We start from the raw sequence: 57,671 nt of genomic DNA on the forward strand, positions 1-57,671 counted from the left end.
GACAGTGGAAAATATGGCTCAATCCGCCGCATCTGCGCCGGCGACAACCAAAACAAATCACTCATAGCAACGCCTCCTGACGTCGCCATTGAATCAACTCACCACTCGTCATGCAACCAATTTAATAGGTCCTGAGCCTAAGCTTGTCGTCGTCAGCAAGGCGGCACTGGTAAAAAGCAGTTTATGACGATTGTGCATATATCTGCTCTTGCGCGTTTTCTGCAATAGGGGGGCCTCCGACATGTTACTTCCTCCAAAGTACACAGTTTTTCGCATCCATGAGTGTGGCATGAGAAGTTATCTAAAGTCAGTCGCAATAAATTTGGGGAATAATTGTTGCGAATTTGTATCAATATTTGGAACAAAGCTGTTAAGAAGGTTGAAATCCCAAGGTTTTTTAAATTCCACAGTGCAAAATCATATAATATTCCACGCCAAAATTTCTGACTAAAGAGGGTTTTTCATCTCTTACTATCGCGAAAGCTAATTTATTCAAAGGAATATATTATTTTTTTTAAAATTCAATATGTGAGACAGATGGGTTTTATCTTATATGGTTTGTTTAAAATAGAGACATCGGAGCCGTTCTGAATATTTATTATATTGCATAATGCTGACGAGAATAATCCAGCATAAAGGCCGGATGTTCTTTCACCCGGCCTTTATATTTATTTTATATAGAATGTTTTATAACTTATTTGCCGTGAAATTCACGAATTGCAGCTATAATACTGTCCTGATCTTCTTGCGAAAGATAAGCATGCATTGGCAGGCTTAAAATGCGTGAGGGCAGGGCTTCTGAAACCGGCAAACCGCCCGGAGCAACCCTGTAATGTTTATAGGCAGTCTGCAGATGCAGCGGCTTTACATAATAGATGACTGAAGGAATACCCTTTGACTGCAAATGTGCCTTCAGCTCATCCCGGCCTTCGGTTTCAATAGAATATTGCGCCCATGCAGAGCGCACGCCGCTGGCAGGGCGGGTTACTTTGACAATATCGCCAAGACCATCTGCATAGCGCTGTGCAACCTTCTGGCGGATTTCCATCTCATCTTCAAGAATAGCCAGTTTTTCCAGCAAAACCGCAGCCTGAATTGTATCAAGGCGTGAGTTCAGGCCGATACGAACATTGTCATATTGGCTCTCACCCTTACCATGGAAATGGATGGAACGCAGAATGTCGTTCAGTTCATCGTCATTGGTAAAGACTGCGCCGCCATCTCCATAGCAGCCAAGGGGTTTGGCAGGGTAGAAGCTGGTAGCGCCCACATGGCCGAAAGAGCCGCACATGGCATTGTCACGTTTGCCGCCGATTGACTGGGCAGCATCAGAGATTACTTTCAAGCCTTCTTTGTCGGCAATAGCCATAATTGCGCGGTAATCAGCCGGCAGGCCAAACAGATCAACGGCAATAATTGCCTTTGGCTTCAGGCGGCCTTCCTTGCGCACGGCATCAATGGCAGCCTGAAGCTGCGCAGCATTCATATTGTAGGTGTCTTTTTCGACATCCACAAATACAACATCAGCGCCAACCAATGCCACGACCTCTGCCGTTGCAGCAAAAGTAAAGCTTGGGCAAAATACAGCATCGCCAGGGCCAATGCCCATAGCCATTAATGGCATTTGCAGCGCATCTGTGCCATTGGCGCAGGCCAGAACATGTTTTACACCCACATAATCTGCCAGCTGCTTTTCAAATTCGGCCACTTCAGGCCCGAGAATATATTTGCCTTCCGCAACAACTTTAAGAATTGCAGCATTAAGACGGTCTTCAATGCGAGCGCGCTGGCTCACAAGATCAATGAATTGCATATCGGCTCCAATATCAATTGATCCGCAAACTGCACGCGCGCACCCGCGAATCGAGTATTATTTAGTCCCGTAAAAGAGACTTCGCCATGCTGGATCATTCACTGTTTAGCAAATAATGTAACACAGCTTGAGGCAGGTGCGGAATATCGCGTCTCCCGTTATTTCGCAGAATAGTCACAATAAGCGGCCTGCTGGTTTATTGCTCCGATAAGCCGCATTATCTTTTTGTTTTATCATCCTTATCCGGATTTTTTTACAATCAGGCGGTTTTTTAAAAGAAAAAACAGCCAATTGTGGTCAGTTATCTTAATTTATTAATATTACCGCTCTGGCACAGAGCCGGATATCTCAAATATCTGTGATTAAGACGAATGTGCCCGATGGTGCACGGTCCCCTTGGTCAGAATACGCAGAACACTCACAGCCTCTTCACCATTGGTGCGCGGCGTCTCACGTGTTTCTATACAATGGATAAAATGTTCAAGCTCTCGTGTCAGCGGCATGCCTTCCTGTAGCGGCACATAATCCGGATCGGCTTTGGTAAAGGCAATCTGCCCGTTTTCCTGCCAGATTTTATGGCGGTAAAGGGCAAGCTTGCGCTCCCAGGGTTCTGCATCATCAAAAACGGCCATTGCCTTATCGCCGATGACTGCCAGACGGCGATCCATAATCGGGTTCAGGCGTGAGGCAAATAAATGGCTGCGGATGCCATTGGGAAAATGCATGTGCAAATGAGCAAAATCGCTCAGATGATCGATCATTGCCGCACCTTCACCGCGGATTTCATCCGGCTCACAGCCTGTCAGCGCCAGGATCATCGACAAATCATGCGGCGCAAGATCCCAGAGTGCATCATTCTGGCCATGAAACTTGCCAAGACCAATGCGATGCGCCTGAATATAACCGATCTTGCCAAGCTCACCCGCCTGCGCCAATTGCAGTAGTTTTTCAAAAGCCGGATGAAAGCGCAGAATATGCCCGACCATAAAAATACGGCCATATTTTCGGGCGGCGGCAATTTCAGCCTCACCATCAGCAACCGTCAGGGCAATTGGCTTTTCAACCAGTACATCCTTACCGTTCTCCACAGCGCGGATTGCATATTGCGCATGAAACTGCGCCGGCAGCGCCATAACAATCGCATCAATATGCTTTGCTGAAAAAAGATCATCCACACTGATTTGCTCAACACCATAATCGGCAGCAAATTTTGCCGAGCGTGACGGATCAATATCACAGACAGCTGCCAGAGCGCCGAGGCTCTTAAGAGTGCGGATATGGTTGTTGCCCCAATAGCCACAACCGAGAACTGCTATACGCGGTGCCATATTTTCCTGCCTTTGCTTGTTGAAAACTCAATAACTTTGCAAAAGATGGATTACAAGGACGATTTATGCATAACAGTGCTTGACAGCTATGCATATAGCACCTTATACGGGCGCCGTTCCCCAATGAGAACAGGTGCTTCGCAAAGAGCTGATATGGCATTGCAGGCAATCTGGGGCGGAGTAGCTCAGTAGGTTAGAGCAGAGGAATCATAATCCTTGTGTCGGCGGTTCGAATCCGTCCTCCGCTACCATTTTATTTTTCATGAAAATCCGCTGGCAGATGGAGCCAAAAGGTTCCGGAGACCGTGATATATCGGCGTCCATATATGCGATGATGGCGCGGCTTGTTCTTCATAACCGGCAAAGCGCAACGAATATTGTTACATATTGCGCCGCGCTATAGTTGCCTGATCCCGAACTGAGCTGGCTCAGACGTTGATTTTTTTAATCCGTCCTGCCAGGCTTTTAGGTTTTGATTTTTTCTTGCGGCTTTTATTGCCAGTATCAGGTATTTGCGGCGCTTCTTTCAATAATGCGTGAATAGGAGAGTTTTCTCCCTCCTTTGCTGCAGTTCTGGCAACCATTTCTGCTGCCAGTTCACTGATTTGCTCACGCAGTTTCTGATCACCGGCACTCAGCGCCTGCGCAATCTGTTCAGGTTGTTTTTGCGCGCGCAAAAGATCTTTACTGTGGCGCTCCAGCTTTTCTTTCGTATCTGAAAGTTCGGTGATCAGCCGGTGTAATTTTTCTTCAAGCGCCTGATTGCGGCGCTTTTCACTTTCAAGCGATGTTTCCAATGCGATCACCTGTGAGGCCAGTTCTGATTTGGCGCTGATGAGTTGTTTTTTTTCTTGCCGCAGATCATGCGCTTCCCGACGCAGACGATCGGCTTCCTTTTCACGTGCGGCAACGTCCTGCCGCAAAGTATCACTAAGTTTGCTCAAGGCCTCGCTCTGACGTTGCAGGCGAGCATTTTCTTGCGATGCGCTTTGTTGTTGGCTCTGTAAAACAGAGAGTTCATCCTGCAAGGCGCCAATATGGCTATGATCATTTTTCTGTTGTTGCTGTAACTGGTCAAGCTCATGTTTAAGTTGGGGAATTTTTTCGAGTTCGCTGCGGTCAGCACTGATCTGCAACAGGGCTTGTATATGCTTTTCCCGCAGGGCGGCAGCCTGCATTTCTGCTTTGCGCAGGGCAACAGCATGGGTGGCGCGCAGCAGATCGCGGTCTGCTTCAATAGATGTGAGAGAAACCGGTAATTGCGCGGCCATCTGTTTTTGCCACAGATAATGCGCCCGCTTCCAGAATAATGGCGCGACCAGTAAAATCAGAAATGCTGCGCATAAAAAGCCCAGCAGAAAAACCAGTGCTGATTGTATCACGTTCTGATCATCTCCGGTGCCTGCAGATTATAGGGCGGGCTGTATTGCCGTATCATGCCGGCGTTTGTTTTTTACTGATTCTGATCTTTATTGAGCGGCTCTTTCATCCTATGCAATACAGATGCGGGACAGATCCGTTAAAGACGAATAAGAGAGAATTGCATCATCCTCTCTTAAATTATCTTATTGCCCCGATAAAAGTCAGAACGGGTTCCATGTGGCGCGCGGTGTTAGTTTCAGATAGCCAATATTGACACCAAGCCTTGCACCAACACCGGTGCGTATTGGCACCAGTAAAATATTGGAGCGTTTAAGCACATTGAAACCGGCACCCGCAATGACATAGGCAGAACCGGAGACACCGGCATAGCGCCCGTATACCTGGTTTACATCATCCAGATTATAAACAAGCATCATAACGCGGGAGCCTTGCGCGCCAAAATCCCAGCCAAGAGAAGGCCCTTGCCAGTATGTTTTGTGATCGCCGGCATTTTTGGTGTAAAGCATGCCTTCGCCATAGGTCAGGCCGCCGACAAATGCACCTGAGCCTTCTTCCCCCAGAATATAGCCATTTGGCAGGCCGTAATTCTGGAATACTTTTTCAATTGCAGAAGCTATGCCGCCTGATGTTGAGCCAAAAAAACGGTGGCCGGAAGCAATGATCTCCTCCATGCTGAAGCCTTCATTGGCTCTGGCCTGTTGCGAAAACATGATGAACAGAGCCAAAAATCCTAACAGAACCGCGGCACATCGCATACGGAAAGAGGACAGGTTTAGGGTCGCCATAAATATATCCTTCTGGCTGCTTGGCTCACTCTGGCTGACGCGGACAGGCCTTGTTTCCGATGAAAATCGGCCCCGTCCTGTGGTCTTGAAACAGCGGGCAGAAACTTTCCGCCTCTGTTTTATCCCTGTTCGGATGTGCAATTCTTATGATTGCTTTATCCGGTGTGCACAGGCTGTTTTTGGTGCTGTGCAATTGCTATGACGGCAAAAACAGGCAATAGCCCTTATTTCCCGCACAGATTCAAATGCTATTTTAAACGCAAAAACCTTGTTGAAATGTTTATATGGAAAATTGTCCTTTCAATGGCTTAATGAAACCGCTTTGAAATTGTTTTTACGCATATATTTGGTAATCATTAAGCCTGTTGGCGCATAATTGCGGCCTGCAGCCGGCGTATGATCCTGTTATCACTTCATATAAGAGTGATTCGTTATCTGCCGTTGTTGCCGGACAGGCCGGATATTGTTACCAGATAGACCGGATATATATGTAAAAAGCGGAGCGTGTGCGGCAGATATGAAATGTGCTGCGCACCGGAAATGAAATTTGCCTGCGGGCAATTACGAGATTTGGAGATAAGATCTATGTCCTTGCCTGTTGTTCTTTCTGCTGCTGATCTGGGGGCATTGCTGTGCAGCCGCATTTGCCATGATATTATTTCCCCTGTCGGTGCGATTAATAACGGTCTGGAACTGCTGGAAGAGGGCGGGGCGGATGAAGATGCAATGGCGCTGATTGCTGCCAGTGCGCGCAATGCTTCTGCCCGTCTGCAATTTGCCCGGATTGCATTTGGTGCAGCCGGTTCTGCAGGGGTGCAGATTGATACCGGTGATGCTCAGAATGTTGCTTCAGCCTATATGGCCAATGAAAAACCGGAATTTACCTGGACAGGAAATCGCGCTTTTCTGCCCAAAAATCAGGTTAAATTACTGCTTAACCTGATTTTGACCGGTATTTCATCTATTCCGCGTGGCGGAAATCTGGATGTGGTGCTGGAAGATGTTGAAACGGATCCGAAATTCTGTGTCAAAACCCGTGGCCGCATGTTGCGTGTTCCGCAAAAATTCAAGGCGCTGCATGAAGGTATTGTGCCGGAAGAGGCAATTGATGCCCATTCTGTGCAGCCTTACTACACATTATTGCTGGCTGAAGAGGCCGGAATGGATATTATTATTGACGAGAGCGAGGAGGAAATTGCCTTTCGCGCCGTTAAAAAACAGGTTGAGCCGGCTTTTGCAGGTGATGTGCCTGAAAATGATGATGCTGCAGTTGCTGCAGATGCGGGAACCCTGGCAGATAATGAATAGGCCGTTTGCGTGCTGATGCGTAACTATGCTGAATAATGCACAGCTGTAAAATTTTGAAACCGCATGGTTATCCGGCTATGCGGTTTTTTATATCTTTTGCTGCAAGATATTAAAAAAACGCCTGAGCCTGCTGATCGTCCAATTATGGGGCAGTTCATTTGGCGGGGCTTATATATTGAAAGGCCGGAGTATCTGTTATGATGCTCCGGCCTTTTTTAAAAGAAGTGAAAGCCTGCCTAATCAGGCAATTTCACGATGTTCGATACTTTCCTGATCGCGCAATACGTAGCCGCGCCCCCATACGGTTTCAATATAGTTCTGATTACCGGAAACGGCATCAAGCTTCTTGCGTAATTTGCAGATGAAGACATCAATAATTTTAAGTTCCGGCTCATCCATGCCGCCATAAAGATGGTTGAGGAACATTTCCTTGGTAAGGGTGGTGCCTTTACGCAGGGAGAGCAGCTCCAGCATCTGATATTCCTTGCCGGTGAGGTGAACGCGCTGGCCGCCAACCTCAACAGTTTTGGCATCCAGATTTACAACCAGATCGCCGGTGGTGATAACAGATTGTGCATGGCCTTTGGAGCGGCGAACGATTGCATGAATACGGGCAATCAGCTCATCTTTATGGAAAGGCTTGGTCATATAATCATCAGCGCCAAAGCCTAAGCCCCGAACCTTATCTTCAATGCCTGCCATGCCGGAGAGGATGAGAATAGGGGTTTTAACCTTCGAGAGGCGCAATGTGCGCAGCACTTCATAGCCCGACATATCCGGCAGGTTCAGATCCAGCAGGATAATATCATAATCATAAAGTTTACCCAGATCGATGCCTTCTTCGCCCAGATCTGTTGTGTAAACATTGAAGCTCTCAGACTTGAGCATCAACTCGATGCTTTGTGCAATTGCACTATCGTCTTCAATCAAAAGAACGCGCATCTCAGAATCCTTTTTTTCGCCGCTTAACCTGATCCGGCAGTTATCTGCCTACAGCACTCGCTTTGAACCAAGTCTGCCACCGAATGGTTAACAAAATATGATTCTTCTTGGCAATAGTAAATATTCAAAAGGTAGAATTTTCAGCTAAAGCGTTGAAAACAAATGAAAAAGAGCCAGTTTATTTCTTAATAAAAAGGTTTAAGAAATCCTTGCAACTGATTCATCGGATTCAAAGTTTTAATGTTGCTGAAAAAACACAGCTAATTTACCTAGCCTTAAGTCCTAACCGCTATGATTAACGCTGTACGTAAAGGAATGGTTACCAAAAACCTTAAATCTTAATTTTTTGTTTCAAAATTCAGGGGTTTCTTTTGCGTAGAGGGTAGCTCACAGGCGGCGGGGTGCAAATCAGCGTTTGTGGGGATGGTGTTCAAGGAGTAATGCGTATGAAGCCACGTGAGAGTCTTGTCCGGCTGAAATTGTTTCAGGTAAAAGAAAAGCGCCGGCAAATCGGCCAGCTTGATTTGATGATGGGTGAGTTTGAGCGTATGGCCGGGGAATTGGACGCGCAGATTCAGTCAGAAGAGCGCAAGGCCGGTATCACTGACACGTCACATTTTGCTTATCCGACTTTTGCCAAGGCTGCACGTCAGCGCCGCGATAATCTGTTTGATTCGATCCGTGATCTGATGGCGCAGAAAGAAGCCGCGGAAGCTGAACTTCTTGAGGCTGAAGCAGACCTTTCCCGTGCAGAAGCATTGGAAACCCGGGATGGCAAAATGCGTGAAGCTGAAGAGGCGCCGGTTTATGATCGTCGTGTTATGATCGGCTGAGATTTTGGTTCCGGCGGATTATAAATGGCAGTTTTCTCCGTTTTCGGTGCTCGCATACGACTAAGTATGTTTTTATAAGTATGCTCAGCTCCGCTGCCTGATAATTCCTATTACCGGCGCGTCATAACCAAATCTTTCCGCTTCAGCCTTGTGGATTTGCGCTGAAGTTCAGAGCGCGTAACATCGTTTTAAATGCATAATTCCTTAAACCCCGCGGTCTAAGGAATTATGCATTTTTGTTTGCAGATACAGGAAGTGGCGGGCAGACTGGCGAGCTGCATGAAATGTAAGGGCTTGCGTGTGCAATATGCGGGCGCGGATGCGGGGTGTTTCATTGGCGAAACTGCTTTTAAAAAAAGAAGAAAGCCGGAGATGAACTCTCCGGCTTAATCTCCAGAATGCACCGCGAGAGGCGGCAAATCCTTATTTTGTGTCATTACAGACCTCACTGGAGGTTATAATGATTAGTGTCTGTATTGTTGAATGCGGGTTGTCCGCAAACCGGCGAGGCCATGCTCGTCGATGGACAACTGCCAAGACAGAAACTCTTCCACTGTCAGCGTATAACGCTGGCAGGCTTCCTCAAGGCTGAGGAGGCCGCCGCGCACGGCGGCAACAACTTCAGCCTTGCGGCGGATGACCCAGCGCCGTGTATTTGACGGCGGCAGATCTGCCACGGTGAGCGGACTGCCGTCCGGGCCGATGACATATTTTACTCGTGGTCTTACCAGATCGGTCATTGTACTCTCTACACAACACTCAAGGACCCAATCGCAGATCACGATAACGGCACAGCTTTAAAAAAGAGCTAAACACTTGGTAAGGCTCTGGTAATAAATAATAATTTTTATTAAAGAATGCGCCTGAAATGCTGAAAAATGCCGTATTTGAGCGGTTTTTATGCATTTTTCCGTCTTTTGAGGCCGGAATAAAATATTTAAAAAACACGTTTTCCCTGCGGCATCTTGGCAAGTCGTGTATGAATAGCCTATATAAGGGGAGAATTTACAGCAAGATTTAGGGCTTTATGCCCAGATGCGGATCTATCATGAAACTGAACAGCCTCGATTTACCCGGTAAGCCGGAGGATACGCGCATTGTTGTTGCAATGTCCGGGGGCGTTGATTCTTCTGTTGTGGCCGGCATTCTCAAGCGGGAAGGCTATGATGTTGTCGGTGTTACACTTCAGCTCTATGATCATGGCGCTGCCGTGCATCGTGCCGGCTCCTGCTGTGCGGGGCAGGATATTGAAGATGCACGCCGTGTTTCCGAAAGTCTCGGTATTCCTCATTATGTGCTGGATTATGAAGCGCGTTTTCGTGAGGCGGTGATTAATCCTTTTGCCAACAGCTATGTCAGTGGTGAAACGCCTATTCCATGTGTTGCCTGTAACCAAACGGTAAAATTTGCCGATCTTCTGGCTACAGCGCGGGATCTGGGCGCGGCGGCACTGGCAACCGGCCATTATATCCGCAGCGGCGCCAATGGTGCGCATCGCGCTTTATACCGGCCGGTGGATTCAGACCGTGACCAGAGCTATTTTCTTTTTGCCACTACGCAGGAGCAGATTGATTATCTGCGCTTTCCGCTTGGCAATCTGCCTAAAGCGCAGGTGCGCGCAATGGCTGAGGAGATGGGGCTTACCGTTGCCAAAAAGCAGGACAGCCAGGATATTTGCTTTGTCCCGCAGGGCAAATATTCCGATATTATTTCACGGTTGAAACCGGAAGCAGCAACACGCGGGCATATTGTGCATATAGATGGCCGTGTATTGGGTGATCATGAAGGGATTGTGCATTATACTGTTGGCCAGCGCCGCGGTATCGGCATTGCCACCGGTGAGCCGCTTTATGTTGTGCATCTGGATGCAGCCAATGCGCGGGTTATTGTGGGGCCGCGTGAGGCGCTGGAAACCCATAAAGTCTTTCTGCGTGATGTGAACTGGTTGGGGGATTGCCCGCTTGGTGACCTGCCTGCGGAAGGAATGGAAATTTTTGCCAAAGTACGTTCAACACGTCCGCCTAAACCTGCAGTGCTGCATCATGCTGATGGGCAGACATGGGTGGAACTGATTGACGGGGAAAGCGGTATAGCGCCGGGGCAGGCTTGCGCCCTTTATTCTGACGACAGCAATAGTGCCCGTGTTTATGGCGGTGGTTTTATTGCCCGTTCGGAACGGGCGCCGGAAGCGGAGAAAATGCTCCGCCGTCTGACTGACGATGTTCCGAATGCGACATCATCCCCTGTTTCTGCTGCCTGATCTTTTAATAAAAATCACACGCATAAAATGCCTGCCTTGTGCAGGCATTTTTTTGATTCGTTTTTTGATGCAGGGGAGGGCGGAGTATAATGTTTGTGGCATTTATATACTCCCCTCTCAACAGGGGGCAGAATGAGTGCGGAATATGATTTTTTACATAAAACAGATTTATAACAATGACAGGAGGGGACATAATCAGGTTTTGAATAATCTGTACTGTGATGCATATTTTATATGATTTACCTTGATCTGAGAGGTATGGGCTGGCTTGTAAAAATGCCGGTTTTAAAAGATGAATTATAATTGGCGATTGTTATATTGGTAACAGTTTTTAAAGGCGGCTGACTGCCTTAATAATACTATAAGCTGAAGGCTGTATCTCGGATTTTGATAGATTGTATCAATTTCTTTTGAAGCATACTTTGTATAAGTAAAATACTATTATATTTCATATATTTAGTATATTTAGCGGATCAATAATTTAGGTAATATTAATGCAACTAATAGGTGCATATTTATCTTTTTGAATTGTGATTATTAAATTATTATACAGTTTTAAAAACGGAATTAGCCGAATTAGCTGAATTTGGTACGGCTGAGACAGGACAGCGCAATGCCGGAGGCTGTGGCAATATTCAAGCTGTCGAATTGTTTTGACATAGGGATGCGCGCTGTTTGCAGCGATGTAAGAAGATGTTGAGGTAAGCCTTCGCCTTCCGTACCAAGCAGCAGGGCTGCGGGGCCTGAAACCGGTAATTCATACAGGGATTGGCTGCTGCCGGGTGAAAGAGCAATCAGCTGAATACCGGCTTTTGAAACCGTCTGGACTATACTGTCAATATTACCAGCCTGCACATAGGGCACTTGCAGGCTGGCGCCCACAGAGACGCGGATAGCCTTGCGATAAAGCGGATCACAGCAGGTTTCATCCAGAAGTACACAAGCAGCTTCGAACGCGGCTGCATTGCGAAAAACAGAGCCGATATTATCGTGATTGGATATGCCGCAGAGAATGACAAGCAGGGAATTAGATGATAGGTTATTAATTAAATCATTGATATTATTTTCATTTTTTCTTTTGCCGACAGCAAGAATACCGCGATGGACATGGAAGCCGGCGATCTTATCCATATGATCCGGGCTGACAACATAGATCGGAACTTGTGCAGGGCAATGTTTAAGTATCGGCTGCATTCCTGCAAGCTTATTTTTTGAAATAAGTATGGATTCTGTCTCAAAATACGACGAATTCAGAAGGACATTTAAAACAACCTTGCCTTCTGCAATGAATCTCGATTGCCGGCCAACGAGATCTTTTTCTTTTATGTCGAGATAAGCGCCTAGGCGCTTATCTTCTTGATTATCAATGAATATTACGTTCGTAATATTATTATTCTGATGGATCATCAGGGTTTAAGCGAATGCTTCCCGTTTTTCTTCAGTACGGGACAGGTAAAGACTGCCCAAGGTTGACAGCACCAGCTCAATATGCGGTGAAGATACAATATAATAAATGGTTTGCGCATCCCGCCTTGTTGATACCAGATTGAGCGCGCGCAATTTTGCAAGGTGCTGTGACAGCGCTGATTGGCTGAGATCAATGGCTTTTGCAAGGTTTCCAACGGACATTTCGTTGTGAAGCAGCTTGCACAGGATCAGCAAACGCTTGTTATTGGCCAGAGCCGAAAGAAAATCGGCCGCCTGATCAGCATTATCGACAAGATTGGAATAAATATTATCATGTTTCATGTGCAGTCCTACCCCCGTATGACAGCAATTTTGTTGGCGCGTTTATAAGAAAATTACAAACGCACTATTACAACTACCAATAGAATTGATATTTGCAAGAATTATTTTAAATAGGTTGAAAAATTTGATTTTGCTTCAAGACTATAATCGATTTGATTGTGGATGAATTTTTATGTGTCCTGATTTCACAAAATTCGGCTTATGTCATTAAAAGTACAAATAAATATAGAATTTTATAATGATTTATTTTCATGAAGTGATGAAAATAAATCATCCTGCAAATTTCGCGGATAAAAATAATTGCGACTTATGCACATTTTCGTGAACCGTAATTTACGATTTGAAAATTAAGTCAGGTGCTTGTTATGAGCCGATGTGTGTTGTGTCGTTTTCAGAACATTTATTTTATTACATTTGCTGTTACTTTTGTGAGCAGAATATCTTCTGCGTTTAATTGGTAGGCTTTGCCAAAGCCACCGTTTAGCGATGCACTTTCAATATTGAGACGAAAAATAACAAAGTCGCCAAGGTCGATATAGAGTTTTACTTTTGGCCGCTTCTCCAGAAACAGATTGCGCAGGCGAGGATAATCTTCATCTTCACGGGTGAATTTTTGTGCGCGGCACGCAAGTGTAATCCGCGGATGGACAAGCGGATCGCCTTTTACGGCAGGTTCGCCAAGAAGGAGAGAGCAGGCCGGATTTGCATCAAGCGCCGGTGTGTGGGAGGCAAGGCCTGAGGCAAGAAGCAGGGGGGTATTATCGTAATCGGTTGCAACTGCCACGCGCGTTACACCGGGATGGCCTGTTTGCGGATCAAGTACCGCAAGTGCGCCATAGGTGGCTGCGGTGATAAGTTTTTGTGCTTGTTCCCGCACGTCATCTGTTGTTTGTTGTATGACATCTTTGTTCGCACTCATAGTCCTGTCCTGTTTATTCTGATCAATCAAAGAGTTGGCGTAACATCGGGTACTGCTGCGATTCTTATTTTGATATATATCCGCCTTGCTGTTTTTAACAGTTTTACAGAGAAAAACAGCGAATTTCCATTGCCTGATAAAACGATTTAAAATCGTGAAATATGTTTTAAAATCAAATATATATTATTGTTTTGTTATATTGAAATGGTTCTAAAACATACGCATCATTGACCGGAACGTAAAATCAACTTGCCTTTTTGCCGTGCAAAATGCTTTTTTAACCCAGACTGCGGCTTAAGAATGGCTGCGGCAAATCTATCGGGTGGAGGCCTAAGATGAAAATTTCTGCAAAGTTTTTTGCTGCGACAGCTTTAACCGCAGCAATGATGTTTGGCGCATCGGCTGCGGCATCAGCCAAGACGCTTGTTTATTGTTCACCAGCTTCACCGGAAGGATTTGATCCGGCACCTTATACAGGTGGTGATACGTTTGATGCTGCTTCGCGCACAGCCTATAACCGGCTGGTTGAATTTGAGCACGGAGAAACAAAAGTTATTCCGGGGCTGGCAGAGAAGTGGGACGTGTCAGAAGATGGTCTGGAATATACATTCCATTTACGCAAGGGCGTAAAATTTCAGACAACAGATTATTTTACGCCAACACGCGAATTTAATGCCGATGACGTGATTTTCTCATTTAACCGTCAGAGCGATAAGAGCAGCCCGTGGCATGAATATACTGCGGGTATTTCTTATGAATATTTTGACAGTATGGAAATGGGCACCTTGATTAAGGAAATTGTCAAGGTGGACGACCACACGGTTAAATTTGTTTTGACCCGTCCTGAAGCGCCTTTTATTGCTAATCTGGCAATGGATTTTGCTTCTATTCTTTCCAAGGAATATGCTGATAAACTTGAGGCTGAGGGCAAAAAGGAAAATATGAACCAGTTCCCTGTGGGTACCGGTCCGTTCACTTTTGTAGCCTATCAGAAGGATGCAATCATTCGTTATAAAGCCAATCCTGATTACTGGGGTGGTAAAGAAAAAATTGATGATCTTGTCTTTGCAATTACGACAGATCCTGCAGTTCGTGCACAGAAGCTGAAGGCTGGCGAATGCCATATTATGGCTTATCCTGCACCTGCTGATATTGAAGGCCTCAAGGCTGATAAAAACCTCAAGGTTGAGGAGCAGGCCGGTCTGAATATTGCGTATTTTGCTTATAATACACTTGTCGCGCCTTTTGATAAGCCGGAAGTGCGTAAAGCACTTAATCAGGCCGTCAATAAGCAGGCTATTATTGATGCTGTGTTCCAGTCTTCCGGTCAGGTTGCCAAAAATCCAATCCCGCCAACAATGTGGGGTTATAATAATGCTATTGAAGATGATAAATATGATCCGGAAGCCGCGAAAAAAGCACTGGAAGCTGCCGGCGTAAAAGACCTGAAAATGAAGCTTTGGGCTATGCCTGTCAGCCGCCCGTATATGCCAAATGCGCGCCGCACTGCAGAGCTGATGCAAGCCGACTTTGAAAAGGTTGGTGTCAAGGCTGAAATCGTTTCGATGGAATGGGGTGAATATCTCAAGAAATCGAGCGATAAAGACCGCGATGGTGCTGTGATCCTTGGCTGGACCGGTGATAATGGTGATCCGGATAATTTCCTTGGTGTTTTGCTCGGTTGTGCTGGTGTCGGAAATAATAACCGTGCGCAATGGTGTAATGAAGACTTTGAGGCGCTGATTCAGAAGGCAAAGGTAACTGCTGATCAGGCTGAGCGTGCCAAGCTTTATGAGCAGGCACAGGTTATTTTCAAGGAGCAAGCTCCATGGAATACACTTGCGCATTCAACCGTGTTTATGCCTATGTCAACCAAAGTAACCGGTTATAAGATGGACCCTGTCGGTATTCATCGCTTTGACGGCGTTGATATTTCCGAGTAATTCTTAAGGGAGAATGACCGGGCGCTGGGTGGTTTATTCAGCGCCCGGTCTTGCTGTATCCATGATACGATTTGTTTTAAGTAAAATTGCTTATCTTATACCGACATTCTTAGGCATCACTTTGCTTGCCTTCGGTTTTGTGCGGGTATTGCCGGGGGATCCGGTGTTGCTGATGGCAGGTGAGCGCGGCGTTTCGCCTGAGCGCCATGCGGAACTGATGCATCAATTTGGTTTCGACAAACCGATGTGGCAGCAATATCTGGATTATATCTGGAACCTGCTGCATGGCGATTTCGGCATGTCTATGGTGACAAAAAAGCCGGTTATTGCAGAATTTATGGCGCTGTTTCCGGCAACGATCGAGCTTGCGGTTTGTGCAATTGTGCTCGCAGTGCTGATTGGTATTCCTGCCGGTGTGTTTGCTGCGGTCAAACGCGGCTCCTGGTTTGATCAGACCTCTATGGGGGTTGCCCTTGTTGGTTATTCCATGCCGATCTTTTGGTGGGGCTTGCTGCTGATCATTCTGTTTTCCGGCGTTTTGCAGTGGACACCGGTATCCGGCCGTATTTCGCTGATGTATTTTTTCCCGCCGGTCACAGGTTTCATGCTGATTGACAGCTTGCTGTCAGGGCAAAAAGGGGCTTTTGCCTCTGCGGTTTCACACCTGATTTTGCCGACAATCGTGCTGGCAACCATTCCTATGGCTGTGATTGCCCGCCAAACGCGCTCTGCCATGCTGGAAGTGCTGGGTGAGGATTATGTGCGCACAGCGCGTGCCAAGGGGCTTGGCCAGCGGCGTGTTATCGGGCTTCATGCCTTGCGCAATGCGCTTATTCCTGTTGTCACGACAATTGGCCTGCAGGTTGGCGTTTTGCTCGGTGGCGCTATTTTGACTGAAACAATATTCTCCTGGCCGGGGATCGGCAAATGGATGATCGACAGTATTTTCCGTCGTGATTATCCGTCCGTACAGGGCGGCCTGCTGCTGATCGCCATTCTGGTTATGGTTGTTAATCTGGCTGTTGATTTGCTTTACGGCTTAATCAATCCGCGCATCCGGCATAAGTGAGGTTTTGTGATGAGTGATTCTACAGTGCCTGTGGATAAGCCGGTTGATATGTCGCTTCGGCGTCAGCTGGCCGATTTCTGGTATTATTTCAGTGTTAACCGCGGGGCGGTTATCGGTCTTTTCATTTTTATTGCTCTGGTGCTGATTGCGGTTTTTGCGCCCTTGCTGGCACCGCATGATCCGACCCAGCAATATCGCGATGCGCTGCTTACCCCGCCGGTGTGGGAAGAGGGCGGCAAGGCGGCTTTTCTGCTTGGCACAGATGCGGTTGGCCGCGATGTGTTGTCCCGTTTGATTTACGGTTCGCAATATTCGCTGTTTATCGGTCTTGTCGTGGTGGTTTTATCGCTGATTTCCGGTGTGACTGTGGGGCTGGTTGCGGGCTTTTTCGGCGGGGTGGTTGATACAATCATCATGCGCGTAATGGATATTATCCTGTCCTTTCCGTCGCTTATTCTGGCGCTGGTGCTGGTTGCCATTCTCGGCCCCGGGCTGATGAATGCCATGATTGCCATTGCGCTGGTGTTGCAGCCGCATTTCGCACGCCTGACCCGCGCTGCGGTGATGGCGGAGAAAAACCGTGAATATGTGGTTGCTGCCAAGCTTGCCGGCGCGGGAAGACTGCGCCTGATGTTCAAAACCATTTTGCCAAATTGTATTGCGCCGCTGATCGTGCAGGGCACATTGTCTTTCTCCAATGCAATCCTTGATGCTGCGGCTCTTGGCTTTCTTGGTATGGGGGCACAGCCGCCAACACCGGAATGGGGCACAATGCTTGCAGAAGCACGCGAATTTATCACCCGTGCCTGGTGGGTTGTTACATTTCCGGGGCTTGCTATTCTGATCACCGTTCTGGCGATCAATCTGGTGGGCGATGGCCTGCGCGATGCGCTTGACCCGAAACTGAAGAGGAGCTGATGATGGCTCTTTTGGAAATTACAAATCTGACAGTTGCTTTTGATACGTCAACAGGGCTTTTCAAAGCCGTTGACGGCATTGATATTACTGTGGATTCCGGCGAAGTGCTGGCCATTGTCGGTGAATCCGGCTCTGGCAAATCCGTTGGCATGCTTGCGGTTATGGGGTTGTTGCCCAAAACCGCAACTGTGACTGCAGACAAGATGGTGTTTGACGGCCGTGATCTTCTGACAATCAGTGAAAAAGAGCGCCGGGCAATTATCGGCCGTGAGATATCAATGATTTTTCAGGAGCCGATTGCCAGCCTTAATCCGTGTTTTACGGTGGGCTTCCAGCTTGAAGAGGTGCTTCGTTATCATCTGGGGATGGGTAAGGCACAGCGCCGTGCCCGTGCTGTTGAGCTTCTGGAACTGGTCGGGATCCGCGATGCGGCCGAGCGTCTGTCCAGCTATCCGCATCAGATGTCGGGCGGGCAGTGTCAGCGTGTGATGATTGCAATGGCCATTGCCTGTAATCCGAAATTGCTTATTGCCGATGAGCCCACCACCGCCCTTGACGTGACGATTCAGAAGCAGATTCTTGATCTTCTGATGCGGCTGCAGGAAGAGCATGGCATGGGGCTGATCATGATCACTCATGACATGGGGGTTGTGGCAGAAACCGCAGACCGTGTGATTGTGCAATATAAAGGGCACAAGATGGAAGATGCGGATGTGCTGTCGCTGTTTGAAAATCCGCAAAACCCTTATACCAAGGCTCTGCTTTCCGCCCTGCCGGAAAATGCCACCGGTGACCGTTTGCCAACTGTATCGGATTTTGTGATGCAGAATACTGCCACATCAGGAGCCGCCATATGAGTGAAATCGTTTTGGAAGCCCGCAATATTGTGCGGGATTATCACACACGCGGCGGATTATTCTCCAAGGGTAAAACGGTACATGCGGTCAAGGATGTCAGCTTTTCGGTTGAAAAGGGCAAAACGCTGGCAATCGTCGGCGAGAGCGGCTGTGGTAAATCAACGCTGGCGCGTATTCTGACATTGATTGATCCGCAGACATCCGGCGAATTGCTGATTGACGGTCATCCGGTCAATATTGCCGAAGACGGCTTGAGCCGCGAAATGCGCCAGCGTGTGCAGATCGTGTTTCAAAACCCTTATGGTTCACTCAATCCGCGTCAGAAAATCGGTGATGTGCTGGCAGAGCCGCTTTTGCTGAATACAAAAATGACAGCGGAAGAACGTCAGGAAAAGGCAATGCAGATGCTGCTCAAGGTCGGGCTTGGCCGTGAGCATTTCAACCGTTATCCGCATATGTTTTCCGGAGGTCAGCGCCAGCGTATTGCCATTGCGCGTGCGCTGATGTTAAGTCCGCGCCTTTTGGTGCTGGATGAGCCGGTTTCCGCACTTGATCTTTCCGTACAGGCGCAGGTGCTTAATCTTCTGGCTGATCTGCAGGAAGAGTTTGACCTGACTTATGTGTTTATCAGTCACGATCTTTCCGTGGTGCGCTATATTGCCGATGAGGTGATGGTGATGTATTTCGGCGAAGTGGTGGAATATGGCACACGGGATGACGTGTTCAATCATCCGCGCCATGATTATACCAAGAAGCTGTTTGCGGCCACTCCGCGCGCGGATGTTGAAAGCATTCGCCGGCGTGTGGCCGAACGGGCGAAAAAACGCTCACTCGCCTGACTGCTGATCCGGTTTTTTAAAAAACGCCGCGCTGATCTTTCAGCGCGGCGTTTTGTATTCTCAGCTTTTATGTAAAAACAGAAATGTTCTGCTCTTTTATTGGGCGTATTGTCTGAATGCAAAACCGCCTGCATTTTTACCGGACATGGTCTAGCGGCGGTGCCTGGTTAATCCGCGCACCACATCATCGGCAGAGATTTTGCCGATAATCGCTCCATTATGGACAACGCCGATATCGCCATTATTACGCACCATCGCCTGCATAATATCCTGCACTGGCGTGTCGGGTTTTGCGGTTGCCGTAAAAGGGCGGGGCGGGGCGCTGCGGTCAAGCGCAGACATGATATCGGATGCAAACAGCACGCCGAGCGGGTTCATATTGGCAACAAAATCCGCCACATAATCATCGGCCGGATTGAGCAATATTTCCTGTCCGCTGCCACATTGAATGATGCGTCCGCCTTCCATAATCGCAATGCGATTGCCAAGTTTCATTGCTTCATCAAGATCATGGCTGACAAAGACAATGGTTTTTTTCAGATGAGCCTGCAAATGCAAGAGCTCATCCTGCAGACGCGCACGGATAAGCGGATCCAGCGCGGAAAAAGGCTCATCCATCAGCAAAATGGGTGCGCCGGTGGCAAAGGCGCGGGCAAGGCCGACACGTTGCTGCATGCCGCCAGAAAGTTCTCCGACCTTTCTTTTCGCCCAATCCTGCAAGCCTACCAGCTCCAGCTGATGCTGCACGGCTGCTGCACGTTCAGTTTTGTTTGTGCCAGCAATTTCCAGCCCGAAGCCGACATTTTCTTCAACCGTGCGCCATGGCAACAGGCCAAATTGCTGAAACACCATGGAAACCAGATGCATACGCAGATAGCGCAATTGCGCGGTGCCTGCAGCCCCTACATTAATCTCTTCCCCCTGATGATGGACTGTGACACAGCCGCGACTGATAGGATTGAGGCGGTTGATGGCCCGCAACAGCGTGGACTTACCCGAGCCGGACAGCCCCATCAAGACGAGCATCTCACCCTCGCGGATATCCAGAGAGCAATTATGCACGCCGAGAATATGGCCGGTTTCTGTTTGAATTTCCGAGCGGCTGAAGCCCTGATCGGCAAGATCGAGTGCTTTTTCAGTTTTATTGCCGAAAATAATGCTGATATTCTGAAGACTGATGGAAGCCATGATTACTGATCCTTGCCCGGACGGAAAATGCGGTCGAGGATGATGGCGACAACAACAATGACAAGACCGGCCTCAAAACCAAGCGCGGTATTGACCGAGTTGAGCGCACGAACAACCGGGACGCCAAGACCATTTGCGCCGACAAGAGCGGCAATCACCACCATTGACAGGGACAGCATGATTGTTTGGGTGAGCCCAGCCAGAATTTGCGGCATGGCATAAGGCAGCTCAATCTTCCACAATAATTGACGGGGAGAAGCACCAAATGCCTCGCCGGCCTCAATAAGATGTTCCGGTGTTGAGGAAATGCCAAGATGGGTGAGGCGCACAGGCGCAGGAAGCACAAAAATGGCTGTAGCAAGCAGCCCCGGAACCATGCCGATACCGAAAAACACAATTGCCGGAATGAGATAGACAAAGGTTGGCAGGGTTTGCATAAGATCAAGCACCGGCCGCACCACAGCATAAAGCCTTGGCCTGTGTGCGGTGGCAATGCCAAGCGGCACACCCAGAAGCATGCAGATAAAACAGGCTGAAAGAACCAGTGTCAGTGTTTCGAGTGTTTGGTCCCAATAGCCCTGATTGAGCACAAAAAGAAAACCGATAATCGTTAAAAGAACAACGGAGATCTTTCTGCGCAAAGCCCATGCAATGGCTGCAAAAATGATAATCAGCACAAATGGGTGCGGAAATTTCAAAACGGCGAGTAACCCGTCAATCAATATTTGCATAATGGCGGCAATGCCATCAAACAGCCAGCTCAGATTGTCTGTTAACCAGGTGACTGCATTTTTTGCCGTTCGCCCGACGGGAATTTTTTGTGATGTCAGCCAGTCCAAAAGTCAGGCCCTCATTTTCCTGTTATTGATAGCAAGCAGCGGCGTTATGATTTTAAGCCGCAATCTATGATCAGCCCTGCTGCGGGCAGCAGGGCTGATCATGTATCAAAGCCCAAAAGCCTGTTTAACAGCTGCAAGTCCGTCTTTGCCGTCAAAAGTGGTTACATCTTTCAGCCACGGGGTGAGAGCATCCGGATTGGCTTTGATCCAGGCCTTTGCGGCTTTTGCAGGCTCTTCGCCGTCATCCAGAATTTTCCCCATGATCTGGTTTTCCATATCAAGGGTGAATTCCAGATTGGTTAGGAATTTGCCGACATTCGGACATTGCTCAATATAGCCGTTCCAGACATTGGTTTCGACCGTAGCGCCGCCAAGGTCTGGCCCGAAAAATTCATCGCCGCCTTCCAGATAGCGCATATCAAAGCGCGAATTCATCGGATGGGGTTCCCAGCCAAGAAAAACAACCGGCTTTTTGGATTTAATATCCTTGGCAACCTGTGCCAGCATGCCTTGCTCGGAAGATTCTGCCAGTTCAAAATCTTTAAGCCCAAATGCCCCCTTGGAAATCATATCAAGAATCAGGCGGTTACCGTCATTGCCCGGTTCGATGCCATAGATTTTATTACCAAGCTGATCTTTAAATTTGGCAATATCCGCAAAGTTTTTCAGCCCCGCATCATAGGCAAAAGCCGGTACGGCCAATGTATATTTTGCCCCTGTGAGATTGGTGCGCAGGGTGATTACACTCTTATCGTCCAGATAGGGTTGCAAATCTGCGGCCATGGACGGGTTCCAGAAACCCAGAAAGACATCAATATCTTTTTTGCTTAAGGAAGCGTAGGTTACCGGTACGGAGAGGATTTTGATATCTGTTTTATAGCCGAGGCTTTTGAGAATTTCCGTGGTGACGGCGGTTGTTGAGGTGATGTCTGTCCAGCCGACATCGGAAAAGCGGATGGTTGCGCAGGCTTCCGGCTCTGCGGCAAGGGCGCTGTTGCTGCAAGCCATAAGCGTGGCAGTGGCCAACACAAGCACCGATTTGCGGCCTGCAACCGGTTTATACTGTATGGCGGATAGATATTTTTCGGACAGAAAACGCATTCATATCTCCATTAACCGGATTATTTTTTCATTAAGCAGGGCTTTGTCTTATTATTTTTTACCCTGAACGTGTTTGATGCAATTTGCCTGTTATGCTCCGGTTCTCACAGTTTGAAAGACAAGCATCAAAAGTGGCGGTCTTCAAGCAATTTAATTAGCCCTATATCCGCAAACACGATAAAAAAGGTCGAGATGGGAAAGGCTAAAAATAATATTCAATAATTTCAAGGCCAAAACTGAAAATAAAATTTGCAGAATAATATTGAAAGCATTGTAATAGACCTTAAATTTTTTATGACACTGCATAAAAATTGCATTGCAGACCGGCCCTGCCACGCTGATACGGCAGCTGCTGCAATTTTTTTATGGATATGCTGGGCGCGGACAGGCAAAGGATGGAACCGTGACGATTATTGGAAATATATTGACATTTATCGGGCATATGGTTGTTGCGGTCTTGCGGCTGGTTGCTGTTCCCTTCGCTGCTTTGTGGCGCATTTTTATGCAATTCGGCATCTTGTGGAAAACTGTTATTGCCGCGGTGCTGCTGGGCTTTTTTGCTCTTTATGGATATTTTGTTGTCCAGACTCAGATCTGGACTGATTTTGATCCCGATTATCCGGCAAAATACAGCTACCAGACGGCGATAACGCCGGGGGAAGCTGTTGAGCCCGCTAAGAATGCGGGTGCGCAGGCCAAATCGCAGGCCGATCACAGCCCTGCCAATGAAAATGCCGGAAATGCGCAGAATACCAATACTGAAGATGAAGGTGTTTCGGCGGCCAATAATGGCGCGGACAATGCAGGAGCGCGTATTTGCGCACCATCAGCCCTGGCAGAGGTGACAGCTGATTTGACTGATTTTAATGTTAATAAGAATGCATGGATTTCCTCCATGCTGTTTTACAAGGCGGGGTTCTTTGGTCTTGACTGGGATTGCACACCGTTTCTTGATAATAAGGCATCGTTCCAGCGGGGTGTGCATTCAGCTGTGCGCCGCACTGCCATTGAACTGGTGGATTCGCTTGGCCGGCTGCGTGGTACATCGCAGATTGATAATGACTTGCAAAAAGCCCGCGGTAATGTGCAGTTTCGTGAGGATACCTGGTATTTTGGCCTCAATCCGTTTGGTTTTAAAACGCCAACGCCGCATTATTACCGTTCAGCTATCAGGGAGCTGCGCGCCTTTAATCAGCGCCTTGAAAAATGCGAGGCAATTTTTGATGCCCGTGCGGATAATCTTATTCAATATGTAGATCGTATAGCCAGTGATCTTGGTTCAACTTCAGCTATTTTGAAAGACCGTTCTGACAATTATCATGCGGGCTGGTTTGACACCCGCGCCGATGACCGGTTCTGGTTTGCCTATGGCCAGCTCTATGCTTATTACGGCCTGCTGCGAGCAACCCATTCGGATTTTAAAACCGTTCTGGCTGAAAAACATCTTGATGGCTTGTGGGATACGATGGAGCAGCAATTGCGCTCGGCACTGGAGATGCAGCCGGTTATTGTCTCCAATGGCCGTCAGGATGCGTGGTTTACCCCGTCACATCTCACAACAATGGGGTTCCATATTTTGCGTGTGCGCTCCAATCTGGTGGATATTCGTCAGGTGCTGGAACGCTGATAAAACGTGAAACATGAGTTTTAAAATCACTTTGCTGCGCCTTAACGTATATTTTATCTGGAAAATCACTTCACAGATCTGGAGATAAGCGTTAAGGCGCTGCTGGAATTTTATAATCCGGGGCAGAGTGATGGAATTACCAGTGGCTTTAAAACAGGCCGTGGATGCGCAATTGCAGCATGTGCCGCTTGGCGATTTGCAGCGTGCTTCTGCCATGTTAAGCCGTCGCTACCGTGCGGAGACGCGTGACGGGCGCTGGCATTTATCGGATGAGCTTGCCGCCAAAGCCTATCTTGCAGCGCGTCTTCCGGCAACTTTTGCCGCTGTCTTTTCTGCCTTGCAGGAGGCGGCAGCGGTTTGTCCGGATTTTGCGCCGCGCAGCCATCTGGATGTTGGCGCAGGCCCCGGCACGGCAATGTGGGCAGCCTGCACCTTGTGGCCTGAGATGGAAACAGCATTGATGCTGGAAGGCAGCAAGGCTATTCGCACAGTGGGGGAGGCGCTGTCTGCCCATGCGCCGGTGGGGCGGGCGGAATGGCAAGCTGTGGATGTGCGTGCCGGTTTGCATAATGCCCGTGCCGCATCTCTGGTAACACTGGCTTATGTGCTGGACGAACTGGAGGAACCGGCGCGTGAAAAACTGATTGCGCAATTATGGCAAATGACAGAATCCATGCTGGTTATTGTGGAGCCGGGCACACCTGCCGGCTGGCAGAGGATTATGGATGCGAGAGCACAATTGCAGGCGCTTGGCGCCCATATTGCCGCGCCTTGCACGCACCGGCTTGCCTGCCATATTCAGTCGCCGGACTGGTGCCATTTTTCCCGCCGCGTGGCGCGATCCAAAATCCACCGCTTGACCAAAGAGGCGGATGTGCCGTGGGAAGATGAAAAATTCAGCTATCTGGCTGTGTGCCGCGAACCGGTACTGCTTGGCGGACAAAGAATATTGAAACAGCCTAAAACCGGCGGCGGTAAGGTCAGTATCAAATTATGCAATAAGGATGGCGTTGTGTCCGAGCGTTTGGTGACCAGACGCGACAAGGAATTGTTTGCACAAATGCGCCGGGCGGATTGGGGCAGCCTGATTTTTACGGATTAGTTTTTAGAAATTGATTTGTGTAAAAAAAAGCCCTGCGCATGGATTGACGCAGGGCTGAACCGTTTCTGGACGGAAATCAGAAACGGTAGGTGATGCCTGTACCGATCAGCCACGGATCGAGCTTGGCTTTGCCGCTCAATTGTGTTCCGCCGACTGTGACGTCAAAATCCGGGCGCAGATAAAGCTTTTTCACATCAAGGTTGAAGCCCCAATGGTCGTCAATCATATAGTCAAAGCCAACCTGCAGCGCGCCGCCAAAGGTGTTTTTAACTTTCAGGTAATCTGAATCATGGGCCTTTTGATTATAGAAGAAAGTGTAGTTCACACCGGCGCCGATATAAGGTTTGAAAGCGCCGAAATTGGTGAAGTGATATTGCATGGTCAGAGTTGGCGGCAGCAGCCAGACTTTACCGACATCCAGCCGTCAATGGCATCTTTGCCGGTGATCTTGGAATAAGTGGTGCCGAGGATAAGCTCTGCTGCAAGATTGTCGGTAAAATAATAGGAAATATCCAGTTCCGGCACGATAGTGTTGGAATATTTCAGGCCTGAATCCGGAATTTGGTCAACATAGCCGGAATTTTCAGGCACAACGCCAAGGGCGCGCACACGGATCTGCCACGGGCTTGTGGCTGCCGGAAGCGGCTCAGTGATCTGCGGTGCCTCCGGCGCAATGATTGCATCGGCTGCGAGCACAGGCTGGCCTGCAAAAATTGTGAGGGCAGATGCGGACAGAAGAGCGCAAATGTGACGTTTTGCCGGAAAAATTACCATGTTCGATTTTCCTTAAACTATATCAAGAATATGGCCTGTCTGGCACCGGACAGCCTGCGCCCCATTGATTCAAATCAATAGGCGGCAATAAAATGCTGTATTGCAACATGTTGATTATTCAGTGTGATAAAACTGTCACTGCAATCGGCAGTAAAGCAGTCAACAGGCCGGTTCTCTCTTCGGGCATATGGTTTGAAAACAGCATTATTTTTTATACCGGCAGTTTTTGCAGGCTCTTTACGTTGCATCTGAATAATGATAAATACGGCCGTCCGCACAGCTTTGCGGTATATCCGTTTCAGGAGAACAAAATTGACAGGTCTGCAGTTCATCCGACGATGAGATTGTGAACGGTGCGCGGCACCGGTTGATGCCTGTTTGCGTTTTGCGCCTTATATTCTGCGCAATTCGCATTTCCGGATTTATAGCCTGAATAATTTATAGCCTGAATAAGTGATATGCCATGTTGCAGACTGATCTGATCTATGCGCAGGAAACCTGTGCTCATGATGCGGAAATCGAAGAAATCAATGCGCTTGCCTTTGGTCCGGGCAGATTTGTGCGCGCTGCGGCACGTATCCGCGAGGGCGGGCCGCATGAGCGTGATCTGTCTTTTGTTGCTTTGCATGGCGGGCGGGTGATCGGCTCTGTGAGGATGACACCGATTGCAATCGGCACCACGCCTGCATTATTGCTGGGACCTTTGGTGGTGCGTGATGGCTGGAAAAACCGGGGTATCGGCCGGATTTTGATGCATCAATCCATGCAGGCTTCCGCAAAAGCAGGGCACCGGCTAAGCCTTTTGGTGGGCGATGCGCCTTATTATAATGCATTTGGCTTTATTAAAGTGGATGCAGCCAAGGTGATTATGCCTGCTCCGGTTAACCCGGAACGGCTACTGGCCTGTATCTTGCCCGGCAGTGAAAAACAGGCCGGCCCTGCGCTTGATGAACTGGCAGGGGTTGTGCGGCATATCAATCAGCTGTGAGGCGGGAAGGGGCGGTTTCAATAATCTTGAAACCGCTTTTATTATCAGCGCCCTTCACGATACCATGTGCCGCCGAGAATGAGCAGCAGAGCCGCCAAAGCCAGCAGGCTGGTAAAGAGCGGTATATGATGTACAGCCACCAAAACTGTATCCTGTGTGGGGCGCAGGCCGAGCTTGCCTTGCGGGCTTTGCTTCTGCGAGGCGTTCATCAGCATAATATCCGGCACTGTGATGGCATTTTGTTGTGCGGCTTGCCGCAGCCGCAGAATATTGCCGCCGCTTGAAGCTGCCACGGGCTGCAATTTTTGCGTGGTGGAAATAATGTCGCGCTGTTCCGGTGTATCCGCATTGCCGACATGGGCAAGCACGGAATAATCACCATTTTCTATCCGGTACAGCCCTTGTTCGCTCACCGTTACATCAGCTGTAAACCGGCCGGCAACAGATTGTAGCAGGTCTGCCTCAAAGACCTTGCCGGAAGGTGCGGTAATTTTGGCGGGCGGCACTTTATCGCTCATGGTCTGACGGGTGATTTGCAGGTGGCCGGCGCTGCCTTTTGCGCTTAGTGCTTCTTCCTCCAGTTCCGGTTCCTTCATCAGCCAATGCGCCATACGGCGATAGAGCGAGGCATAGGGGCCGCCGCCTTCAAAATCACGCGCCCAGAGCCATCCCTGATCAGACAAAAGCATGCCAACCCGCCCTTTACCCTGATGGCTCAGCACCATCAGCGGCTTGTTATCAGGCCCCTGCATGACCGTTTCCCCTTGCGGCGGGGCAATATTGATCGAGCGGAACCAGCGTCCCCATTGCGGTGGTTCCTGTGTGCTGCCCTCAAGACCACGGGTTACAGGGTGGCGTTTTCCGGCCTCTGTAAGGCGCGGATAAAAGCCTTTTTCCGTGATACTTCCGGTTGGTAATGCCGGCAAAACACCAAGAAGCGGCGTGCGGGCAATAGACATGCTGCCTGCATATTCAGGGCCTGCGGCAATCAGCAGGGCACCGCCGTTTTGCACATATTGGGCGATATAATCATAATAGAGCAGCGGCAGCACATTGCGGTGCTGGTAGCGGTCAAAAATGATAAGATCAAAATCTTCCACCTTATCGACAAATAATTCGCGCGTTGGAAAGACGATCAGCGATAATTCGTTGATGGGTGTATCATCCTGCTTTTCAGGCGGGCGCAGAATGGTGAAGTGAACAAGATCAACAGATGTGTCGGATTTGAGCAGGTTGCGCCATGTGCGTTCACCATTATTGGGCTCGCCGGATACCAGCAATACACGCAGATTTTCGCGAATGGCATCAATCAGTGCCACTGCCTGATTATTGGCAGCGGTAACCTCGCCCGTGATCGCGCCGGTTGCTATCTCTATAATATTGCGTCCGGCATGGGGCAGGGTGATTGCAGTTTTGGTATCCTGTCCGGGCACGGCGCGGATAGTGGCAACAGGCTCACCATTGATGCGGATAGTGACCATGGCAGCCTGCATCCCGGCTGGCATTTTGCCTGTATCCTCAACACGAAACACCAGATCCTGCGGTTTGCCGGCAAGGCCAAAACGCGGTACGCGGATAAAGCGGATGCTGCGGTCAAACTCATCGGCTGCGCCGGTAATCAACGCATGGAGCGGCATGGCGGTGCTGAATTCATCCGGTTTTGCCGGCACATCATGCACCTGACCATCGGTGATCATAATTGCCCCGCCAATGCGCGATGGCGGCACATCGCGCAAGCCCTTATTCAATGCCTGAAACAGCTGTGTATTATCGCGGTTGTTGGCCTGTGTTTCAATTATCCGCATTTCTATATCGGGTTGTGCGGCAAATTGTTTTTTCAGAGCTTCAAGTGCGCTGTCCGTATCCTGTGTGCGCTTGCCCTGAGACTGGCTGGGGCTGCGGTCAACCACAATGGCGACAATGGTTTTGAGCGGATTGCGCTGTTCGCGGGTTATTTCAGGGTTAAGCAGGGCAAGGGCAAGGGCTGCAAAACCGGCAAGGCGCAGCCAGCTGCCGCGTTTGCGCAAAATAAGGCCGGTTATCGTTATCAGTGCCAGCGGCATAAGGCACAAGACCAGCCAGAGCGGGCTTAAAAGCGGCGAGAATTGTAAGGAAAATAAATTGGACATCAGTTGCCAAGCCTTTCCAGAAGCGCAGGCACATGCACCTGATCGGCCTTGTAATTTCCGGTCAATACATACATCACAATATTGACCCCGCCGCGCAGGGCATAAATACGCTGCATCGGGTCATTGGGCACTGTGGGATAAAGCGGTTGCCAGTTTTCATCCATTGCCCATGCACCGGCAAGATCATTAGCAGTAATCAAAATCGGGCTTACACCATCTCCATTGCTAACCGGCCTGCCGGCCGGATCATTATTGCGATTTGCCGTGTTATTGTCCGGCTGGGCTTCTCCCCAGAGCGGGCTGCCACGGTAACGCCCGGGAAAATCGGGCATAAGATAAAAAGTTTTGCTCAAAACATGATTATCAGCAACGGGACTGAGCGGGGGGATATTCATCATATCCAGCATATCGCGCAGGCGTTGTGTTGCCGGGCTGGTGCCGCCAGTGCCTCCGGCATTGCCGGTCAGCTGATCCCGCGTGTCAAAAAGCACCGTGCCGCCCTGCTGCATATAGGCATCAATGCGCTGCAGGGCTTTTTCACTCGGAAACGGGGCTTTTGCATCAACCGGCCAGTAAATCATGGGGTAAAAGGCCAGTTCATCCTTTTCCGGATTAACGCCAATCGGTGCGCCTGGCTCCAGTGCGGTTTTATCCGCAATAAACTGGCTAAGCCCTGAAAGCCCCATACGGCTGGTTTCATCAATGGTCTTATCGCCGGTGATGACATAGGCCAGATGCGTAACATCAAGCACAGCGATTTTTTCCCCGTCACCGGGTTTGCTGTCATCTTTTGGGGATGCGGTTTCTGCTGCCTGTGCAGGGGGGAGAGCAAACGGCGCTGCGGCAAAGAGCGGGGACAGTGCAAATAATAGCAACAGGGATTTCAGCGCGCCGGAATTGCGCCGGCTGAAATTTCTGATGCTGTTGCGGGAAAAAACACCGCTGATCCATAAAATCATAAAACCATCAAGCGCCAGCAGCAGTGCTGCCAGTGCAAACAGCCAGCCTTGCAGATTGATGCTCTGCGCTTTTGTGGCCACAACCATGCTGACAGTGGTTGCCATCACAGGTTTTGCAAGCGGTGCCATGGTGCTGTTGCTGTTCATCAGGTTTAAGGCTTTATAGGCCTGTTCTGTGCCGTAAAGGCCAGGGGGTGTGAGGGCGGAGACGAGAGGCGTTTTGCCTTTTTCAACCACCAGCGGTTTGGCCGCGCGTGGCTGGCTGCCCAGATTGCCCGCTGCATCCAGCAGGCGATAGGCGGGCAGTGAGGCGGCTTGTTCAATGCCGTTATCACCAGCCTGTGTTGCGGAAAGCTCGGTTATACGATGCAGCAAATCAACAAAACTGCCGGATAATGGCAGGTTAGACCAGCCGACATCCGGCGCAATGTGAAACAGGATCACACGCCCTGATCCGCGGTTTTCACCGGTGATCAGCGGGGTGCCGTCTGTAAGATTGAGCCAGCTTTTTTGCATCAAGTCGGCAGAGGGCTCTGCCAATACCTGTTTGAGCACGGTTATATCATCAGCCAGAGCAATGCCATGAAACGGGCTGTTTTGCGGCGCCGGTGCAATATGCTGCGGGGTTGACCAGGATAATGTGCCGCCAAGATTGCGCTGGCCGCCGCGCAATTGCACCGGCAGAAGCGGATCACGTTTGGCGGTTTGTTCATTCGTTTGCGCCGCTGCCAAACGTGGGCCGGCAAAGCGCAGCAAGGTACCGCCGTTTTCAACCCATCGGCTGAGTTTGGCAGCGGCATTTTCCGGCAGGCGGCCGATATCAGACAAGACAATAATTGACGGTTTCTGTTGCAGAAGCCTGTCAACAGATTGCGCCAGATCCTGTTCATTGGCGCTAATCAGGTCGGCAAAAGGGGCCATGGCAGATGAGATATAATGCAAAGGCGAAAGCAGAGAATGTGCCTTATCGGCATTGCCCGCATTCAGAAGCCCGACACGGCGGCGGCGGTTATTTTCATCAAGCAGCCATGTTGCGGCAGCCTGCGCGCTGTTATCAATACGCAGCATTGCCGTGTCGTTGCGCAATTCTACCGGAATTTTCAGTTCAGCATTTGCTGTGGCCGCCCCTTGTGCAAAATCTGCACCTGTGCCGGCTAGCACCCGCCCTTGATTGTCATAGGCCGTGATGCGCAAATTTTGCGCTGTATTATTCTGTTGCGGGCGCAGCAATTGCACTTTGAGCGCATCGGGATGATTGGCCGCACCGGTTATTGCATAAAGTTGCGCATCTTCCGGCATGATCAGTTGCAGAGAACTGGCTGCAATTTTATCCAATGTTGCAAATGCGGTTTTATCCTGTGGTGTGGCCAGCCCGTCTGTGAGGTAGAAAATGCGGCTTTGTGGTTTGCCGTTGAGGGCAGTTTGCAGGCGTTTTGCTGCAATGGCACGATCAACCGGAACGGGGTGCGGCTTCAGGGCTTGCAGGCGCTCTGCTGCCTGTGCTGCATTAAAAGGGCCACTCTCACCGGCTTCAGCATCAGCGGTTGCGATGAGGAAAACCGGCGCATCATTTTTCTCTGCATTATTGATCAGCCATTGCGCCTGATTTTGAAAGGCATCCCATCGGGGTGCAGATGCCCAGCCATTATCAAGCATGATGGCAACCGGCTGAGAACCGGTGAAACCGACAGGGAGCGGTTTCCATACCGGGCCTGAAACAGCAAAAATTATCAGGGCGGCTATCAGTAAGCGCAGCAGGGTCAGCCACCAGGGGCTTTTGCTGGCTTGCTGATCATGGCGGATAAGACGCGCCAAAATAGCCAGTGGCGGAAATGGCTCCTGCGCAGGCTTTGGCGGTATGGCACGCAGCAGCCACCAGATAACGGGCAGGGTTGCAAGGCCGGCAAGAAGCCAGGGGGCGGTAAAGATGAGCGGCATTTATATTTTGCCTCCGCCGGAAGAAAAACCTGAACTGAGAAAACCGTGCAGGGTTGTTAATGCATGGGCGGCAGGCTTGTCGGTTAATGTGCTGACATAACTCCAGCCGTAAGCGGTGCAAAGATCACGCAAATAATCTTTCTGTGCCTGATAGAGCCTGCGATAGTCCTGCGCATAATTTTGCGCCTTGCCGGCTGTGAGCTTTTGCCCGCTCACGGGATCTGTAAATTCTGTGTGGCCGGAAAATGGAAAATCCGCTTCTGCCGGATCGGCAACGGCAATCAAATGGGCGCGGATGCCGCGTCCGGCAATTTGTGCAAACTGTTTTTGCAATTGATCTGCCGGCTGCAGAAAATCGCTGATCAGCACCAGCTCATTAAAAGGTTGTACTGGTTGCAGATCAGGCTGCAGCGGCAGATTGCCATGCCGCGCAAGGGCTGTGGCCAGCCGTTCAGCGCCATTGCGTGCCACCAGCGGGGGCAGCACATCGGGATAGGCGATACGCTCGCCCGAGCGGCTGAACAGTTCTGCCAGTGCAAGTGTGAGCACCAATGCACGCTGCTGCTTGGAAACAGGGCTGAATTTTGAGCGGTAGAGCATGGCGGGAGAGGGGTCGCACCATAACCAGATTGTATGGGCGGTTTCCCATTCACGATCGCGAATATAAGTGTGATCATCCCGTGCAGAGCGCCGCCAGTCAATTTGTGACAGCATATCGCCCTGCATAAAGGGACGAAACTGCCAGAAATTATCGCCGGTGCCACGCTTGCGCCGCCCATGCCAGCCATTGATCACTGAGCCTGCAATCTGGCGCGCCTGTGTGATAATGTCTGGCAAAAGTGCAGCCTGCAGGCGTGAGGGCGCCAGCAGATCGGCTGCCTGCTCTTTATTGACGATCGCGCCTGTTGCAGACATGAAATTTGCAGCCATTAATCAAGTGCCTGTGTGAGTTTGGCAATCACATCATGTATGTTCACGCCATCGGCGCGTGCGGCAAAATTCAGCGCCATACGATGTTGCAATACCGGTTCTGCCAGTGCCTTTACATCATCCACAGAAGGGGCAAGGCGGCCTTCATAAAGGGCGCGGGCGCGGGCGCAGAGCATCAGAGCCTGTCCGGCACGCGGACCCGGCCCCCAGCTGATATGGTTTTTTGCATGGATATTATCCGCATCCGGACGGGCAGAGCGTATCAGCTTTAAAATTGCCTCAAGTACAGTCTCCGGTACCGGCATCTGGCGCACAAGCTGCTGGATTTCCTGCAGGCGGGCGGCATCAATCATCTTGGCAGCGCATGCCTGTGCCGTGCCGGTGGTGTGAAGCAAAATGGCGCGTTCTGCCTCAATATCGGGATAATCAATATTGATCTGCATCAGAAAACGGTCAAGCTGGGCTTCCGGCAGCGGATAGGTGCCCTCCTGTTCCAGCGGGTTCTGGGTTGCAAGAACATGAAAAGGGCTTGGCAGATCATAACGCTTTCCGGCAACGCTGACATGATATTCCTGCATGGCCTGCAACAGTGCCGACTGGGTGCGCGGTGAAGCGCGGTTAATCTCATCGGCCATCAGCAATTGGGAAAAAACCGGCCCTTTAATATAGCGGAACGAGCGGCGCCCCTCGCTATCCTGATCCATCACTTCAGAGCCGATAATATCAGATGGCATGAGATCTGGCGTGAACTGGATACGCTTGCTGTTAAGGCCTAAAACTGTGCCAAGCGTTTCTACCAGACGGGTTTTGGCAAGCCCCGGAACACCGACAAGCAGCGCATGGCCGCCGGCAAGCAGAGCCGTGATTGTGTTTCCTACCGCCTGTTGCTGGCCATATATAACCTGACCTATCTGCGCGCGGATTGAGGCAATATCGCTCACAGCCTGATCAGCGGCCTTGACCACAGATTGAGGATCGGTTTTTGGAGCAGCAGTGAAATTCATTCTTATCCTCTTAAATCGTGGCTTAAGTGCTGATTTTGCAGATGTGGTTTGCAGTGGCGCTGGTTTTGCCTGAGCGGCAGATAACCGACTTTACTTGAATCATCGGGCAAGACTATGTCATGCTGATGGGCAGGTAAATGGCAGGGCAGGGTTTAATTCGCGCTGCATTGAATTATCCGATCATACTCTTGACAGGAATATGGAATGAAGAGCGGCGCAAATATGAAAAACAGCGGCAATGCCGGTGGGGCAATGAATACCGGGAGCGGGCTGGATGCCCTGATGCGCCGTGCCGCCGCCCATATACCGGAGGGAAAACAGGGCAGAAGCCTGCCGCCGGTGGAAAAATGGGAGCCGGATTTTTGCGGTGATCTTGATATAGAGATCAAGGCGGATGGCACATGGTTTTATATGGGCACGCCGATCGGGCGGCCTGCATTGGTGCGATTGTTTTCCACTGTTTTGCGCAAGGATGCGGATGGCCGCACCTATCTGGTTACGCCGGTTGAAAAAATTGGCATCCGTGTTGAGGATGCGCATTTTATTGCTGTTGAAATGCATGTTGAAGGTGCCGGTGAAACACAGGTTTTAACCTTTCGCACCAATGTTGGCGATGTGGTAATAGCCGGTGCGGAGCACAGCCTGCGCTTTGTGATTGATGATGAAACCGGCGGGCTGAAGCCCTATATTATGGTGAGAGGCCGTTTGGAGGCGCTGGTCAGCCGTGCTGTGATGTATGATCTGGTGGCGCTTGGCGAAGAGATGATGATTGATGGCACACGGATGTTTGTATTGCGCTCGCAGGGGCGGGTTTTTCCGGTGATGCCAGTTGATCAAATGTGATTTTTTGAGTGATGAATGGCTGAAACAGAATTTACCGCACAGGATTTTATCGAAAGAATACAGAAAAAACAAAATCTTGTATCGCTTTCTGATGAGTTTGATTCAAGTGGTTTGCCGGCGAGCGGTGACCATGTGCTCAATCCGCAATGGAGCAGCAATTCTGTAACGGGTTGTGTTGACCGGCACCTTAAAGTGAAGCTGAAACCGGCGGCGGTTCTGGTGCCGGTGGTGGATCGCGGTGATCATGCCGGTGTTTTGCTGACGACACGCAATGCGCAATTGCGCAGCCATTCCGGGCAGGTGGCCTTTCCCGGCGGCAAGATTGATGCCGGAGATCAGAGCCCTGAACATGCGGCACTGCGTGAAGCCAATGAGGAGATCGGGCTTGATGTGAGGCAGGCACAAATAATGGGGCGGCTGCCGCAATATATGACCGGCAGCGGTTATGCCATTACACCGGTTTTGGCTGTGGTGCGCACACCGTTTCAATTGCGTGCCAATCCTGATGAGGTGGCGGATATATTTGAGGTGCCGCTGAATTTTTTGATGGATCCGCGTGAGCATCGCCGTGAAAGCCGGATATTTGCCGGACATGAGCGGTTTTATTACGCTATTCATTATCAGAATAGGAATATTTGGGGGGCAACAGCGGGTATTATCCGCAGCCTCTATGAAAGGCTTTATGCGTGAGTGAAATAAAAAAAACAGCCCTTAATATTGCTGATCGTGCAAAGTGGCTTCACACAGCCGGCTTGCAGAAATTGCTGGCTGCCTTGTCTGATGGCGGGGAAGAGGCGCGTATTGTGGGCGGGGCTGTGCGCAATACGCTGTTGGGCGAACCTGTGGGCGATGTTGATATTGCAACCACGACCTTGCCGCAGGAAACCGGAAAACGCGCAGTAAATTGCGGTTTTAAAGTGGTGCCGACCGGTGTTGATCATGGTACGGTAACGGTGGTGGCGCATGGTGTGCCTTATGAGGTTACAACGCTGCGCACGGATGTGGAGACATATGGCCGGCAGGCCAGTGTTGCTTTCGGGCGTGACTGGCAGATTGATGCGGCGCGGCGTGATTTTACCATTAATGCGCTTTATGCATGCGCCAATGGCGATGTGGTGGATTATGTCGGCGGGCTGGCAGATATTGAAGCCCGCAGATTGCGTTTTATCGGTGATGCGGAGCAGCGCATTCAGGAGGATTATCTGCGCATTTTGCGGTTTTTCCGGTTTTTCGCATGGTATGGTGCCGGGCGACCGGACGCAGAAGGCTTGAAAGCCTGTGCCAAATTCAAAACCTCTATGCAGAGCCTGTCTGCCGAGCGGATCTGGTCGGAGCTGAAAAAGCTGCTGGCAGCGCCCGATCCCTCACGCGCCTTGTTATGGATGCGTCAGTCTGGCGTTTTGAGCCAGATTTTGCCGGAGAGCGAAAAATGGGGCATTGATACGATTCATGCATTGATCCGCAGTGAGCAGGATCTGGGCTGGCAGCCTGATGCACTTTTGCGTCTGCAAGCGATTGTGCAGCCTGATGCCGCGCGCATGGCAGGGCTTGGCAAAAGGCTGCGCCTGTCCAATGCGGATAAAGCGCGGCTTGAAAATTGGGCATTGGCTGATATGCCAAAGCCGGAATTATCAGATACGGGGCTGATCAAGCTGATTTATGGCGGCTCGCGGCAGGCACTGACCGACCGTATCAGGCTGGCACTGGTTGCTGAGCGTGCCGCAGCTGAAAATGATGATCAGGCTATGATGCGGGCAGGGCATTACAACCGCTTGCTGGAAGTGGCGCTGACCGCGCAGATACCGGTGTTTCCTGTGAGCGGGGCTGATTTGATGCAACAGGGTTTTGAAAAAGGGCCGGCTCTCGGACAGGCGCTGAAGGCGCTGGAAAAAAAATGGCTGGATTGCGGATTTAAACTTACGAAGGAAGAGCTTCTGGCAGGATTATCCTGATTAAACAGGGCGGGAATGCCGCCCTGTTTTATTATGTTTTCAATTATTTAAAGACAGTTCCTTGCAAGATGATTCATTGGCCTGATTATATTGATCAGGGATGTGAAGGCTCTGTTTTTACAAAAGAACCGGCCTGTAATCTTCCTCAGGCTGTTTATGGCCATTTTACCACGGGCGGCATGGATGACAGGATTGAAGCAATATTGCCGCCGGTCTTGAGGCCAAAGATCGTGCCGCGATCATGGAGCAGGTTGAATTCAACATAGCGTCCGCGGCGGATCAGCTGTTCTTCACGGTCTTCCTCTGTCCAGGGCTGGTTAAAGTTTTGGCGCACAATATGGGGATAGACCACAGCAAAACAGCGCCCGACATCACGGGTGAAGGCAAAATCGGCATCCCAGCCGCCCTGTTCATCATTTGAATGCAGCCAGTCATAAAAAATACCGCCAATACCGCGTGGCTCCTGACGATGCGGCAGATAGAAATATTCATCACACCATTGTTTCATCCGCTCATAATCGGCAATGGCGGCATGTTTATTGCAGACAAAACTCAATGCTTTGTGAAAAGCCTGACTGTCGGCATCTTCCTGTGTGCGGCGGCGGTCAAGCACAGGGGTGAGGTCTGCGCCACCGCCAAACCACTGGCGCGTGGTTACCACCATGCGGGTATTCATATGCACTGCCGGCACATTGGGGTTTTGCGGGTGGGCAATGAGTGATATGCCGCTTGCCCAATAGCGCGGATCTTCCTCTGCGCCGGGGATCTGGGCGCGGAATTCCGGCGAAAATTCGCCATAGACAGTGGAGACATGTACGCCGACCTTTTCAAAAACACGCCCGTGCATCATCGACATAACGCCGCCGCCGCCCCGGCCTTCATCCTTTGCCCACGGGGTGCGCACAAAGCGGCCGGGTTCACGGTCGCTTAAGGGGCCGGAGAGCTCATCCTCCAATGTTTCAAACAGGCCGCAGATACGGTCGCGCAATTCTTCAAACCAGTTTTGCGCCAGCTGTTTTTTTTCATCAATATTTTCTGGCAGGTGAGCTGGAAGATCCGGACGTTGCATGCTTGGTTCCTTATTTGGTGTCTGGGGCTGATGGTGATCCGTTGCGGCCATCAGCTGGCGTTCATATGGCTGGACGCTGTTCCGGAGAGCGTGTTCTCACAAAACCGGAAAAGCTGTTCAGGCGCAGATATCATGACTCCGGCGCCAATATATCAGCAGCTGTCAACAGGTTATATATATTTCATAAACCGGATTATGTTTATGAAAGCTTTCTGCTTTTTTGAAAAAACAGTTTTTATTTACGGCTGTGTGCCATAGAGGCGCAGAAAATGACTCGTTTCAAGTGCAATTATGCGGTAAATTGCAGGGCAAAGTTGCAGCCGCTCCACAGCTTTTGCCGGTTCACAGCTTTGATTGTGGCAGGTTTGCAAGGCGTGTTGTTGTTGCAAGGCGTGTTGTTGTTTTTGTGTCCGTTGTTTCTTTTTTGCCGCAAGGCAGATGCAAGGGAGATTGCTCATGGCATCCGCACCGTCAAAATCATCGCGGGCGAGGCCGCCGCTGGAAGGTTTGCGCAGGCAGATGCGTAAAGCGGCATCCGGCGCAAAATCGAATATCAGTGATGGCTTTATCCGTGAGACATTTACTTTGCCGCGCAGTGTGGCGCGGATAAAAGCCAGGGAATGGTTTGATACCTATCCGAAAGCTGCCTATTGGACTGAGATAGAAAGCTGGTATGTGCGCCCCAATGACGTGATTGAGTTTACAATCCGGCGCCTGCCAAGTTCGGATTGAATGATTTGCAGATATTTTCTGATAATCTGATTCAAGATGTTCAGTTATTGATTCCGAATTTTAGAATAAGTTGTTGATATAAGAGTGAAGTTTTGACTGTCTTTTACCGGTTGCGGCTTTGGCGGATAGCCTCACCGGCAGCCATGGCGACCGAGAGCGCAAGATTGAGTGAGCGCGCACCTTCAACCATTGGAATGATAATACGTTCTTCGCACATTTCATGCACATGCTGCGGCACGCCGGCTGATTCACGGCCAAAGAGCAGAATATCTTCAGGCTTGCAGCAATAGTCTGTATAGGGTTGTGCAGCCTTGGTGGAAAGCAGAACCAGCCTGCGGCCTTGTGCCAGACGCCAATTGTTGAAATGCTCCCAGTCAAGATGGCGCACAAGGGCTGCTTGTTCCAGATAATCCATGCCCGCCCGTTTTAATCCGCGGTCAGACAGGTCAAAACCTGCCGGCTCAATTATGTGCACAGTCATGCCGAGACAGGCAGCCATACGCAGGATTGTGCCGGTATTGCCGGGAATATCGGGCTGGTACAAAGCAATATTGATCGTCATAGGGTCTTGTTATTGCGATAAGATAAAGTGTTTCACGCGTTAGTATAATGTATCATGTTAATAATTGTGTTGAATTTGTCACGCAACACTGTGTTCTCAATAAAGTGATACGAAAATAATTTTACGAGGCTGGCCGTTAAAAGAACATGATGCTATAAGGGCTCTCCATTTTAACAGATGACCATAAGGAGGCTGTGATGAGCATGAAGATTTCTTTGAATCTGTTCCCTGTAGCAGCAGCTTTGCTTGTGGGTGGTGCCGCGCTTTATCTGCCGGTATCGTTTCGTCCTTAAGCGGCGTTGCGCTGAAGGGAATTGTTGAAATGAATAACGTATTTATCAGATTGCTGTAGCAACAGCATCCCGCCTGAAAACCTGCTGCCGGTGTTGAGTTGTGCCATTGGTGTGACAGGTTCAATACGTTTTCTCCGTTTGTAATCTGATTGAATGTTCTCGCGCATTTAATCTTCTTATCCTCAAGGCATGCTTACGCGCGCAGATGCCCTATCTGTGCCGGGTTGCGTGTTTCATATATAATTATTCCGCAGCCATATGTTCCAACCATTATGGCCGGCGGTATCGCTGTCCTGGCGGGGTCAGACCCCGCATTTGAGGTGGAAATGTTTCGTTGGTTTGAAAAAAGGCTGAATGCCTATCCGGAGGTTCCGCTGGAGCAGCCGCCAAAAGGGCTGTTTAAATTTTGCATGTATTACAGCCGCGGTGCGTGGGGCTGGATTATCGTGATGGCGGGGCTGACAGCCCTGATCGCGATTTTTGAAGTGTCGTTGTTTGCCTTTCTCGGCAATGTGGTGGACTGGCTGAATGAGCATAGCCGGGAGACTTTTTTACAGGAAGAGGGCTGGCGTCTGGCATTGATTGGCGGGGTTATTCTGGTGCTCTTGCCATTGATTGTGTTTCTGCAATCACTGGTTTTACATCAGACGCTGATCGGCAATTTTCCGATGCGCATTCGCTGGCTGATGCACCGCTATCTTATCCGTCAGTCCATGACATTCTTTCAGGATGAATTTGCCGGACGTATCTCCACCAAACTGATGCAAACCGCATTGGCGGTGCGTGAAACGGTGATCAAGCTTGCTGATGTGATGGTTTATGTGGCGGTTTATTTTACCGGTACATTACTGATTGCGGCAACGGCTGACTGGCGGCTGATGATTCCGTTTATTGTCTGGCTTATGGCCTATATCGGATTGTTGCGTTATTTTATCCCGCGTTTGCGGGTTATTTCTGAAGCGCAGGCAGATGCCCGCTCCGAGATGACCGGCCGTATTGTGGATAGTTATACCAATATTGCCACGGTCAAGCTGTTTTCTCATACGCAACGTGAGGAGGCCTATGTCCGCAACAGTCTGGAGCAGTTTCAGGATACGGTAAACCGGCAGATGCGCATGGTGACGCAGTTTTTCGGTTCGCTTTATCTTATGAATTCTGTGCTGCTGTTTGCGGTGGGCACGGTGGGCATTGCATTATGGATTGGTGATGTTGTGTCTGTCGGTGCTGTTGCAATCGGCATTGCGCTGTGTCTGCGCCTTAGCGGTATGTCACAATGGATTATGTGGGAAATGTCTGCCCTGTTCGAAAATATCGGCACAGTGGAAGATGGCATGCGCACAATTGCCCAGCCGCGCAAGGTGATTGATCATGAGGATGCAAAACCGTTGCAGGTGCAGGCAGGTGCGATTACATTTGATCGTATCGGTTTTCATTATGGCAAGGGCAAGGGCATTATCAGTGATTTGTCGCTGCATATCCGCCCGGGTGAAAAGGTTGGCCTTGTGGGCCGCTCAGGTGCCGGTAAATCAACGCTGGTTAATTTGTTGTTGCGGTTTTATGATCTGGAGCAGGGCAAAATCCTGATTGACGGACAGGATATTGCCAAGGTTACACAAGACAGCCTGCGCGCCAATATTGGTATGGTGACACAGGATACATCGCTGCTGCACCGTTCTGTCAGGGATAATATTGGCTACGGCCGCCCTGATGCAACCGATGATATGATGCTGAAAGCTGTGGCACAGGCACAGGCAGACCAGTTCCTGCCGCAATTGACGGATCCGAAAGGCCGCAAGGGTTTTGATGCCCATGTGGGTGAACGGGGTGTGAAGCTTTCCGGTGGTCAGCGCCAGCGTGTGGCGATTGCCCGCGTAATCCTGAAAGATGCGCCGATCCTCATTCTGGATGAAGCAACATCCGCGCTTGATTCAGAAGTGGAAGCTGCCATTCAGGATAGTCTTTATCAGTTGATGGAAGGCAAAACAGTGATTGCAATCGCCCATCGCCTGTCAACCATTGCTGCGCTTGACCGTTTGATTGTGATGGATCAGGGACGGATTATCGAGGATGGCAGCCATGAAGAGCTGATTGCACAAGGGGGTGTTTATGCCTCACTCTGGGCGCGCCAGTCGGGTGGCTTTCTCGGTTTTGATGAGGAAGAAAAATCAGCCCTGGCAGAACCTGCCGAATAAGCTGTTAAATTGTTAACTTAGGCAAGTTTGGCAGTGCCGCCGCCTGCGTTTTAAAACGGGCGGCGGCAAAATTATTTATTAAAGGTGCTTTAGCCCGCAGATCCGCGCGTGCGGCCGGTCAAAACTTCTGCATATATTGATGCGCAAACTGTTCCGGCGGAGAATCATTGTTTTTATCGCGCAGCCCATATTGGCTTTTATGATCTTGCCGTTAAGCCGGACAATAAGCCGGTTTGCGTAATTTGTTATGTTTCCGTGCCTGTTTGCCAATGATGCTTTATTTGCAGCCTGTATTGACAGATTTTCCCCGACAGCCCTTGTTTTTGAGCTGTTTGCTACCTGATGTGGTAGTTTTTTAGTGGTTGCAACTCCTGCTTCTGCCTGCGACATGGTGCCGTAAGTGCCTCTGGTGACTGGACAAGCTTTTTCATCCTGCCTAAACCTTGATGAGAGGTGGGGGAGTTATGTCCGGTTTGTACCTGCTTGGCAGGTCTGACGGCTCTCGGCACAAAGCGCCACCTTATAAGCAGGCGCATGTGTTTTCGGACGGTGGAGGACAGTTCAATATGCAAGTCAAAAAGGAAGTGTTACGTGAGCGCACACGACACAACTGAGCCGACACGGCGCGATTTTCTGTACATAGCGACGGGAATGGCCGGCGTGGTTGGTGCTGCCGGCTTGGCATGGCCATTTATTGATCAAATGCGGCCGGATGCTTCGACCCTCGCTGCAGCCTCGATCGAAGTGGATGTTTCTTCTCTGACGGAAGGTGCATCGCTGACAGTTAAATGGCGCGGAAAGCCGGTATTTATCCGTAATCGTACAGCCAAAGAAATCGAAGCTGCCCAGAATACGCCCCTGTCTGCCCTGAAGGATCCGGTGGCACGCAATGCCAATCTGCCAGCTGATGCACAGGCAACGGATATTGACCGCTCTGCCGGTGAAGGGAAAGAAAACTGGATTGTCATGATCGGTGTCTGCACGCATCTTGGTTGCGTGCCGCTTGGTGAATCTGGCGAATTCGGCGGCTGGTTCTGCCCTTGCCATGGTTCAACTTATGACACGGCCGGTCGTATCCGCAGTGGTCCGGCACCGGAAAACATGCATATCCCGCAGTTTTCGTTTATTTCCGATACCGTGATCAAGATCGGCTGAGTGGTCTGAGGAGAAATTTTATGAGCGGCGGACACTCTTCATATACGCCAAAGACCGGCATCGAAAAATGGGTCGATGAAAGGCTGCCTTTACCGCGCCTTGTCTATGATTCATTCATTGCCTATCCGGTTCCGCGTAACCTGAATTATATGTATACTTTTGGCGGCATCCTGGCTTTTATGCTGGTTGCCCAATTGCTGACCGGCATTGTGCTGGCAATGCATTATGCTGCATCCACTGAACTTGCTTTTGATTCAGTTGAAAAAATCATGCGTGATGTCAATTCCGGCTGGCTGCTGCGTTATATGCACGCCAACGGGGCATCTTTCTTCTTTATCGCGGTTTATCTGCATATTGCCCGCGGGCTTTATTATGGTTCCTACAAGGCGCCTCGCGAGCTGTTGTGGATACTCGGCGTGGTGATTTTCCTGTTGATGATGGCAACCGCCTTTATGGGCTATGTGCTGCCCTGGGGGCAGATGTCTTTCTGGGGCGCAACCGTTATTACCGGTTTTTTCACCGCGTTTCCGATTATCGGGGAACCGATCCAGCAATTGCTTCTGGGGGGCTTTGCCGTTGATAATCCGACATTGAACCGCTTTTTCTCGCTGCATTATCTGCTGCCGTTCATGATTGCCGGTGTGGTTGTGCTGCATATATGGGCGCTGCATGTGACGGGGCAGACCAATCCGACGGGTATAGAAGTGAAATCCAAGACCGATACCTTGCCTTTCACACCTTATGCAACGATTAAGGATGCATTTGGTGCGGTGGTCTTTTTCATCTTTTTTGCCTATTTCATTTTCTATATGCCGAATTATCTCGGCCATCCGGATAATTATATTGAGGCAAATTCGCTGGTTACGCCTGCTCATATCGTGCCTGAATGGTATTTCCTGCCATTTTATGCAATGCTGCGTGCAATCACTTTTAATATCGGTCCGATTGATTCAAAACTCGGCGGCGTTCTTGTGATGTTCGGCTCCATCGCTATTCTGTTTGTTGTGCCATGGCTTGATACATCCAAGGTACGTTCGGCAGTTTATCGTCCGTGGTTTAAAATGTTCTTCTGGGTGTTTGTGGCCAATGCAATTTTCCTCGGATGGCTTGGCTCCCGCCCGGCTGAAGGGGTTTATACCCTTTTGGCACAGATCGGTACGCTGTATTATTTTGCTTTCTTTATTGTCATCATGCCGGTTCTCGGCCTGATTGAGACACCAAAACGCATGCCAAACTCTATCACCGAGGCTGTTCTTGGCCCTGATGATGTGGCGGCAGATAGCAAAGCCTGATTGCAGCAAAAGATAGGAAGAGTACAGTTATGAAAATGTTCTTTACCGGTCTTGCTGCTTTTGGTCTGGCAACGGTGCTCACTCTGGGCGCTGTTCAGGCCGAAACCGCAGCCAATGAGGCAGAACCGGCGCATTTCCCGATCAAACATCCGACCAGAGAGAACTGGTCATTTGCAGGGCCATTCGGCACTTATGACAAGGCACAGCTTCAACGCGGCCTTAAGATCTATAAGGAAGTGTGCTCTGCCTGCCATTCGATGAAACTGGTGTCGTTCAGAACACTGGCTGATCTTGGTTATAATGAAGACCAGATCAAAGCTTTTGCTGCTGAATATGAAGTGCAGGATGGCCCGAATGCTGACGGGGAAATGTTCACCCGCCCGGCACGTCCGGGCGATTATTTCCCGTCACCATTTCCCAATGCTGAAGCAGCGGCAGCCGCCAATAATAATGCGGTTCCGCCGGATTTTTCATTGATTGCCAAGGCGCGTGCGGTAGAGCGCGGCTTTCCGACATTCCTGTTTGATATTTTCACACAATATGCGGAAGCCGGGCCGGATTATATCCACGCATTGTTGACCAGCTATGATGAAACACCGCCGGCAGGCATGCAGATTCCGGAAGGTACGCATTATAATCCGGCCTTTATCTCAGGAAAATCGCTGGCTATGGCCAAGCCCCTGAGTGACGGGCAGGTTACTTATGATGACGGTTCACCTGAAACGGTTGAGCAATATTCGCATGATATTGCGGCATTTCTGATGTGGGCCGCAGAGCCGCATATGGAAGCACGCAAAAGAACCGGTTTCCGTGTTATCGTATTTCTGGTGCTTCTCGGCGCATTGGTCTATGCCACAAAGCGCCGCGTGTTTGCCGGCATAAAACATTAATTCAGACTGCATTATGCCTGAATTATGTAACAGGAAAAAGGGCGCTTCGGCGTCCTTTTTTATGCAGGTTTTCTGCATATCAGGATATCAGGGAAGTTCAGAACATTTTGTTTTTTCATAAAAGGGATGAAATGCTCTGTTGTTTTGTTCTTATGGGTTGTTATCCGGAAATCGTTTAACCCTTTTCGGGGTATTATTATAGCTTGCCTGCTTGCGGCAGGCCGATGGTTCACAAGTGCTGATAAAACAGACTTTTAAACCGATATAGCAAGGCAATGATTGTGGCGCTGTAACAGGGCGTCTGCATTATGCTCATTGCCGGCATCAGATGAAAACAGGTAAGGATTTGCCATGAAAGATGAAACCAAAGCGTTTCTGAAAAACTCGCTGCGCACAATTCCGGATTATCCGCGTCCCGGTGTGCAGTTTCGCGATGTGACCACGCTGATGGGCAATCCTCAGGCTTTCCGGCGGGCAATTGATGAATTGGTATTTCCTTATGCCGGCAGCAAGGCTGATAAGGTGGCAGGCGTTGAGGCGCGTGGTTTTATTCTTGGTGGCGCAATGGCACATCAATTATCTGCCGGTTTTGTTCCCATTCGCAAAAAAGGCAAACTGCCTTATGAAACAGTGCGCATTGCCTATAGTCTGGAATATGGCCTGGACGAAATGGAAATGCATAGTGATGCCATTTTGCCCGGCGAGCGCGTTATTCTGGTGGATGATCTTATTGCAACGGGTGGCACAGCTGTTGCTGCAGTGCAGCTTTTGCGTCAGATGAAAGCAGAAATTGTTGCTGCCTGTTTTATTATTGATCTGCCGGATCTTGGCGGACGTAAAAAACTGGAGGAACTGGGCGTGCAGGTGCGCACTTTGCTGGAGTTTGCCGGTGAATAAAGGTGATGCATTCCCTTTCAGGGTATCCTGAGAATATTCCGTCTTTAAATGATGATGCGGATGGGAGTGCAGTGCCGTTTTGGGCTTTTTAAAACAATGTGCGAAGTAATCTTCGCACATTGTTTTTTGTTTTGAATGATTATCTCAGAGTTTTGGCAGCATAACGAGGGCTGCGCTGTCAAATTCCATCACCCGTTCACCATGCTGGTTGGTGGCTGTGGAATGATGGCTGAGCATAGACCAGCCGGGTTTTGAGTTAAGCGGCCTTATACCGGTGATCTGTACTGTATAGGCAATAACATCGCCGGCATAGACCGGCTGCAGCCAGCGCAGATTTTCAAAGCCGGGCGAGGGGCCGAAAACAGGCGGCGTTTCGCCACGTTCCTGACATTGCTGAATGTAGCCGGCCATGGAGCGCACATTAAGCTTCATCCATACGGCTGTTGTGTGCCCGCCTGATGCGCACAGCCCACGAAAAATACTGTTTTTAGCGGCAACAGGATCTGTATGAAAAAGCTGCGGGTCGAACTTTTTGGCAAAACGGATAATTCTGTCTTCCGTAAATTCATAGGAGCCGATTGTTACAATCTTGCCGATATTTTCTTCAAGCAGGGACAATTTGGGGCGATTTTCCATTTTTACGTCTCCTGATTTTCAATACGCATAAAAATAGAACCCTGCGCCTCACATACCAGCACGCCATGCTGATTGGTGATCTTATGATTCAGCCGGATAATGCCAAGAGACGGCTGCGTGCGGGATATGCGTTTTTCAAGCACTTCGGTGATTGCAGAAATTTTATCTCCGGCAAGAACAGGCCTGATCCATTTGACATATTCAAGCCCCGGCGCACCCTGACTATCCGAATGGCTGATAAAGCAATCAGCCATCATGCGCATCAACATTGCGCAGGTGTGCCAGCCGGAAGCTGCAAGCCCGCCAAGTACGGTTGCTTTGCCCGCTTCTTCACTCAGATGAAAAGGCTGCGGGTCAAACTCCTCGGCAAAGGCGATTATTTCTTCCGCGGTGACGATTTTTGACCCCAGATCTATCTGGTTTCCGGGGGTAAAATCGTCATAAGTGTAGTGATGGGGGGGCTTGGTCAACGGCACTCTCCTCCGTTTTATCCGCAGGCATGTTGTTCATTTAGCAATGAACCAACCGCCGGAACATGACAAACAAACCGGCAAGCATCCGGTCATGATCAACAAAGACAATCCTAATTCTTAACGAATTGTTTTGGCTCTGATTTCGGTTTGATGTTCACTATTTAAAGTCTTTAACGTAAACGTCAATATTGTTCGGTAAAATATTGAACAAAAGCCCCGCATCAGGCGGGGCTTTTAAGAAGATGGTTAAATATTGAATTTAAACAGCATGACATCGCCATCCTGCACCACATATTCCTTGCCTTCATCGCGCGCTTTGCCGGCCTCTTTTGCGCCGGCCTCACCCTTACAGGTGATGTAATCATTGAATGCGATGGTCTGTGCGCGGATAAAGCCACGCTCAAAATCAGTGTGGATGACACCAGCTGCCTGCGGAGCCTTGGCACCGCGATGCACTGTCCATGCGCGGGTTTCCTTTGGCCCTGCTGTGAAATAGGTGATGAGATCAAGCAGGCTGTAACCGGCGCGGATCAGCCGGTCAAGGCCAGGTTCCTCCAGCCCCATCTCGTTCAGGAAAAGTGCCGCATCCTCATCAGGCAGTTGCGAGACTTCCGCCTCAATTGCCGCGGAAATGATCACGGTTTGCGCGCCCTGTTCCTGTGCCATTGCGGCTACGGCTTCAGTATATTGATTGCCTTTTGCCGCGTCATTTTCAGCAACATTGCAGACATAAAGCACAGGTTTTGAGGTGAGCAGATTAAGCCCCTTGAGAATGATAAGATCTTCAGGGCTGATATTTTTCAGCATCATGCGCACCGGCTCGCCATTTTGCAGAAGTTTGATGGCTTCTTCCATAACCGGCAGAACAGCAAGCGATTCTTTATCCTTGGCGGTTGCACGCTTGCGCACCTGCACAATGCGGCGTTCAAGGCTTTCAAGATCCGAGAGCATCAGTTCCGTTTCAACCGTTTGCGCATCGGAAACCGGATCAATACGTCCTTCCACATGGGTGATGTCGTCATCTTCAAAACAACGCAAAACATGCACAATGGCATCTACTTCACGAATATTGGCAAGGAACTGGTTACCCAGACCCTCTCCCTTGGAAGCGCCGCGTACCAGACCGGCAATATCAACAAAATTGATACGGGTTGGAATCAGTTCCTTTGAGCCTGCAATATCGGCAATCTGGCGCATACGGCTATCTGGTACAGCCACTTCACCGGTATTTGGCTCAATAGTGCAGAAAGGATAATTTGCAGCCTGCGCGGCGGCCGTTTTGGTCAGTGCATTAAAGAGTGTGGACTTGCCGACATTGGGCAGACCAACGATACCGCATTTAAAACCCATGATAAAACCTTATCCGGTTTGTGCATATTGACCGCAAGAACCGCAAAGCGATAGTGACGATGCGAATATGCATTAAATTTTACAAGATATTCGTTATTGCCTATGCGCTATAGGATAAGCGCAGGTCAAGAGGAGCGGGCGAGATTGCGCCTGAACCTGCGGAAATTATCATTGATACGTGATAAAATAATCAGCTGTCCTTTTTGCCGAACAGTTTTGCCAGCATATCTGCCATTGGTCCTGAAGCGGGTAATTTGGCTGCCATAGTGTGATGTTGCCGTGCCTGCCGGATATGGCTTTGTGCCTTTGGCGCGGCTTTGGCTGTTGGTGCGGCCTTATTCTCCTGATTTGCGGTTTTGCCGGCAAGTGCCAATGCAACTTTGTTCATCAGGCCGTTATCATCTCTTTTGACAAGATATGCGATATTGTCGGCAAGGGCTGTGAAAAGCACCTCAAGCCATTCATTATCCGCTTTGGCAAAATCGCCCAGCACATAATGATGCACGAGTTCCTTTGCGCCCGGATGGCCGATGCCAAGCCGCAGGCGGCGATAATCCCTGGAGCCGAGCAACCCCTGCATATGGGCATCAATGGATTTGATGCCATTATGGCCATTGGCGCTGCCGCCGGCCTTGATGCGCAATTTGGCGGGCGGCAAATCCAGCTCATCATAAATCACAACCAGATCAGAGGCAGAGAGCTTGAAAAAGCGCATGGCTTCGCCCACCGCCTGACCGGACAGGTTCATGAATGTTTGCGGCTTGAAAAGCAGAACCTTTTCCCCGTCAATCATGCCTTCGGAGATCAGAGCCTGAAATTTTTTTGACCATGGAGAAAACCGGTGGCGGGCATGAATTTCATCCACAGCCATAAAACCGATATTGTGCCGGTTGCGTGCATATTGGGCGCCGGGATTGCCAAGACCGGTGATCAGCAGCATGGTCGTCTCCGAAAGTTGAATATGGAAAGCGTTTTATCAGGCTGACGCTTTATCATAAACAAAAACATCTCCGGTTTACACCGGAGATGTTTTGCAAAGCTGTAAAGCCAAAGGCTCAAGACTTATGCAACGCGGACAAAATCCACATGCAGAGGGTTATCCTTTACAGGATCCATCTGATAATCCTTTGGCTGAACCTTAATGGTCTGGCCGTCTACTTCAATATTGAAGATGGTGGATTTAAAGCCGCCGCCATAGATCAGGTAATAAATGGTTTTATAATCCATTGCGACTGAAAGGGCAGGCTGTTTGTCACCATAGATGACTGCCGGAATCTGACCGTTGCGGCGAAGTTCACGGGAGGACCCCTTACCAGCCCGTTCGCGCTTTACGGCCTTGAGAGTTTTAATTTCACTCATGGCTTTTCCTTATCAAGTAATTTGGAGTGTTCCGCAAAATCAGCAGAAGTGACGGAACATGATATGCCTGCCAGAAATGTAGCAAAAACAGCGACAATACAGATATATCATCCCGCGTTGCCTCCAAGGGTGTCTACGCGGATGCGTTCTCATAAGCGATCACCTGATAAAACGCAAGTTTTTGTGCTTTCCGGCGGTGTTTTTCTCAAATCTTTTTCAAATCATTGTGTATTCAGGGGATGAGAAGGCAATAAATGCCAAGGTGCTATGGCTTGGTGATAAGCTCTATAGCTGATAGACAGGAACCATATCCCGAATCTTATATTATGCGCTCCCGGCAGCGGGAGGGCTTTTTCACGTTTATTTCAGGAGGCATTATGAAGGTCGGCATAGACATGGGCGCCACAGCAAACGGCACCGCGGCCATGCTTGATCTTGAAGAATTGCTGGCAACGCGCCTGCTCGTGCAAGGTAATTCCGGTTCAGGAAAGTCTTATTTGCTGCGCCGTCTTCTGGAGCAAAGCGCGCCGTGGGTGCAGCAATGTATTATTGATCCGGAAGGCGATTTTGTAACATTGGCCGATGTTTATGGTCATGTGGTGGTGGATGCTGCCCGCACGGAAACGGAACTGACCCGCATTGCCCAGCGTATTCGCCAGCATCGTGTTTCCGTGGTGGTTAATCTGGAAGGGCTGGATATTGATCAGCAGATGAAGGCGGCTGCCGCTTTTCTCAACGGCATGTTTGATGCAGAGCGTGATTATTGGTATCCCATGCTGGTGGTGGTGGATGAGGCACAGCTTTTTGCGCCTTCTGCCGGGGGAGAAGTGTCTGATGAGGCGCGCAAACTCTCGCTTGGCGCAATGACCAATCTTATGTGCCGCGGGCGCAAGCGCGGATTGGCAGGTGTGATTGCCACGCAACGTCTGGCCAAGCTGGCCAAAAATGTGGCGGCCGAGGCTTCCAATTTTTTGATGGGGCGCACATTTCTGGATATTGATATGGCGCGGGCGGCTGATCTTCTGGGAATGGATCGCCGTCAGGCAGAGCAGTTCCGCGATTTGCAGCGCGGGCATTTTGTGGCTTTGGGGCCGGCATTGGCGCGCCGTCCGCTGACGGTAAAAATCGGCAAGGTGGAAACCTCCGCCCGCTCATCCAGCCCAAAACTTATGCCCTTGCCGGATACACCTGTTGATGCTGCCGATTTGATTTTTACACCGGGACCGGAAGAAGAGCGGATGATTGTGCGCCGCGCGCCGCCGCCACCGCCGCCACCGCGCCCGATTAATGAAATTCTGGAGCAGGTGGTAAGGGCAAGGCCGGAAGCGGAAGTGCCTGATGAACCGCTCTTTCCCGGGTTGGTGGAAGCTGAGCGCGAGGAATTGCTGGATAAGGTGATGGCCGAGATTATTGAGGATCCGGAAGCCGCATTCCGTTCTGTTGCCGTGTTGTATCAGGATTTTCTGGTGCGCTGCCGCATTCACCGTGTGCCGGGAGAGCCGCTGGCTTTGCCGGCATTTCGCCGCCGTCTTGCCGTGGCGCAGGCCAGTGGCGGGGATGATCTGGTTGATGATGAAAAATGGCAGACCGCGCTGCAATTGTCGGAAAGCCTGACAGATGATGTGCAGGGCGTATTTCTGATTGTGGCGCAGGCTGCGGTTAAAGGCGCGCCATGCCCGTCTGATGCCACGCTGGCGCGGGTCTATGGCAGCCATTCCACCAGTCGTGCGCGCCGTTTGCTGACCTATTTTGAAGAACGCGGTTTGCTGGTTGTGCGCAATGATTTCAAAGGTATGCGCATTGTTGCATTTCCTGATATGGGTTGCGAAACCGCAGCCGGTGATCCGAACGCGCCTGATGAAGGCGCCGAGAGCACTGAGGCTGCGGAGTGATACGGATTTTAAACAGCAAATAAAAAGCCGGCTCATGTGAGCTATCCCCTGAAAAAGGTTGGATTGGCGTCCAACTATCGGAGGGGGTAGCTCACAAAGGCCGGCTTTTAAAATTCAATTGCTGAAAATATTAGTCAAACAGGCTGGATACGGATTCTTCCGCGGCGGTGCGGGCGATTGCCTCGCCAATCAGGCCGGAGATCGACAGGACACGGATATTATGCGCCTGATCAATGGCTGCGGTTGGCTGGATGGAATCTGTGATGACCAGTTCTTTCAGCTTGGAATTGGTGATACGGGCGATAGCACCGCCGGAGAGAACGCCATGGGTAATATAGGCGGTAACGCTGGTTGCGCCTTTTTCCAGCAGGGCTTCAGCCGCATTGCAGAGCGTGCCGCCGGAATCAACAATATCATCAAACAGCAGGCAGTCTTTGCCGCTCACATCGCCGATCACATTCATCACTTCCGATTCACCGGGGCGGTCACGGCGCTTGTCAACAATTGCAAGCTGCGCATCAATGCGCTTGGCCAGCGAACGGGCACGCACCACACCGCCGACATCGGGCGAAACAACCATAACATTGGATGTGTCGTAATTGGCTTTAACGTCACGGGCGATAACCGGAACCGCATAGAGATTATCGGTTGGAATATCAAAGAAGCCCTGAATCTGGCCGGCGTGAAGATCAAGGGTGAGAACGCGGCTTGCACCTGCCTCAGTGATGAGATTGGCAACCAGCTTGGCGGAAATCGGTGTGCGCGGGCCTGGCTTGCGATCCTGACGTGCATAGCCGTAATAGGGAATCACGGCGGTGATGCGGCGTGCCGAAGAGCGGCGGAACGCATCAATCATGATCAACAGTTCCATCAGGTGATCATTGGTAGGATAAGAGGTGGACTGAAGTACAAAAACGTCTTCACCACGCACATTTTCCTGAATTTCTACGAAAATTTCCTGATCGGCAAAACGTTTGACCACGGCTTTGCCGAGGGAAATATTGAGATGTTTTGCGACGGCTTCTGCTAGGACACGATTGGAGTTGCCCGCGAAAAGTTTCATGCTTTTTTGCCTCTGGCGCTGGTTGGCTGGAGCATTTTCAGTTAGCCTGCGACATTGAAAATGCCCTGTTTTCTGTTTCAACCGCAGTCTCAAACGGAAAACCGGTTTTCAATCTTCCTAGAAACTGCCTTGACGCATGGCCTGTGGCGGTTTTATGCGCCGGTCATGCGCGGATTCCCTGTATCCGATATCTGAGCTTTCCGGATCGTGATGTCCGTCCGTCTCATATGATTTTTAGTTCCGGCAGCTTACAGATTTATTTTTCAAAAAATGCCGCCCTGATGAGCGGCGTTTTACAAAGCTGTGCCGGTATTGCAAGGGTACAATAGCCGCAGGGTGCAATTAATGCTCTGCTATTTCCTTAAAATGGCATTTTTTAGCGCTTTACCAGCCAAAATGCCACCTTTATGCACATTTTGCAGCCGCCGCTATCATGCAAATGCTGATCTGTAAATAAAAAGCGCAAGAGGTGAGTCTCTTAAAATAACAGCTAATAACGGCCTGTTTGCAAGTTTTGCAGGGCAGGTTCAACGGGCATTGGCTGAAACCCAGCGGAAATAATCATTGAGCGTAGCATCAGCAATTTTTCCCATTACCGGCGCAGTGGCTGAGGCCCAGCCGCCTTTGCCTGCAATTTTTTCCTGCCCCTGCAGACGATGTACACGGTTGCCCTGTTTATCCACCACATCCCAGACATAAAGTATGATTGTCTGATTATTCTCCACCATATTGGAGAAATAGCCCTTCAATGTGAAATCGGCATTAGTCTCGCCATTGGCAGCAAGTTGCACAGACTGTTTTGCAAGATTTGCATCAAGACGTTGCGAAAATGCTGTCACCACATCCAGCGGAGCGCCGATAACCGGAGCAATATAGAGCTTGTATTGGCGCACCCTGGCCATATTAACCGGTGCCTTGCCGGCTGCAGGCTGGCCAAAATCGGAGGCGAGGGGGGTGAGTGTGCTTTTGGGGGCGGATGATTGTGATGTGCATCCGGCCAGTATTAGACCTGCTGTCAGCAGGGACAGGGTTGCCGCGGCTTTGAAAATGCCGCGCGCATGAAAAGAATGAACAGAGGCAGATAAATTAACCGGCATCGGCTTAAATCCTGTTTTATGTTCACTGAGCGGATTTGGTTTCTAAAAAATATACGATCAGGCAACCACCAGATCCAGGCTGCTCCTGGAGAGGCACTCAGCAGGCCCGTTGGTGGTGAGATAGGTTTGCCCCAGTGTCATGGCGGTATTGGTTTCCGAGTCCATAATAATCATATGGGCAAAGAGGGTCATATCCGGCTCAATCCGTTCAGAATTGCCGGCATAGAACATTTGCGGATCCATCCATGACGGGGTAAAGCGCGCGCCAACAGAATAGCCGCAGGCATTGAGGCGGTGGCGGGTAAGCGAATGGGCTTCCAGCACTTTGGCATGGGCTTCAAAAACATCACCAAAGGTGGAGGCGGGGGTTAGCACAGCTTCCACAGCCATGAGTGCTTCATATGCAGCCTGATACAGCTCTTCATGGCGTTTGGTAGCCTTTCCGGTTAAAACCGTGCGCATCATCGGTGCATGATAATGGCGGTAAACCCCTGACCATTCCAGTGTGATCTGGTCATTTTTATGCAATTGCCTGCGGCCGGATTTATAACGGCAAAGCAGAGCATCATGACCGGAGCCGATAATATATTCATTGGCGGGAAAATCACCGTCGCCGATAAAATTGGCTTCCATCATGGCTGCCAGAATTTCCGCTTCGCTGGCATGGCTGCGAATATGTTTGCGTGCTGCATCATAGATTGCATCGCTCAGTTCTGCGGCCTTGCGTATATATTCGGTTTCTGCGGGGCTTTTGAGCAGGCGCAGCTGATCAACCATGCCTGATACATCGATAATTTTGGCGAAGCTGTTTAATTGTTCATCCAGTTTGCGGCCATTGGCGGCTGTAAGCCCGTGGGTCTGGTATTCCACGCCGATGCGGCTGCCAAGCAAATCCATATCATTGAGGAGATTGCGCAGATCAATGGCAGGATTGGCATTTTCGCGGTCTGTCCATTGTACAATATCTTCAATTGTGGAGGTATGGCGCGCCTGCCGCAAATCGGCCGAACGGGTCATCAATACCATGCTGCCATCCTGCTTGACCACCAGACACTGGAAAAAGCAGAAGCCGAAAGTATCATAGCCGGTGAGCCAATACATGCTTTCCTGTGAAAACAGCAGCATGGCATCCAGTTTGTTTTCAGCCATGCACAGCATTAATCTGTCGAGGCGTGCGGCATATTCTTCAGGGGCAAAATGAAGCGCCATAATTGTCTCCGTATTTTATTGCCGGAAGCGGATTTATGCATAGCAGCGCATTTGCGCTGTGTGCGCCATGTTAATTCCGGATCGCAATAGCGGCAATCTGGCGTCCGTAATCCGGCTCCTTGCGATGGGTTGCACGGCGATAGGAGAAAAACCGTGCTTCATCGGCATAGGTGCAAAGATCAAGGGAGGCTGCCCTGATACCGCAGGATGACAGACGATCAACGATAAAACGCCAAAGATCAAACATTTTACGCGCCGGATCAGCTGAAGGGCAGAAATATTGTTCATAAGTTTGATCGCGGGCGGTGAATTCCGCCACAAAATCACTGCCAACTTCATAATTGGCCTGACTGATGCAAGGCCCCAGAACTGCACGGATTTTTGACCTTTCTCCACCAAGATCAACTATGGCCTGCACAGTGTTTTCCAGGACACCGGCAAGTGCGCCGCGCCAGCCTGCATGAGCCGAGCCGATAATGCCTGCTTCCGGCTCGCAAAACAATACAGGGCCGCAATCTGCGCTCAACGCCCCCAGAATCAGCCCCGGCACATTGGTGACCATGGCATCTGCCTGCGGGCGTGGCGTTGGCAGCGGCTTTGTGATGGTGAGCACTGTTGGCGAATGAACCTGATAGAGCGTTTGCAGGCTCTCCGGCGGCAAATCAAAAAAAGCAGCCACACGGCGGCGGTTTTCCGTAACAGATTGCGCATCATCGCGGGAGCCGATGCCGACATTGAGACTATTGTAAAGACCGGAAGAAACACCGCCCTGACGGGTGAAAAAGCCATGGGCAATATGATCATTGGTTTCAAGCAAAGGCGAGCGGATCGGATCGGGTATGGATGTCATCATTGTCTCTTTTGGCTTGGACAGGTTTCAGGTCAGGCTATAAGTGACGGTGAGCACCTTGAACAGGCTTCCCATTTGCTCCGGGGCTGCCAGCCGCTCCACATCATTGCGGATCTGTTCCTGTATTTCAGGTGATTTTCCGGCGCCAAGTTGTCCGGCACGGCTCAAAAGCCCCATATTCAGCAAAAATTCTCCCTGTGTTTCTGCTATGACAGAGCAGCCAAGACCTTCGGCAATACGGGCAAGTGCGGCAAAATCCACATGGGTGGTGAGATCTGCCTGACCTGGAGCGGCAAACACATCCTGAAACCTGTGCTGACTGACAGCCTGCAAAGTATCACCAAATCCGGACTGATGGGAGCCATAATCAATCAAAAGGGCGGCTCCGGTATTCTGGCGGATATGTTCACAAATCTGTTGCATGAATGCGGCGCGCGCCGGAGAAGCTTCAAAAATCGTGCCTTCCGGTGCGGTTTCATGCCCTTGCGGAAGAAGAGAGGGATCAATGCCGCCGGTGCCCGCTGCAAAACAGAGCTGCGGCTCTTCCTCCGCGGTGACTGTTACCATGCGCTCAACAAAATGCCCCTGATATTTGACATATTGGTGATCGGGAAGTGCGTCAAACAGTTCATTTGCCACCATGATCAGCGGCGCTTGCGGTATATGATCAAAAGATTTGTACCATTTGATATCAGCCGCGGCATTGGCGAGCTTTTTTTGTTGCACAGCGGTGAGGCGGTCGCTGGTCTCTACCATGGCAATACGGGCATTGTGCAGCATATCCGGTGCCAGCTTGCCGGCAGCGCGCAGCAAATCGCTCATCAATGTGCCGCGGCCGGGGCCGGCCTCACAGATTATGCAATCTGCAGGTTTGCCCAGAGCCTGCCATCGGGTAACCACCCATACACCAATCAATTCGCCAAACATCTGGCTGATTTCCGGCGCGGTGATGAAATCGCCTGCTGCGCCAAATGGTTCGCGGGTCATGTAATAGCCGCCATCATGATCGGCAAGACAAAAGGCCATGTAATCGGCAACGCTGATCGGCCCGCTATTGCGGATCATACGGATCAGGCGTTGCCTGAGCTTATCAGCTTTGGTGCTTGTAATCCTGTTCATTGTATCAGGCCTTTGGCGGCGGCATGATTGGCGCGCCATATCGCCCACAGGCCAAGCAGCACCATGGGCAGCGATAAGACCATGCCCATGGTGAGCCAGCCGCCAAAAAGATAGCCAAGCTGGGCATCCGGCTCGCGAAAAAACTCCACCGCAATGCGCGACAGGCCATAGCCGGCTACAAAGACACCGGCAATAAAGCCCGGTTTTTTAAGTTTCTTGCCCTTCCATACCAGCAATGCGAGCACAATAAACAGGACCAGACCTTCCAGAGCCGCCTCATAAAGCTGGCTTGGATGACGCGGCAATGCGCCGCCATTGGGAAAATAAACCGCCCAGGGCACATCACTGACACGGCCCCATAATTCGGAATTGATGAAATTGGCAATACGAACCACGCCAAGTCCGACGGGCACGCCTGCGGCAATCGTGTCAAACATACTCCACACGGCAATGCCGCGTTTGCGGGCAAACAATATCATAGCCAGAGTGGTGCCAAGAATGCCGCCGTGAAATGACATGCCGCCATCCCATACGGCGGGAATTTCCAGCGGATGGCTGATGTAAAAGCTGAAATTATAAAATAAGACATAGCCAAGCCGGCCGCCAAGCACGACACCAAGGGCAGCCCAGAGCACAAAATCATCCAGTGCCAGCGGTTCCATTGGCGCGGTATTATCGCGCCATAGGCGGGGGGTGGTGACAAGTTTGCGGCCATACCACCATGCAAACAGGATGCCGACCACATAGCCGATCCCGTACCAATGCACTGAGAGCGGCCCTATGGAAAACAGAACAGGATCGATAGCGGGAAAGGGAAGGCCGGCCATCATCAGTTGCGGTTCGGTCATACTTGTCTCCGTTTCGGCGGTATATTCTCCGGCAGGGCTTTTACCGCGGCAATGATTGCCTTGTTATTTTATAAGATGCATTTTGCCGCCGGCAAGGCATAGCGAATTTCATCTCAGGATAAAAGTCTGTTGCTTTCATGGCACTTATAAATCATGGCGCTTATAAAACTGTGCCGGCTTAAGCTGAGCTTAAATTGCAAAATTATCCGTGTTTCGGCTCACAGGCTTTTTGTAAATTACCTTTATGCTGTTTCACATTTTCGGCTCATCAATGCTCTATAATATTTTAAGAGTTTTCCAGCCTTGCATCATGTATCATGCAGGCTTATTTCAGATAAAGTGCAGTACCGCCGGTGGCGGCCAGATTTATGAT

49 protein-coding genes, 1 tRNA gene and 3 pseudogenes are annotated in these 57,671 nt (G+C 50.2%); 22 read left to right on the plus strand and 31 right to left on the minus strand.

Translation table 11 applies throughout. The features are described 5' to 3' along the window. Positions 1-694: 694 nt before the first annotated feature. Positions 695-1,813, minus strand: coding sequence for a DegT/DnrJ/EryC1/StrS family aminotransferase (locus ACSTTO_RS04620; protein WP_439271978.1), 1,119 nt, complete (start codon positions 1,811-1,813; stop codon positions 695-697). Between the two features lie 362 nt (positions 1,814-2,175). Continuing rightward, complete coding sequence (locus ACSTTO_RS04625; protein ID WP_439271979.1) at positions 2,176-3,141, minus strand: Gfo/Idh/MocA family protein; 966 nt, start codon at positions 3,139-3,141, stop codon at positions 2,176-2,178. 174 nt (positions 3,142-3,315) lie between these two features. Between ACSTTO_RS04625 and ACSTTO_RS04630 the strand changes: the two genes are divergently transcribed. Then, positions 3,316-3,392: transfer RNA gene (locus ACSTTO_RS04630), tRNA-Met, on the plus strand. A 177-nt stretch (positions 3,393-3,569) separates the two neighbouring features. Here ACSTTO_RS04630 and ACSTTO_RS04635 read toward each other — a convergent pair. Both ACSTTO_RS04635 and ACSTTO_RS04640 read right to left on the minus strand, forming a co-directional pair. Next, complete coding sequence (locus tag ACSTTO_RS04635; RefSeq protein WP_439271980.1) at positions 3,570-4,523, minus strand: coiled-coil domain-containing protein; 954 nt, start codon at positions 4,521-4,523, stop codon at positions 3,570-3,572. Between the two features lie 201 nt (positions 4,524-4,724). Continuing rightward, entirely contained in the window at positions 4,725-5,309 is a 585-nt protein-coding gene (locus ACSTTO_RS04640; RefSeq protein ID WP_439271981.1) for a DUF1134 domain-containing protein, read from the minus strand. Positions 5,310-5,894: 585 nt separating this feature from the next. Between ACSTTO_RS04640 and chpT the strand changes: the two are divergent. After that, positions 5,895-6,518: pseudogene (gene chpT, locus ACSTTO_RS04645) on the plus strand (histidine phosphotransferase ChpT); the annotation flags it as partial. 339 nt (positions 6,519-6,857) lie between these two features. Here chpT and ctrA read toward each other — a convergent pair. Beyond that, positions 6,858-7,559 (minus strand): response regulator transcription factor CtrA, encoded by a 702-nt coding sequence (gene ctrA / locus ACSTTO_RS04650; RefSeq protein WP_439271982.1) that lies wholly within the window; start codon positions 7,557-7,559, stop codon positions 6,858-6,860. Positions 7,560-8,005: 446 nt separating this feature from the next. On the opposite strand from ctrA, the gene ACSTTO_RS04655 reads away from it, so the two are divergent. After that, positions 8,006-8,392: a flagellar export protein FliJ gene (locus tag ACSTTO_RS04655; protein ID WP_439271983.1), complete on the plus strand. Its 387-nt coding sequence runs from the start codon at positions 8,006-8,008 to the stop codon at positions 8,390-8,392. 464 nt (positions 8,393-8,856) lie between these two features. On the opposite strand, the gene sciP is transcribed toward ACSTTO_RS04655, so the two are convergent. After that, on the minus strand, positions 8,857-9,132 hold the full coding sequence (gene sciP, locus ACSTTO_RS04660) for a CtrA inhibitor SciP (RefSeq protein WP_075655983.1): 276 nt from the start codon (positions 9,130-9,132) through the stop codon (positions 8,857-8,859). A 308-nt stretch (positions 9,133-9,440) separates the two neighbouring features. Here sciP and mnmA point away from each other — a divergent pair, with 308 nt between their 5' ends. Continuing rightward, a complete protein-coding gene (gene mnmA, locus ACSTTO_RS04665; protein WP_439271984.1) occupies positions 9,441-10,652 on the plus strand; it encodes a tRNA 2-thiouridine(34) synthase MnmA in 1,212 nt (403 codons plus the stop codon). 576 nt (positions 10,653-11,228) lie between these two features. Here mnmA and ACSTTO_RS04670 read toward each other — a convergent pair. The 3 genes from ACSTTO_RS04670 to ACSTTO_RS04680 all read right to left on the minus strand — a co-directional run bounded on the left by ACSTTO_RS04670 (position 11,229) and on the right by ACSTTO_RS04680 (position 13,320). After that, positions 11,229-12,059: a TrmH family RNA methyltransferase gene (locus tag ACSTTO_RS04670; RefSeq protein ID WP_439271985.1), complete on the minus strand. Its 831-nt coding sequence runs from the start codon at positions 12,057-12,059 to the stop codon at positions 11,229-11,231. A 6-nt stretch (positions 12,060-12,065) separates the two neighbouring features. Continuing rightward, complete coding sequence (locus ACSTTO_RS04675; protein WP_439271986.1) at positions 12,066-12,401, minus strand: ArsR/SmtB family transcription factor; 336 nt, start codon at positions 12,399-12,401, stop codon at positions 12,066-12,068. 400 nt (positions 12,402-12,801) lie between these two features. Further along, positions 12,802-13,320 carry a HugZ family pyridoxamine 5'-phosphate oxidase gene (locus ACSTTO_RS04680; RefSeq protein ID WP_439271987.1) on the minus strand — a complete coding sequence of 173 codons (519 nt, stop codon included), beginning with the start codon at positions 13,318-13,320 and terminating at the stop codon, positions 12,802-12,804. 335 nt (positions 13,321-13,655) lie between these two features. Between ACSTTO_RS04680 and ACSTTO_RS04685 the strand changes: the two genes are divergently transcribed. The 5 genes from ACSTTO_RS04685 (at position 13,656) to ACSTTO_RS04705 (ending at position 18,946) form a co-directional block, all read left to right on the plus strand. Beyond that, positions 13,656-15,263, plus strand: a complete 1,608-nt coding sequence (locus ACSTTO_RS04685) for an ABC transporter substrate-binding protein (protein ID WP_439271988.1) — start codon at positions 13,656-13,658, stop codon at positions 15,261-15,263. A gap of 61 nt (positions 15,264-15,324) precedes the next feature. Next, positions 15,325-16,332: an ABC transporter permease subunit gene (locus ACSTTO_RS04690; RefSeq protein ID WP_439272178.1), complete on the plus strand. Its 1,008-nt coding sequence runs from the start codon at positions 15,325-15,327 to the stop codon at positions 16,330-16,332. Positions 16,333-16,341: 9 nt separating this feature from the next. Then, a complete protein-coding gene (locus ACSTTO_RS04695; protein WP_439271989.1) occupies positions 16,342-17,250 on the plus strand; it encodes an ABC transporter permease subunit in 909 nt (302 codons plus the stop codon). Between the two features lie 2 nt (positions 17,251-17,252). Further along, positions 17,253-18,107 (plus strand): ABC transporter ATP-binding protein, encoded by an 855-nt coding sequence (locus ACSTTO_RS04700; RefSeq protein WP_439271990.1) that lies wholly within the window; start codon positions 17,253-17,255, stop codon positions 18,105-18,107. Beyond that, positions 18,104-18,946 (plus strand): dipeptide ABC transporter ATP-binding protein, encoded by an 843-nt coding sequence (locus ACSTTO_RS04705; RefSeq protein WP_439271991.1) that lies wholly within the window; start codon positions 18,104-18,106, stop codon positions 18,944-18,946. The genes ACSTTO_RS04700 and ACSTTO_RS04705 overlap by 4 nt, the downstream gene beginning before the upstream one ends. Before the next feature lie 150 nt (positions 18,947-19,096). Here the strand turns inward: ACSTTO_RS04705 and choV are convergent, their stop codons facing one another. The 3 genes from choV to ACSTTO_RS04720 form a co-directional block, all read right to left on the minus strand. Continuing rightward, entirely contained in the window at positions 19,097-20,134 is a 1,038-nt protein-coding gene (gene choV, locus ACSTTO_RS04710) for a choline ABC transporter ATP-binding protein (RefSeq protein WP_439271992.1), read from the minus strand. Between the two features lie 2 nt (positions 20,135-20,136). After that, positions 20,137-20,973, minus strand: a complete 837-nt coding sequence (gene choW, locus ACSTTO_RS04715; RefSeq protein ID WP_439271993.1) for a choline ABC transporter permease subunit — start codon at positions 20,971-20,973, stop codon at positions 20,137-20,139. Positions 20,974-21,078: 105 nt separating this feature from the next. Beyond that, complete coding sequence (locus ACSTTO_RS04720; protein WP_439272179.1) at positions 21,079-21,981, minus strand: choline ABC transporter substrate-binding protein; 903 nt, start codon at positions 21,979-21,981, stop codon at positions 21,079-21,081. 535 nt (positions 21,982-22,516) lie between these two features. Here ACSTTO_RS04720 and ACSTTO_RS04725 point away from each other — a divergent pair. Then, positions 22,517-23,701, plus strand: a complete 1,185-nt coding sequence (locus ACSTTO_RS04725) for a DUF2333 family protein (RefSeq protein WP_439272180.1) — start codon at positions 22,517-22,519, stop codon at positions 23,699-23,701. 130 nt (positions 23,702-23,831) lie between these two features. Continuing rightward, positions 23,832-24,803, plus strand: a complete 972-nt coding sequence (locus ACSTTO_RS04730) for a small ribosomal subunit Rsm22 family protein (RefSeq protein WP_439271994.1) — start codon at positions 23,832-23,834, stop codon at positions 24,801-24,803. A 76-nt stretch (positions 24,804-24,879) separates the two neighbouring features. Here the strand turns inward: ACSTTO_RS04730 and ACSTTO_RS04735 are convergent. After that, a pseudogene (locus tag ACSTTO_RS04735) lies at positions 24,880-25,577 on the minus strand (OmpW/AlkL family protein). A gap of 463 nt (positions 25,578-26,040) precedes the next feature. On the opposite strand from ACSTTO_RS04735, the gene ACSTTO_RS04740 reads away from it, so the two are divergent. Beyond that, on the plus strand, positions 26,041-26,565 hold the full coding sequence (locus ACSTTO_RS04740; protein WP_439271995.1) for a GNAT family N-acetyltransferase: 525 nt from the start codon (positions 26,041-26,043) through the stop codon (positions 26,563-26,565). A 44-nt stretch (positions 26,566-26,609) separates the two neighbouring features. Here the strand turns inward: ACSTTO_RS04740 and ACSTTO_RS04745 are convergent, their stop codons facing one another. The 4 genes from ACSTTO_RS04745 to ACSTTO_RS04760 are packed head-to-tail and all read right to left on the minus strand — an operon-like array spanning position 26,610 to position 33,525. Beyond that, positions 26,610-28,694, minus strand: coding sequence for a hypothetical protein (locus ACSTTO_RS04745; RefSeq protein WP_439271996.1), 2,085 nt, complete (start codon positions 28,692-28,694; stop codon positions 26,610-26,612). After that, positions 28,694-31,591, minus strand: coding sequence for a DUF4159 domain-containing protein (locus tag ACSTTO_RS04750; protein WP_439271997.1), 2,898 nt, complete (start codon positions 31,589-31,591; stop codon positions 28,694-28,696). The genes ACSTTO_RS04745 and ACSTTO_RS04750 overlap by 1 nt, the downstream gene beginning before the upstream one ends. Next, positions 31,592-32,521 (minus strand): DUF58 domain-containing protein, encoded by a 930-nt coding sequence (locus tag ACSTTO_RS04755; RefSeq protein WP_439271998.1) that lies wholly within the window; start codon positions 32,519-32,521, stop codon positions 31,592-31,594. Beyond that, the gene (locus ACSTTO_RS04760) at positions 32,521-33,525 is read right to left on the minus strand and encodes an AAA family ATPase (protein ID WP_439271999.1); all 1,005 of its coding nucleotides are present in this window, start codon (positions 33,523-33,525) and stop codon (positions 32,521-32,523) included. Before ACSTTO_RS04760 ends, ACSTTO_RS04755 begins: the two co-directional genes overlap by 1 nt. Before the next feature lie 222 nt (positions 33,526-33,747). Here ACSTTO_RS04760 and ACSTTO_RS04765 point away from each other — a divergent pair, with 222 nt between their 5' ends. The 3 genes from ACSTTO_RS04765 to ACSTTO_RS04775 are packed head-to-tail and all read left to right on the plus strand — an operon-like array spanning position 33,748 to position 36,320. Further along, positions 33,748-34,368, plus strand: coding sequence for a DUF1285 domain-containing protein (locus ACSTTO_RS04765; protein ID WP_439272181.1), 621 nt, complete (start codon positions 33,748-33,750; stop codon positions 34,366-34,368). A gap of 15 nt (positions 34,369-34,383) precedes the next feature. Beyond that, entirely contained in the window at positions 34,384-35,058 is a 675-nt protein-coding gene (locus ACSTTO_RS04770) for a CoA pyrophosphatase (protein WP_439272000.1), read from the plus strand. 5 nt (positions 35,059-35,063) lie between these two features. Further along, positions 35,064-36,320 carry a CCA tRNA nucleotidyltransferase gene (locus ACSTTO_RS04775; RefSeq protein ID WP_439272182.1) on the plus strand — a complete coding sequence of 419 codons (1,257 nt, stop codon included), beginning with the start codon at positions 35,064-35,066 and terminating at the stop codon, positions 36,318-36,320. A 154-nt stretch (positions 36,321-36,474) separates the two neighbouring features. Here the strand turns inward: ACSTTO_RS04775 and hemF are convergent, their stop codons facing one another. Continuing rightward, positions 36,475-37,389 carry an oxygen-dependent coproporphyrinogen oxidase gene (gene hemF / locus ACSTTO_RS04780; protein ID WP_439272001.1) on the minus strand — a complete coding sequence of 305 codons (915 nt, stop codon included), beginning with the start codon at positions 37,387-37,389 and terminating at the stop codon, positions 36,475-36,477. A gap of 456 nt (positions 37,390-37,845) precedes the next feature. Here hemF and ACSTTO_RS04785 point away from each other — a divergent pair, with 456 nt between their 5' ends. Then, positions 37,846-38,121 carry a hypothetical protein gene (locus ACSTTO_RS04785; RefSeq protein WP_439272002.1) on the plus strand — a complete coding sequence of 92 codons (276 nt, stop codon included), beginning with the start codon at positions 37,846-37,848 and terminating at the stop codon, positions 38,119-38,121. A 103-nt stretch (positions 38,122-38,224) separates the two neighbouring features. Here ACSTTO_RS04785 and ACSTTO_RS04790 read toward each other — a convergent pair whose 3' ends face one another. Together ACSTTO_RS04790 and ACSTTO_RS04795 are read right to left on the minus strand one after the other, a co-directional pair. Then, positions 38,225-38,683 carry a tRNA (cytidine(34)-2'-O)-methyltransferase gene (locus ACSTTO_RS04790; RefSeq protein WP_439272003.1) on the minus strand — a complete coding sequence of 153 codons (459 nt, stop codon included), beginning with the start codon at positions 38,681-38,683 and terminating at the stop codon, positions 38,225-38,227. Between the two features lie 289 nt (positions 38,684-38,972). Then, on the minus strand, positions 38,973-39,143 hold the full coding sequence (locus ACSTTO_RS04795) for a hypothetical protein (RefSeq protein ID WP_439272004.1): 171 nt from the start codon (positions 39,141-39,143) through the stop codon (positions 38,973-38,975). A gap of 159 nt (positions 39,144-39,302) precedes the next feature. On the opposite strand from ACSTTO_RS04795, the gene ACSTTO_RS04800 reads away from it, so the two are divergent. From ACSTTO_RS04800 to ACSTTO_RS04820, 5 genes are all read left to right on the plus strand, one after another. Continuing rightward, positions 39,303-41,168, plus strand: coding sequence for an ABC transporter ATP-binding protein (locus ACSTTO_RS04800; RefSeq protein ID WP_439272005.1), 1,866 nt, complete (start codon positions 39,303-39,305; stop codon positions 41,166-41,168). Positions 41,169-41,759: 591 nt separating this feature from the next. Then, the gene (petA, locus tag ACSTTO_RS04805; RefSeq protein ID WP_439272006.1) at positions 41,760-42,323 is read left to right on the plus strand and encodes a ubiquinol-cytochrome c reductase iron-sulfur subunit; all 564 of its coding nucleotides are present in this window, start codon (positions 41,760-41,762) and stop codon (positions 42,321-42,323) included. A 20-nt stretch (positions 42,324-42,343) separates the two neighbouring features. Beyond that, on the plus strand, positions 42,344-43,615 hold the full coding sequence (locus ACSTTO_RS04810; RefSeq protein ID WP_439272007.1) for a cytochrome b: 1,272 nt from the start codon (positions 42,344-42,346) through the stop codon (positions 43,613-43,615). 29 nt (positions 43,616-43,644) lie between these two features. Beyond that, positions 43,645-44,505: a cytochrome c1 gene (locus tag ACSTTO_RS04815; protein WP_439272008.1), complete on the plus strand. Its 861-nt coding sequence runs from the start codon at positions 43,645-43,647 to the stop codon at positions 44,503-44,505. A gap of 351 nt (positions 44,506-44,856) precedes the next feature. Next, positions 44,857-45,402, plus strand: a complete 546-nt coding sequence (locus ACSTTO_RS04820) for an adenine phosphoribosyltransferase (protein WP_439272009.1) — start codon at positions 44,857-44,859, stop codon at positions 45,400-45,402. A 144-nt stretch (positions 45,403-45,546) separates the two neighbouring features. Here ACSTTO_RS04820 and ACSTTO_RS04825 read toward each other — a convergent pair whose 3' ends face one another. The 5 genes and pseudogenes from ACSTTO_RS04825 to rplY all read right to left on the minus strand — a co-directional run. Further along, positions 45,547-46,020, minus strand: coding sequence for a MaoC family dehydratase (locus tag ACSTTO_RS04825; protein WP_439272183.1), 474 nt, complete (start codon positions 46,018-46,020; stop codon positions 45,547-45,549). A 20-nt stretch (positions 46,021-46,040) separates the two neighbouring features. After that, positions 46,041-46,508 (minus strand): MaoC family dehydratase, encoded by a 468-nt coding sequence (locus ACSTTO_RS04830; protein WP_439272010.1) that lies wholly within the window; start codon positions 46,506-46,508, stop codon positions 46,041-46,043. 249 nt (positions 46,509-46,757) lie between these two features. Next, positions 46,758-47,861, minus strand: a complete 1,104-nt coding sequence (gene ychF / locus ACSTTO_RS04835; protein ID WP_439272011.1) for a redox-regulated ATPase YchF — start codon at positions 47,859-47,861, stop codon at positions 46,758-46,760. A 190-nt stretch (positions 47,862-48,051) separates the two neighbouring features. Next, positions 48,052-48,801 carry an aminoacyl-tRNA hydrolase gene (pth, locus tag ACSTTO_RS04840; RefSeq protein WP_439272012.1) on the minus strand — a complete coding sequence of 250 codons (750 nt, stop codon included), beginning with the start codon at positions 48,799-48,801 and terminating at the stop codon, positions 48,052-48,054. Between the two features lie 125 nt (positions 48,802-48,926). Further along, positions 48,927-49,220 (minus strand): annotated as a pseudogene (rplY, locus tag ACSTTO_RS04845) (50S ribosomal protein L25); the annotation flags it as partial. Positions 49,221-49,597: 377 nt separating this feature from the next. Here rplY and ACSTTO_RS04850 point away from each other — a divergent pair. After that, on the plus strand, positions 49,598-51,112 hold the full coding sequence (locus tag ACSTTO_RS04850; RefSeq protein WP_439272013.1) for a helicase HerA domain-containing protein: 1,515 nt from the start codon (positions 49,598-49,600) through the stop codon (positions 51,110-51,112). 130 nt (positions 51,113-51,242) lie between these two features. On the opposite strand, the gene ACSTTO_RS04855 is transcribed toward ACSTTO_RS04850, so the two are convergent. The 6 genes from ACSTTO_RS04855 to lgt all read right to left on the minus strand — a co-directional run bounded on the left by ACSTTO_RS04855 (position 51,243) and on the right by lgt (position 57,298). After that, positions 51,243-52,175 (minus strand): ribose-phosphate pyrophosphokinase, encoded by a 933-nt coding sequence (locus ACSTTO_RS04855; RefSeq protein WP_439272014.1) that lies wholly within the window; start codon positions 52,173-52,175, stop codon positions 51,243-51,245. Between the two features lie 527 nt (positions 52,176-52,702). After that, a complete protein-coding gene (locus tag ACSTTO_RS04860; protein ID WP_439272015.1) occupies positions 52,703-53,272 on the minus strand; it encodes a hypothetical protein in 570 nt (189 codons plus the stop codon). A gap of 57 nt (positions 53,273-53,329) precedes the next feature. Beyond that, on the minus strand, positions 53,330-54,481 hold the full coding sequence (locus ACSTTO_RS04865; protein ID WP_439272016.1) for a M24 family metallopeptidase: 1,152 nt from the start codon (positions 54,479-54,481) through the stop codon (positions 53,330-53,332). Between the two features lie 70 nt (positions 54,482-54,551). Beyond that, complete coding sequence (gene pgeF / locus ACSTTO_RS04870) at positions 54,552-55,331, minus strand: peptidoglycan editing factor PgeF (RefSeq protein ID WP_439272184.1); 780 nt, start codon at positions 55,329-55,331, stop codon at positions 54,552-54,554. A gap of 27 nt (positions 55,332-55,358) precedes the next feature. Next, entirely contained in the window at positions 55,359-56,450 is a 1,092-nt protein-coding gene (locus ACSTTO_RS04875; protein ID WP_439272017.1) for a class I SAM-dependent methyltransferase, read from the minus strand. Beyond that, on the minus strand, positions 56,447-57,298 hold the full coding sequence (lgt, locus tag ACSTTO_RS04880; RefSeq protein WP_439272018.1) for a prolipoprotein diacylglyceryl transferase: 852 nt from the start codon (positions 57,296-57,298) through the stop codon (positions 56,447-56,449). The genes ACSTTO_RS04875 and lgt overlap by 4 nt, the downstream gene beginning before the upstream one ends. Positions 57,299-57,671 lie beyond the last annotated feature (373 nt).

The organism is Pseudochrobactrum albidum, assembly GCF_051851455.1.
Classification (GTDB): Bacteria; Pseudomonadota; Alphaproteobacteria; order Rhizobiales; family Rhizobiaceae; genus Pseudochrobactrum.

Excerpts from the sequence above, each read along its gene's own strand:
- ACSTTO_RS04620 (WP_439271978.1), bottom strand. The coding sequence starts at position 1,813 with ATGCAATTCATTGATCTTGTGAGCCAGCGCGCTCGCATTGAAGACCGT.
- ACSTTO_RS04625 (WP_439271979.1), bottom strand. The coding sequence starts at position 3,141 with ATGGCACCGCGTATAGCAGTTCTCGGTTGTGGCTATTGGGGCAACAAC.
- ACSTTO_RS04640 (WP_439271981.1), bottom strand. The coding sequence starts at position 5,309 with ATGGCGACCCTAAACCTGTCCTCTTTCCGTATGCGATGTGCCGCGGTT.
- ctrA (WP_439271982.1), bottom strand. The coding sequence starts at position 7,559 with ATGCGCGTTCTTTTGATTGAAGACGATAGTGCAATTGCACAAAGCATC.
- ACSTTO_RS04655 (WP_439271983.1), top strand. The coding sequence starts at position 8,006 with ATGAAGCCACGTGAGAGTCTTGTCCGGCTGAAATTGTTTCAGGTAAAA.
- sciP (WP_075655983.1), bottom strand. The coding sequence starts at position 9,132 with ATGACCGATCTGGTAAGACCACGAGTAAAATATGTCATCGGCCCGGAC.
- mnmA (WP_439271984.1), top strand. The coding sequence starts at position 9,441 with ATGAAACTGAACAGCCTCGATTTACCCGGTAAGCCGGAGGATACGCGC.
- ACSTTO_RS04670 (WP_439271985.1), bottom strand. The coding sequence starts at position 12,059 with ATGATCCATCAGAATAATAATATTACGAACGTAATATTCATTGATAAT.
- ACSTTO_RS04675 (WP_439271986.1), bottom strand. The coding sequence starts at position 12,401 with ATGAAACATGATAATATTTATTCCAATCTTGTCGATAATGCTGATCAG.
- ACSTTO_RS04680 (WP_439271987.1), bottom strand. The coding sequence starts at position 13,320 with ATGAGTGCGAACAAAGATGTCATACAACAAACAACAGATGACGTGCGG.
- ACSTTO_RS04685 (WP_439271988.1), top strand. The coding sequence starts at position 13,656 with ATGAAAATTTCTGCAAAGTTTTTTGCTGCGACAGCTTTAACCGCAGCA.
- ACSTTO_RS04690 (WP_439272178.1), top strand. The coding sequence starts at position 15,325 with ATGATACGATTTGTTTTAAGTAAAATTGCTTATCTTATACCGACATTC.
- ACSTTO_RS04695 (WP_439271989.1), top strand. The coding sequence starts at position 16,342 with ATGAGTGATTCTACAGTGCCTGTGGATAAGCCGGTTGATATGTCGCTT.
- ACSTTO_RS04700 (WP_439271990.1), top strand. The coding sequence starts at position 17,253 with ATGGCTCTTTTGGAAATTACAAATCTGACAGTTGCTTTTGATACGTCA.
- ACSTTO_RS04705 (WP_439271991.1), top strand. The coding sequence starts at position 18,104 with ATGAGTGAAATCGTTTTGGAAGCCCGCAATATTGTGCGGGATTATCAC.
- choV (WP_439271992.1), bottom strand. The coding sequence starts at position 20,134 with ATGGCTTCCATCAGTCTTCAGAATATCAGCATTATTTTCGGCAATAAA.
- ACSTTO_RS04720 (WP_439272179.1), bottom strand. The coding sequence starts at position 21,981 with ATGGCTTGCAGCAACAGCGCCCTTGCCGCAGAGCCGGAAGCCTGCGCA.
- ACSTTO_RS04725 (WP_439272180.1), top strand. The coding sequence starts at position 22,517 with ATGGTTGTTGCGGTCTTGCGGCTGGTTGCTGTTCCCTTCGCTGCTTTG.
- ACSTTO_RS04730 (WP_439271994.1), top strand. The coding sequence starts at position 23,832 with ATGGAATTACCAGTGGCTTTAAAACAGGCCGTGGATGCGCAATTGCAG.
- ACSTTO_RS04740 (WP_439271995.1), top strand. The coding sequence starts at position 26,041 with ATGTTGCAGACTGATCTGATCTATGCGCAGGAAACCTGTGCTCATGAT.
- ACSTTO_RS04745 (WP_439271996.1), bottom strand. The coding sequence starts at position 28,694 with ATGTCCAATTTATTTTCCTTACAATTCTCGCCGCTTTTAAGCCCGCTC.
- ACSTTO_RS04750 (WP_439271997.1), bottom strand. The coding sequence starts at position 31,591 with ATGCCGCTCATCTTTACCGCCCCCTGGCTTCTTGCCGGCCTTGCAACC.
- ACSTTO_RS04755 (WP_439271998.1), bottom strand. The coding sequence starts at position 32,521 with ATGGCTGCAAATTTCATGTCTGCAACAGGCGCGATCGTCAATAAAGAG.
- ACSTTO_RS04760 (WP_439271999.1), bottom strand. The coding sequence starts at position 33,525 with ATGAATTTCACTGCTGCTCCAAAAACCGATCCTCAATCTGTGGTCAAG.
- ACSTTO_RS04765 (WP_439272181.1), top strand. The coding sequence starts at position 33,748 with ATGAAAAACAGCGGCAATGCCGGTGGGGCAATGAATACCGGGAGCGGG.
- ACSTTO_RS04770 (WP_439272000.1), top strand. The coding sequence starts at position 34,384 with ATGGCTGAAACAGAATTTACCGCACAGGATTTTATCGAAAGAATACAG.
- hemF (WP_439272001.1), bottom strand. The coding sequence starts at position 37,389 with ATGCAACGTCCGGATCTTCCAGCTCACCTGCCAGAAAATATTGATGAA.
- ACSTTO_RS04785 (WP_439272002.1), top strand. The coding sequence starts at position 37,846 with ATGGCATCCGCACCGTCAAAATCATCGCGGGCGAGGCCGCCGCTGGAA.
- ACSTTO_RS04790 (WP_439272003.1), bottom strand. The coding sequence starts at position 38,683 with ATGACGATCAATATTGCTTTGTACCAGCCCGATATTCCCGGCAATACC.
- ACSTTO_RS04795 (WP_439272004.1), bottom strand. The coding sequence starts at position 39,143 with ATGCGCGAGAACATTCAATCAGATTACAAACGGAGAAAACGTATTGAA.
- ACSTTO_RS04800 (WP_439272005.1), top strand. The coding sequence starts at position 39,303 with ATGTTTCGTTGGTTTGAAAAAAGGCTGAATGCCTATCCGGAGGTTCCG.
- ACSTTO_RS04810 (WP_439272007.1), top strand. The coding sequence starts at position 42,344 with ATGAGCGGCGGACACTCTTCATATACGCCAAAGACCGGCATCGAAAAA.
- ACSTTO_RS04815 (WP_439272008.1), top strand. The coding sequence starts at position 43,645 with ATGAAAATGTTCTTTACCGGTCTTGCTGCTTTTGGTCTGGCAACGGTG.
- ACSTTO_RS04820 (WP_439272009.1), top strand. The coding sequence starts at position 44,857 with ATGAAAGATGAAACCAAAGCGTTTCTGAAAAACTCGCTGCGCACAATT.
- ychF (WP_439272011.1), bottom strand. The coding sequence starts at position 47,861 with ATGGGTTTTAAATGCGGTATCGTTGGTCTGCCCAATGTCGGCAAGTCC.
- pth (WP_439272012.1), bottom strand. The coding sequence starts at position 48,801 with ATGCTGCTGATCACCGGTCTTGGCAATCCCGGCGCCCAATATGCACGC.
- ACSTTO_RS04850 (WP_439272013.1), top strand. The coding sequence starts at position 49,598 with ATGAAGGTCGGCATAGACATGGGCGCCACAGCAAACGGCACCGCGGCC.
- ACSTTO_RS04855 (WP_439272014.1), bottom strand. The coding sequence starts at position 52,175 with ATGAAACTTTTCGCGGGCAACTCCAATCGTGTCCTAGCAGAAGCCGTC.
- ACSTTO_RS04860 (WP_439272015.1), bottom strand. The coding sequence starts at position 53,272 with ATGCCGGTTAATTTATCTGCCTCTGTTCATTCTTTTCATGCGCGCGGC.
- ACSTTO_RS04865 (WP_439272016.1), bottom strand. The coding sequence starts at position 54,481 with ATGGCGCTTCATTTTGCCCCTGAAGAATATGCCGCACGCCTCGACAGA.
- pgeF (WP_439272184.1), bottom strand. The coding sequence starts at position 55,331 with ATGACATCCATACCCGATCCGATCCGCTCGCCTTTGCTTGAAACCAAT.
- ACSTTO_RS04875 (WP_439272017.1), bottom strand. The coding sequence starts at position 56,450 with ATGAACAGGATTACAAGCACCAAAGCTGATAAGCTCAGGCAACGCCTG.
- lgt (WP_439272018.1), bottom strand. The coding sequence starts at position 57,298 with ATGACCGAACCGCAACTGATGATGGCCGGCCTTCCCTTTCCCGCTATC.